The organism is Tessaracoccus sp. MC1756 (assembly GCF_014164735.1).
Taxonomy (GTDB): domain Bacteria; phylum Actinomycetota; class Actinomycetes; order Propionibacteriales; family Propionibacteriaceae; genus Arachnia.
The window spans coordinates 1-57,671 of the sequence record NZ_JACJFZ010000001.1 but is presented as its reverse complement, the minus strand read 5'-3'; the positions used below and the strand labels follow the sequence as shown (position 1 = coordinate 57,671).

51 protein-coding genes and 1 rRNA gene (1 of these 52 running past the window's edge) are annotated in these 57,671 nt (G+C 68.6%); 31 read left to right on the top strand and 21 right to left on the bottom strand.

Annotated features, from left to right (window positions below; all coding sequences use genetic code 11):
* A protein-coding gene (locus H5393_RS00255; RefSeq protein WP_182765066.1) for an ABC transporter ATP-binding protein crosses the window boundary here: on the bottom strand, positions 1–261 show its start. 426 nt of this gene lie to the left of the window's left edge; the window shows 261 of its 687 coding nt (coding positions 1–261); its start codon is at positions 259–261; the stop codon falls past the left edge of the window.
* Complete coding sequence (locus H5393_RS00250; protein WP_182765065.1) at positions 258–1,400, bottom strand: ABC transporter permease; 1,143 nt, start codon at positions 1,398–1,400, stop codon at positions 258–260. The genes H5393_RS00255 and H5393_RS00250 overlap by 4 nt, the downstream gene beginning before the upstream one ends.
* A gap of 134 nt (positions 1,401–1,534) precedes the next feature.
* Between H5393_RS00250 and rfbB the strand changes: the two genes are divergently transcribed.
* On the top strand, positions 1,535–2,533 hold the full coding sequence (gene rfbB, locus H5393_RS00245; RefSeq protein ID WP_182765064.1) for a dTDP-glucose 4,6-dehydratase: 999 nt from the start codon (positions 1,535–1,537) through the stop codon (positions 2,531–2,533).
* 7 nt (positions 2,534–2,540) lie between these two features.
* On the opposite strand, the gene H5393_RS00240 is transcribed toward rfbB, so the two are convergent.
* On the bottom strand, positions 2,541–4,958 hold the full coding sequence (locus H5393_RS00240) for a DUF2207 domain-containing protein (RefSeq protein ID WP_182765063.1): 2,418 nt from the start codon (positions 4,956–4,958) through the stop codon (positions 2,541–2,543).
* Positions 4,959–5,061: 103 nt separating this feature from the next.
* Here H5393_RS00240 and meaB point away from each other — a divergent pair, with 103 nt between their 5' ends.
* The 8 genes from meaB to H5393_RS00200 all read left to right on the top strand — a co-directional run bounded on the left by meaB (position 5,062) and on the right by H5393_RS00200 (position 14,515).
* Complete coding sequence (gene meaB / locus H5393_RS00235; protein WP_182765062.1) at positions 5,062–6,084, top strand: methylmalonyl Co-A mutase-associated GTPase MeaB; 1,023 nt, start codon at positions 5,062–5,064, stop codon at positions 6,082–6,084.
* 139 nt (positions 6,085–6,223) lie between these two features.
* Positions 6,224–6,919 (top strand): DUF3662 and FHA domain-containing protein, encoded by a 696-nt coding sequence (locus tag H5393_RS00230; protein ID WP_182764184.1) that lies wholly within the window; start codon positions 6,224–6,226, stop codon positions 6,917–6,919.
* Positions 6,920–7,381, top strand: a complete 462-nt coding sequence (locus tag H5393_RS00225; RefSeq protein ID WP_076061282.1) for an FHA domain-containing protein — start codon at positions 6,920–6,922, stop codon at positions 7,379–7,381.
* Complete coding sequence (locus H5393_RS00220) at positions 7,381–8,904, top strand: protein phosphatase 2C domain-containing protein (protein WP_182765061.1); 1,524 nt, start codon at positions 7,381–7,383, stop codon at positions 8,902–8,904. Before H5393_RS00225 ends, H5393_RS00220 begins: the two co-directional genes overlap by 1 nt.
* Positions 8,904–10,319 (top strand): FtsW/RodA/SpoVE family cell cycle protein, encoded by a 1,416-nt coding sequence (locus H5393_RS00215; RefSeq protein ID WP_255436229.1) that lies wholly within the window; start codon positions 8,904–8,906, stop codon positions 10,317–10,319. Before H5393_RS00220 ends, H5393_RS00215 begins: the two co-directional genes overlap by 1 nt.
* The gene (locus H5393_RS00210; RefSeq protein ID WP_182765060.1) at positions 10,316–11,743 is read left to right on the top strand and encodes a penicillin-binding protein 2; all 1,428 of its coding nucleotides are present in this window, start codon (positions 10,316–10,318) and stop codon (positions 11,741–11,743) included. Before H5393_RS00215 ends, H5393_RS00210 begins: the two co-directional genes overlap by 4 nt.
* Positions 11,744–11,810: 67 nt before the next feature.
* Positions 11,811–13,721 carry a Stk1 family PASTA domain-containing Ser/Thr kinase gene (gene pknB / locus H5393_RS00205; RefSeq protein ID WP_182765059.1) on the top strand — a complete coding sequence of 637 codons (1,911 nt, stop codon included), beginning with the start codon at positions 11,811–11,813 and terminating at the stop codon, positions 13,719–13,721.
* Between the two features lie 152 nt (positions 13,722–13,873).
* Positions 13,874–14,515 (top strand): aminodeoxychorismate/anthranilate synthase component II, encoded by a 642-nt coding sequence (locus tag H5393_RS00200; RefSeq protein ID WP_182765058.1) that lies wholly within the window; start codon positions 13,874–13,876, stop codon positions 14,513–14,515.
* 99 nt (positions 14,516–14,614) lie between these two features.
* On the opposite strand, the gene H5393_RS00195 is transcribed toward H5393_RS00200, so the two are convergent.
* The 3 genes from H5393_RS00195 to mmsA all read right to left on the bottom strand — a co-directional run bounded on the left by H5393_RS00195 (position 14,615) and on the right by mmsA (position 18,776).
* Positions 14,615–15,760: a sugar-binding protein gene (locus tag H5393_RS00195; protein ID WP_182765057.1), complete on the bottom strand. Its 1,146-nt coding sequence runs from the start codon at positions 15,758–15,760 to the stop codon at positions 14,615–14,617.
* Between the two features lie 99 nt (positions 15,761–15,859).
* Entirely contained in the window at positions 15,860–17,182 is a 1,323-nt protein-coding gene (locus H5393_RS00190; RefSeq protein ID WP_182765056.1) for a sugar ABC transporter permease, read from the bottom strand.
* Between the two features lie 31 nt (positions 17,183–17,213).
* Positions 17,214–18,776, bottom strand: a complete 1,563-nt coding sequence (mmsA, locus tag H5393_RS00185) for a multiple monosaccharide ABC transporter ATP-binding protein (RefSeq protein WP_182765055.1) — start codon at positions 18,774–18,776, stop codon at positions 17,214–17,216.
* Between the two features lie 280 nt (positions 18,777–19,056).
* Here mmsA and H5393_RS00180 point away from each other — a divergent pair, with 280 nt between their 5' ends.
* Positions 19,057–20,241 carry an ROK family transcriptional regulator gene (locus tag H5393_RS00180; protein WP_182765054.1) on the top strand — a complete coding sequence of 395 codons (1,185 nt, stop codon included), beginning with the start codon at positions 19,057–19,059 and terminating at the stop codon, positions 20,239–20,241.
* On the top strand, positions 20,234–20,992 hold the full coding sequence (locus tag H5393_RS00175; protein WP_182765053.1) for an ATP-binding cassette domain-containing protein: 759 nt from the start codon (positions 20,234–20,236) through the stop codon (positions 20,990–20,992). Before H5393_RS00180 ends, H5393_RS00175 begins: the two co-directional genes overlap by 8 nt.
* A gap of 28 nt (positions 20,993–21,020) precedes the next feature.
* On the opposite strand, the gene H5393_RS00170 is transcribed toward H5393_RS00175, so the two are convergent.
* On the bottom strand, positions 21,021–22,037 hold the full coding sequence (locus H5393_RS00170) for a LacI family DNA-binding transcriptional regulator (RefSeq protein ID WP_220488122.1): 1,017 nt from the start codon (positions 22,035–22,037) through the stop codon (positions 21,021–21,023).
* A gap of 110 nt (positions 22,038–22,147) precedes the next feature.
* On the opposite strand from H5393_RS00170, the gene H5393_RS00165 reads away from it, so the two are divergent.
* Positions 22,148–25,027, top strand: coding sequence for a glycoside hydrolase family 32 protein (locus H5393_RS00165; RefSeq protein WP_182765051.1), 2,880 nt, complete (start codon positions 22,148–22,150; stop codon positions 25,025–25,027).
* A 60-nt stretch (positions 25,028–25,087) separates the two neighbouring features.
* Here the strand turns inward: H5393_RS00165 and H5393_RS00160 are convergent, their stop codons facing one another.
* Positions 25,088–25,861 (bottom strand): DUF881 domain-containing protein, encoded by a 774-nt coding sequence (locus H5393_RS00160; RefSeq protein ID WP_255436228.1) that lies wholly within the window; start codon positions 25,859–25,861, stop codon positions 25,088–25,090.
* Positions 25,862–25,989: 128 nt separating this feature from the next.
* Between H5393_RS00160 and H5393_RS00155 the strand changes: the two genes are divergently transcribed.
* Positions 25,990–26,274 carry a cell division protein CrgA gene (locus tag H5393_RS00155; protein WP_076061306.1) on the top strand — a complete coding sequence of 95 codons (285 nt, stop codon included), beginning with the start codon at positions 25,990–25,992 and terminating at the stop codon, positions 26,272–26,274.
* Positions 26,271–26,918 carry an HAD-IA family hydrolase gene (locus H5393_RS00150; protein WP_220488121.1) on the top strand — a complete coding sequence of 216 codons (648 nt, stop codon included), beginning with the start codon at positions 26,271–26,273 and terminating at the stop codon, positions 26,916–26,918. The genes H5393_RS00155 and H5393_RS00150 overlap by 4 nt, the downstream gene beginning before the upstream one ends.
* A gap of 5 nt (positions 26,919–26,923) precedes the next feature.
* Here the strand turns inward: H5393_RS00150 and H5393_RS00145 are convergent, their stop codons facing one another.
* Positions 26,924–27,436, bottom strand: a complete 513-nt coding sequence (locus tag H5393_RS00145) for a YbjQ family protein (RefSeq protein ID WP_182764197.1) — start codon at positions 27,434–27,436, stop codon at positions 26,924–26,926.
* 58 nt (positions 27,437–27,494) lie between these two features.
* On the opposite strand from H5393_RS00145, the gene lysS reads away from it, so the two are divergent.
* From lysS to H5393_RS00115, 6 genes are all read left to right on the top strand, one after another.
* Positions 27,495–29,018: a lysine--tRNA ligase gene (lysS, locus tag H5393_RS00140; RefSeq protein WP_182765050.1), complete on the top strand. Its 1,524-nt coding sequence runs from the start codon at positions 27,495–27,497 to the stop codon at positions 29,016–29,018.
* A 107-nt stretch (positions 29,019–29,125) separates the two neighbouring features.
* Positions 29,126–30,112: a DMT family transporter gene (locus tag H5393_RS00135; RefSeq protein WP_182765049.1), complete on the top strand. Its 987-nt coding sequence runs from the start codon at positions 29,126–29,128 to the stop codon at positions 30,110–30,112.
* Positions 30,109–31,401 (top strand): extracellular solute-binding protein, encoded by a 1,293-nt coding sequence (locus H5393_RS00130; RefSeq protein WP_182765048.1) that lies wholly within the window; start codon positions 30,109–30,111, stop codon positions 31,399–31,401. The genes H5393_RS00135 and H5393_RS00130 overlap by 4 nt, the downstream gene beginning before the upstream one ends.
* The gene (locus H5393_RS00125; RefSeq protein ID WP_220488120.1) at positions 31,398–32,321 is read left to right on the top strand and encodes a carbohydrate ABC transporter permease; all 924 of its coding nucleotides are present in this window, start codon (positions 31,398–31,400) and stop codon (positions 32,319–32,321) included. Before H5393_RS00130 ends, H5393_RS00125 begins: the two co-directional genes overlap by 4 nt.
* A 3-nt stretch (positions 32,322–32,324) precedes the next feature.
* The gene (locus tag H5393_RS00120) at positions 32,325–33,218 is read left to right on the top strand and encodes a carbohydrate ABC transporter permease (RefSeq protein ID WP_182765047.1); all 894 of its coding nucleotides are present in this window, start codon (positions 32,325–32,327) and stop codon (positions 33,216–33,218) included.
* Between the two features lie 135 nt (positions 33,219–33,353).
* Positions 33,354–34,925: a glycogen debranching protein gene (locus H5393_RS00115; protein ID WP_182765046.1), complete on the top strand. Its 1,572-nt coding sequence runs from the start codon at positions 33,354–33,356 to the stop codon at positions 34,923–34,925.
* A 109-nt stretch (positions 34,926–35,034) separates the two neighbouring features.
* On the opposite strand, the gene H5393_RS00110 is transcribed toward H5393_RS00115, so the two are convergent.
* The 3 genes from H5393_RS00110 to H5393_RS00100 are packed head-to-tail and all read right to left on the bottom strand — an operon-like array spanning position 35,035 to position 39,999.
* Positions 35,035–36,546 carry an amino acid permease gene (locus tag H5393_RS00110; RefSeq protein WP_182765045.1) on the bottom strand — a complete coding sequence of 504 codons (1,512 nt, stop codon included), beginning with the start codon at positions 36,544–36,546 and terminating at the stop codon, positions 35,035–35,037.
* A gap of 23 nt (positions 36,547–36,569) precedes the next feature.
* Entirely contained in the window at positions 36,570–37,022 is a 453-nt protein-coding gene (locus H5393_RS00105; protein ID WP_182765044.1) for a beta-galactosidase subunit beta, read from the bottom strand.
* A gap of 1 nt (position 37,023) precedes the next feature.
* Positions 37,024–39,999 carry a glycoside hydrolase family 2 TIM barrel-domain containing protein gene (locus tag H5393_RS00100; RefSeq protein ID WP_182765043.1) on the bottom strand — a complete coding sequence of 992 codons (2,976 nt, stop codon included), beginning with the start codon at positions 39,997–39,999 and terminating at the stop codon, positions 37,024–37,026.
* A 191-nt stretch (positions 40,000–40,190) separates the two neighbouring features.
* Here H5393_RS00100 and H5393_RS00095 point away from each other — a divergent pair, with 191 nt between their 5' ends.
* Genes H5393_RS00095 through H5393_RS00085 form a run of 3 tightly spaced genes read left to right on the top strand, consistent with a single transcriptional unit; the run spans position 40,191 to position 42,158 of the window.
* Positions 40,191–41,201 (top strand): LacI family DNA-binding transcriptional regulator, encoded by a 1,011-nt coding sequence (locus tag H5393_RS00095; RefSeq protein WP_182765042.1) that lies wholly within the window; start codon positions 40,191–40,193, stop codon positions 41,199–41,201.
* Positions 41,202–41,216: 15 nt separating this feature from the next.
* Positions 41,217–41,600, top strand: a complete 384-nt coding sequence (locus H5393_RS00090; protein ID WP_220488119.1) for a DUF2218 domain-containing protein — start codon at positions 41,217–41,219, stop codon at positions 41,598–41,600.
* A 3-nt stretch (positions 41,601–41,603) separates the two neighbouring features.
* Positions 41,604–42,158 (top strand): dihydrofolate reductase family protein, encoded by a 555-nt coding sequence (locus tag H5393_RS00085; protein ID WP_182765041.1) that lies wholly within the window; start codon positions 41,604–41,606, stop codon positions 42,156–42,158.
* A 25-nt stretch (positions 42,159–42,183) separates the two neighbouring features.
* Here the strand turns inward: H5393_RS00085 and H5393_RS00080 are convergent, their stop codons facing one another.
* Entirely contained in the window at positions 42,184–42,897 is a 714-nt protein-coding gene (locus H5393_RS00080) for an NUDIX domain-containing protein (RefSeq protein ID WP_182765040.1), read from the bottom strand.
* Between the two features lie 65 nt (positions 42,898–42,962).
* On the opposite strand from H5393_RS00080, the gene nadA reads away from it, so the two are divergent.
* The 6 genes from nadA to H5393_RS14355 all read left to right on the top strand — a co-directional run bounded on the left by nadA (position 42,963) and on the right by H5393_RS14355 (position 48,457).
* Entirely contained in the window at positions 42,963–43,982 is a 1,020-nt protein-coding gene (nadA, locus tag H5393_RS00075; protein WP_182765039.1) for a quinolinate synthase NadA, read from the top strand.
* A complete protein-coding gene (nadB, locus tag H5393_RS00070; protein WP_182765038.1) occupies positions 43,982–45,574 on the top strand; it encodes an L-aspartate oxidase in 1,593 nt (530 codons plus the stop codon). The genes nadA and nadB overlap by 1 nt, the downstream gene beginning before the upstream one ends.
* Complete coding sequence (nadC, locus tag H5393_RS00065) at positions 45,571–46,455, top strand: carboxylating nicotinate-nucleotide diphosphorylase (protein ID WP_182765037.1); 885 nt, start codon at positions 45,571–45,573, stop codon at positions 46,453–46,455. The genes nadB and nadC overlap by 4 nt, the downstream gene beginning before the upstream one ends.
* A gap of 79 nt (positions 46,456–46,534) precedes the next feature.
* Positions 46,535–47,419, top strand: a complete 885-nt coding sequence (locus tag H5393_RS00060; RefSeq protein WP_182765036.1) for a DUF4031 domain-containing protein — start codon at positions 46,535–46,537, stop codon at positions 47,417–47,419.
* A 26-nt stretch (positions 47,420–47,445) separates the two neighbouring features.
* Entirely contained in the window at positions 47,446–48,108 is a 663-nt protein-coding gene (locus tag H5393_RS00055) for an O-methyltransferase (protein WP_182765035.1), read from the top strand.
* Between the two features lie 214 nt (positions 48,109–48,322).
* Positions 48,323–48,457 (top strand): hypothetical protein, encoded by a 135-nt coding sequence (locus H5393_RS14355; protein ID WP_255436226.1) that lies wholly within the window; start codon positions 48,323–48,325, stop codon positions 48,455–48,457.
* A 468-nt stretch (positions 48,458–48,925) separates the two neighbouring features.
* On the opposite strand, the gene H5393_RS00050 is transcribed toward H5393_RS14355, so the two are convergent.
* The 4 genes from H5393_RS00050 to H5393_RS00035 form a co-directional block, all read right to left on the bottom strand.
* Positions 48,926–49,459 carry a hypothetical protein gene (locus H5393_RS00050; RefSeq protein WP_182765034.1) on the bottom strand — a complete coding sequence of 178 codons (534 nt, stop codon included), beginning with the start codon at positions 49,457–49,459 and terminating at the stop codon, positions 48,926–48,928.
* Positions 49,460–49,845: 386 nt separating this feature from the next.
* A complete protein-coding gene (locus H5393_RS00045) occupies positions 49,846–50,466 on the bottom strand; it encodes a hypothetical protein (protein WP_220488118.1) in 621 nt (206 codons plus the stop codon).
* 96 nt (positions 50,467–50,562) lie between these two features.
* Complete coding sequence (locus tag H5393_RS00040) at positions 50,563–51,654, bottom strand: hypothetical protein (protein ID WP_182765032.1); 1,092 nt, start codon at positions 51,652–51,654, stop codon at positions 50,563–50,565.
* Between the two features lie 29 nt (positions 51,655–51,683).
* Positions 51,684–52,577 (bottom strand): ribokinase, encoded by an 894-nt coding sequence (locus tag H5393_RS00035; protein WP_182765031.1) that lies wholly within the window; start codon positions 52,575–52,577, stop codon positions 51,684–51,686.
* Positions 52,578–52,704: 127 nt separating this feature from the next.
* On the opposite strand from H5393_RS00035, the gene tal reads away from it, so the two are divergent.
* Complete coding sequence (tal, locus tag H5393_RS00030) at positions 52,705–53,781, top strand: transaldolase (protein ID WP_182765030.1); 1,077 nt, start codon at positions 52,705–52,707, stop codon at positions 53,779–53,781.
* A gap of 22 nt (positions 53,782–53,803) precedes the next feature.
* Here the strand turns inward: tal and H5393_RS00025 are convergent, their stop codons facing one another.
* A complete protein-coding gene (locus tag H5393_RS00025; RefSeq protein ID WP_182765029.1) occupies positions 53,804–54,211 on the bottom strand; it encodes a hypothetical protein in 408 nt (135 codons plus the stop codon).
* Between the two features lie 319 nt (positions 54,212–54,530).
* Here H5393_RS00025 and H5393_RS00020 point away from each other — a divergent pair, with 319 nt between their 5' ends.
* A complete protein-coding gene (locus H5393_RS00020; protein ID WP_182765028.1) occupies positions 54,531–55,937 on the top strand; it encodes a PQQ-binding-like beta-propeller repeat protein in 1,407 nt (468 codons plus the stop codon).
* An 81-nt stretch (positions 55,938–56,018) separates the two neighbouring features.
* Here the strand turns inward: H5393_RS00020 and H5393_RS00015 are convergent, their stop codons facing one another.
* The 3 genes from H5393_RS00015 to rrf all read right to left on the bottom strand — a co-directional run.
* Positions 56,019–56,675, bottom strand: coding sequence for an AAA family ATPase (locus tag H5393_RS00015; RefSeq protein ID WP_182765027.1), 657 nt, complete (start codon positions 56,673–56,675; stop codon positions 56,019–56,021).
* Positions 56,676–56,792: 117 nt separating this feature from the next.
* Positions 56,793–57,443, bottom strand: a complete 651-nt coding sequence (locus H5393_RS00010) for a hypothetical protein (protein ID WP_182765026.1) — start codon at positions 57,441–57,443, stop codon at positions 56,793–56,795.
* A 157-nt stretch (positions 57,444–57,600) separates the two neighbouring features.
* Positions 57,601–57,671, bottom strand: a 5S ribosomal RNA gene (gene rrf, locus H5393_RS00005); the annotation flags it as partial.

The window sequence follows — 57,671 nt, the reverse complement described above, 5'->3', positions numbered from 1 at the left end:
GCGGGTGCGACGCACCCGGGTCAGGCTGCCGTTGGACAGGGCCGTGAGCTCTTCGCCACCGACGAACACCTGGCCGGAGTCGGGGCGGGTGAGGCCGCCGGCGACGGCGAGCAGGCTGGACTTCCCAGCACCGGAGGGACCCACGACGGCGACGAATTCGCCGGGCTCGAGGCTCAGGCTGACCCGGTCCAGGGCGACCACGACGTCGTCGCCGTCACCGTGACGCAGCGTCACATCAGAGAGGTGGAGTCCGGGGTTCATTTGGCGCCTCCCAGGGCGGTGAGGGGATCGACTCGGGAAATGCGGAGCACGGCCACGACGGCACCGACCATGCCCAGAACCAGCAGGAGCACTGCGGCGAGGACGATCGGGGACAGTTCGAGGACGAAGGGCATGGGGGTGCTGGACAGCCAGGCCCCCAGCGCCAGACCGATGCCGACGCCGACCGCGACGGCTCCCACCAGCAGCAGCAGCGATTGGGCCAGCGCGTCGCGCAACAGGTACCGGGTGCCGGCACCCATGGCCCGCAGCACGGCGATCTCCTGCGTGCGCTGAATGGTGAGCACTGTGAAGAACGCTCCGACGACAAGCGCCGAGATGCCGTACAGGAAGATCTGGATCATCTGCAGAGTCAACGTCTCGGCGGTGTAGCCCGGCGAAGCGCCGAAGGATTCATGCAAGGTGAGGGAGGTCGTCTCGGCCGCGCGGTCCCCGGCGGCGAAATCGGCGTCGGCGAGGGCACTTCCGTCCTCGGCGTTCACCGCCACGGCGGTGACATAGTCGTAGACGTGCGGGTGCACCTCCTCGCCCTCGCGGATGCCCGCGCGGATCTCCTGCCAGCTCTCCAGGGTCGTGAACGCCATGTCGACGTGGCCGAAGGTGTGCTGCCCATCCATGATCCCGACCACCGTCAACTGGGTCTCGGTCATCTCGAGGACGATCACGTCCCCGATGCCGATGCCGCTCTCCGCGGCGGTCTCGGAGATCACGATCTCCCCCGGTCCACCGGTCAGGCGCTCGCCGTCGACGACCTCCGGGTCTACGAAGGACCCCGGCTCGACGCCGAACAGCGCAAGGTCGATCTCGACGCCGGACTCGGACTCGCCGTTGACCAGCGAGCTGCCCAGCGGGGCGGCCTCGGCGACACCGTCCTGATCGGCCCAGACCCCAACCGTGTCTTTCTCCACGACGGAGCGGGTGAAGGCTGAGTCGGTGGAGACGTCCTCCTGGAAGGCCAGCGAAGTGACCGGGAGCTTCATCAGCCCCGAGACACCGTCGTTGACGAGCCCCGACGACAGCCCGGACAACAGGACCATGAGGATCGCGATGAGCGACACCACTGACCCCATGAGGATGAAACGACCTTTGGCGAACACCAGTTCGCGGATGGCTAGGAACATGCGCGCTCCGAAGTTTTTCTCGACATCACGTCGAGAAACATACCGACATAGCGTCGGTAAACAAAATCGGGCTCCTCACCACCCGGTCTCCGCTCGTCGCGTTGGCCCCCGCTGAAGCTCACTAGGCTGCGCCCATGACGTCACTGCTCGTTACCGGCGGCGCCGGCTTCATCGGCAGCAACTTCGTGCACTGGGTCATCCAGCACACCGATGCCTCCGTCGTGGTCCTCGATGCCCTCACCTACGCCGGCAATCCCGCCAGCCTCGCCGGGCTGCCCCCGCACCGGTTCGAGCTGGTCACGGGCTCCATCACCACCCCCGGGCTGGTCAACGACCTGGTCGAGGCCAGTGACGCCGTCGTCCATTTCGCAGCGGAATCCCACAACGACAACTCGCTGGAAGGTCCCGGCGCATTCATCGACACCAACATCGTGGGCACGTACCACGTCCTGCAGGCCGTACGCCTGTTCAACAAGCGGCTGCACCACATCTCCACCGACGAGGTGTTCGGAGACCTGCCCCTGGGATCACCGGAGCGGTTCACTCCGGACAGCGCGTACCGGCCGTCGTCGCCCTATTCGGCCTCCAAGGCCGCCAGCGACCATCTGGTTCGCGCCTGGGCGCGGTCCTTCGGCGTCGAGGCGACGGTGTCCACGTCGTCGAACAACTACGGCCCCCGCCAGCACGTCGAGAAATTCATCGCCCGCCAGGTCACCAACCTCATCACGGGCCACCGGCCCAAGCTCTACGGGTCAGGCGACCACGTGCGCGACTGGCTGCATGTCGACGACCACAGCTCCGCCGTCTGGACGGTCCTGACGAAGGGCCGGGTGGGCGAGACGTACCTCATCGGTGCGGACAACGAGAGGAGCAACCGTGAAGTGGTGGAGCTGATCCTCCAACTCATGGGCCACGCCCCCGATTGGTACGACCACGTGGCGGACCGCCCCGGCCATGATCTGCGCTACGCGATCGACGCCGGCAAGCTCCGAGACGAACTGGGTTGGGAGCCGCGGTACACGGACTTCACCGAGGGGCTCGACGACACCATCACCTGGTACGAGGACAACGAAGCGTGGTGGCGGCCGGTGAAGGAGGCCACCGAAGAGCGCTACGCCGCCCGGAACCAGTAGCCCCGCCTCACCAACTGCTGCCGCTGGTGCCGCCGCCTCCGCCGCCGCCGCTGCTGCCCGACGAGAAGCCGGAGGAGCCGCCGGAGCCGCCACTCGACGCGGGCGGGGCGGAGGCGCTTGTGACCTCGCGGCTGAAGCGGCTCATCTCCCTGTCGAAGTTCGCGAACGACGCGGAGCCCACCCAGAACGACGTGTCGACCTCATCGATCCTGCCCTGCGCGGCCCACTCGCGGCACACGGCGGTCCACCTCTCAGTGAGTCCCAACACCACCGCCCACGGCAGGTACCGGCGGTAGATGTCGCGGTCCGCCTCGAAGTTGAGCTGCTGGGCCTCGGCGGTGTTGATGTACTTCCGGAAGCCCTCCACCTGGTCGCGGAGAGCGGTGCCATCGGCCGACAGGATCGCCTTGGGCAGCAGCTTCTTCCCGAGGATCGCGCCCGCCACGCCACCGATGAACAGCCCCAGCCCGATGCGGAAGCCGCCGTCGGGCAGCGGATTGTCCACGAGCAGTCCGTACGCGGTGAACAGCACCGCAGGCAGGAACGGCAGGAAGAACACCAGCAACCCCCGCTTGTTGGCCGAATAGGGCTGGAACCAACCCGACGTCGCGATCTCGTGCTCGGCGGCCTCTTCCACGATCCTGCGCATCTGCCGGGCGTTCTTGGCCGGCAACTTCTCCCTGCTGTCCGTCGCGTGGAGGAGCACCCGATACTCCGTCCCCGAGGCTCCCTCACCGGAGCCGTGGACGCGCTGCACCATGAGCGGCTTCGAATCGAGCAGCACCAGGTTCCGCACCGCCAGCTGCACCAGGGTGGCGGCCAGGTGCACGGGCTTGAACTGCCGGTCCATCAGCAGGCCCGCCTGGCGCGGCTGAATCTCCGGCGGGTGGAAGCGGACCGGAACCTCCTCCTCGCGTCGCACAGCGCGCACGACGCCGGGCGCGCCGATGAGGCCCGGTGCCACCGTCGCGTACCTCTCATCGCGGCGCCGCCCGACCGAAGCGGCAGCAGCCCCCGCCGCGACCGCCAGCGCCCCACCGCCCAGGGCGAGCAGCGTGCCGGCGGTGCGGCGCTCGTTCCGGGCGGCGTCGAGGCTGGGTTCCAGCGGCACGGTCGAGGTGAAGGCAGAGGGTGGGAGCACGAAGTCGGTGACCAGCGGCGGGTACTCATTGCCCAGCAGGTCCAGGCCGGCTGTCACCGTGGTGCCGTCGACCTGCGCCGGAAACTCGCAGGGCCGGCCGGGGCCCTCCCGGTAGTAGCTCAGATCCAGGCAGGCGGTCCCCTCAGGGGCGGCCGGGAGGTGCCACACGGCGGTGGCGTCCGTGAGGTGGTAGGTACCGGTGTGGACGACGGGCACGCGGAGGCGGGCGGTGTCGGCTTCGACGGCGACCGCCCCGGCCACCCTGTACGAGAGGTCGAAGGTCCTGAGAGCCTGCTCGGCGCCCGGGTTGTCGGCCCGGAACGTGAGCCGGCCCACGAGCGTGCTCTGCGCCGATTCCGAGCGCCAGACCTCGGGGGTCACTTCCCCGCCCAGTTCGTCCCGGATGCGCACGTCGGAGATGTCGATGACCTGGTCGAGGTCCTCCGACCACGGCGCCCTGACCACGAAGTCCAGCTGGATACGCTGCGACGCTTCGGCGGGGAACATGAACTCCAGGCTCTGCTGAACCTCGGCGGAGCCGTCGGGGAGCACCTCCACGATGCTGTGCAGCCCACGCAGTTCGTGGGCGATCAGGCGCTTCGGCTCCAGCACCGGTTCCGCCCGGGTGACCGAGCCGGGCGGGAGCTCGGCGACCACGCTGGTCACGCCCGGCCCGCCGTCGTGCGAGAAGCTGGCCACCCCGTCGTCGACGGCGGACTGGCACTCCTCGCTACCGACGAGGCACCGCGCCCGCGCAACACCCTCGGGGCCGGTGACCGTCGCGGTGAACTTCCGCACCTGCGGGAGGTCTGGGCTGTTGACGTCCCAGAACAGTTGGGGCGCACCCTCGAAGGTGCGCAGCGCGCCGGCCATCGTGTACTCGACGACGTAGGTAGCGTCCCTGGTGCCGAGCTCGACGTCAGGGTCGCCGATGCGCAGGCTCACCGCCTCGGTGGAACCTGCGCCCCGCGTCGTCTCCGTGAAGCCGGCGGGGGCCCCACTGGGGCTCGACACGGAGACGTCGGTGATGTCGTAGAGCACGTCCTGGCTGTAGTCCTGATCCCACGGTTCGCGGGTGGCGAAGTCGAGGATGATGCCGTGCCGGTCCTTCTCCGGGAAATGCCACTGCAGCTCGTAGCGGACGTCGACGGTGCCGTCGCGCTGGATGTCGTAGGTGACGTCGAGATGGCTGATGTACTCGTCATCGGCCCAGGCGGGGGTCGCCCAGAGCATCGGGAGGCAGACGAGAGTCAGCACGGCCAGCATGCGTCCGAGGCGTTTCATGGGGGTGACGGTAACAAAGGGCGGGTTCGCGGCACAGCCACCTGTGCCCCGATCCCCGGAGGCACCCGGAAGCGGGAAAACCCCACGCGATAGGGTCGGCACCATGCGCAAGGTGAGTGTCGAAGATCTGGCTCAGGGCATCGTCGAAGGGTCCCGCGGGCACATCGCGCGGGCGATCACGCTCGTCGAGTCACTCAAGCCCGCGCACCGGGAGCAGGCCCATGAACTGCTGCAGAAGATCGCACCGCTGACCGGCCGCGCGTTCCGTGTCGGCATCTCTGGCGTACCCGGCGCCGGGAAGTCGACGTTCATCAACGCCATGGGTGTCAAACTCATCGAGGAGCGTGAGCACAAGGTGGCGGTGCTGGCGGTGGACCCGTCGTCGTCGCGCACCGGTGGCTCCATCCTGGGTGACCGCACCCGGATGGCGGAACTGGCCCAGCACGACAACACCTTCATCCGGCCCTCGCCCTCGGCCGGGCACCTGGGCGGCGTCGCCCGGGCCACCCGCGAATCGATGCTGGTGCTCGAGGCCGCCGGCTACGACGTGGTGCTGGTCGAGACGGTGGGCGTGGGGCAGAGCGAGGTCGCCGTGCACGGTATGGTCGACACCTTCCTCATGCTGCAGGTGGCGCGCACCGGTGACCAGTTGCAGGGCATCAAGCGCGGCATCCTGGAGCTTGCCGACGTGATCGCCATCACGAAGGCCGACGGCGACAACGAGCAGGCGGCGAGGGTCGCCGCGCGGGAACTCAGCATCGCCATGAAGCTCATCACCAGCGACAACGAGAAGCGCCGGGCTCCCGTGCTGACCTGTTCCTCGTACACCGGGGAAGGCCTGGACAGGGTCTGGGACGCGGTGGTCGCGCACCGCAACGAACTGGAGGAGGAGGGCTCGCTGCAGGCGCGGCGCCTCGACCAGCAGCGCGACTGGCTGTGGAACATGGTGCGCGACGAGCTCATGGAGTCGCTGCGCACCTCGCCCGAGGTGCGGGCGGTGGCCGACCGCGTGGAGTCGCGGATCGCCCATGAGTCGCTGTCCGCCTTGGAGGGGTCGGCGGCCATCCTGCGGGCCTTCGGCCAGCACATCGACACGTTCCCCTGGGCCCGTCCCGCCGGCGCCTGACCCGAACCACCGACGGCCGCAACAGCGCGGCGGGAATGAAGCCGGCGTCAGCAAACACCCTGCGAGATCGAAGTGGCCTCATCCCTGAGGGTAGACTGCGCGGGTACCGTTGCGTCCGGACGACTCGGGAAGGAGGCGCATGGGAGTCTTCGACAAGGCTGAGAAGCGGATCGAATCCGCCGTCGGCAAGGTCTTCGCACGGGCCTTCAAGGGCTATGTGCACCCCGTCGAGATCGTCGCGGGGATCCAGCGCGAGCTGGACGCCGAAGCCAAGCTCCTCTCCCGCGACAAGCGCCTGGTGCCCAACGCCTTCACCATCGGCCTGTCCCAAGGCGACTACGACAGGCTCGCGCCCTATTCCAAGACCCTCAACGCCGAGATCCTGCCCTCCATCCGTGACCACGCGGCAGACAGGCAGTACGTCTTCAACGGCCCCATCTCCATCGACTACGAACTGGACACGTCCCTCCCGACGGGCCAGTTCACCGTGGCCTCCGAAGCCATCGCACCGGAGACCCGCAAAGAATCGCCGCGCCCCGGCCGCCTCGTGCTGGAGGTCAACGGCGTGCGCCATCCCCTGATCGCCCCCGGCATCCTCATCGGCCGCGGGAACGAGGCGGACCTGCGCCTCAACGACCCAGGAGTCTCCCGCCGCCACGCGCTCATCAGCGTCGCCGGGGACCCGCAGCACCCCGTCATCACCATCGAAGACCTGGGTTCCACCAACGGCGTGCACGTCAACGGCAGCCGCATCAGTAAGACGAGGATCGGAGAAGGCACCCGCATCGAGATCGGGAACACCAGAATGTTGGTCCACACGCCTTCGGAGACCTGAGTGTCGGATCTCGTGATCGCGGCGATCAAGATCGCCTTCCTCGGCTTGCTCTGGCTGTTCATCCTCTTCGTGGCCAACGTGGTGCGCACGGACATGTTCGGCCGCCGCGTGCCCGTGTCCTCGCTGAGCGCCATCCCCGCAGACCGGGGCCGCGGCAAGAACCGCTCCAAGCTGCCCACCCGCTTCGCGGTCACGGCCGGCCCGCAGCAGGGCACCTCCGTGCCGGTGGAACCCACGATCAACCTCGGGCGGGCCGCGGATTCCACGCTGCTGCTCGACGACGACTACGCCTCCGCCCGGCACGCGCAACTGGTGCAGAAGGACGCCACCACGTGGGTGATCTCCGATCTGCAGTCCACGAACGGCACCTACGTGAACGGCAAGCTCGTCACTGAGCCCACCAGGGTCACCGTCGGCGACGTGGTGCGCATCGGCAAGACCCTCATGCGACTGGAGATCTAGTGACCTTCAGCCTCCGCTTCACCGCCCACTCCGAGGTGGGCCGCATCCGGAAGAACAACCAGGACGCCGGCTACGCCTCCCCCACCATGCTGCTGGTGGCAGACGGCATGGGCGGCGCGGCAGCAGGGGACCTGGCCTCAGCGGTGGCATCCACAGAGGCGGCCCGCTCGGATGTGCACGACGAGGTGCGCGCGGCGGACGGCGAGGAGCTGCTCGCCCGGATCGCCGGCATGATCGCCCGGTCCAACACGAAACTCACAGACCTCATCGAGTCCAACCTCGAACTCGACGGCATGGGCACCACCTTCTGCGGGGCCTTGTTCAACGGCACAGAGTTCGGGCTGGCCCACATCGGCGACTCCCGCGGCTACCTCCTCCGCGACGGCGCCCTCACCCAGCTGACGCACGACCACTCCTGGGTGCAGTCGCTGATCGACGAGGGCAAGATCACGCCCGAACAGGCGGCCACCCACCCCCACCGCTCCCTCATCCTCAAGGTGCTCAACGGGCAGGTGCACTTCGAGCCGGACCTCATGGTGCACGAGGCGCACCTGGGTGACCGCCTCATGTTCTGTTCCGACGGGCTCAGCGGCCTCGTCGACGACGACGTCATCGAAGAGGTGCTGCGGGGCCAGGACCTGGACGACGCAGTGGTCACGCTGGCCCGTTTCGCCAACGACAACGGCGGCCACGACAACATCACCATCGTCCTGGGCGAGGTCGTCGAGGGTGATCCGGAACTCGACGCCACCCCGGCCCTGCTGGTGGGCTCCGCCGTCGAGGTGGAGATCCCCCGCACCGGCGGTCCCGCGGCGCTGCCCACTGGTCACGGCTACCCCACCACACCGTCGGACGTCCACGTGGAGCACGACGCCGAAGAAGCCGCCCGCTACGCCCCCACGGAGGACAAACCCCGTTGGCCGGGCATCATCGCGACCTTCCTCGCGATCGCGCTGGTGGTGGCCGGCGGCTGGTGGGCCACCTCCTCGTACGTCTCCAGCCGCTATTTCGTCTCCGCCGACGACGGGCAGGTCGCCGTCTTCAACGGCGTGCCCGGCAACGTGTTGGGCGTCGAACTGCACAACCTGGTGGAGCGCACCGACATCCCGGTGGACAACCTGCCGCGCTTCTTCCGCGGCGAGGTCGAGGCGTCCATCACCGTGGGCTCGATCGAGGCGGCAGAGCGCACCGTCGGCACCCTGCGCGAGCTCGCCGACAACTGCGTGGCCATCCGCGAGGAGCGCCGCCAGGAGCGTGAGAACCCGCCCGCGACGCCCTCGCCAGAGCCCCAGGAGTCAGAATCGCCGGGGCCGGCCGATGAGTCACCCGAGCCCGTCGAAGAGGGGCCGGGCCTACCCGGGGACCCGTTGCAGACCACGTCGCCCGGGTCGCCGATCACGGCGCACGTCCCCCCGCTGCTGGCGCCCCACACCCCTGAGCCCCTGGAGACGCCCACCCTCGGCGAGGAGCTGGCCACGCTGGAGCCGGCCCCGGGCGAAGAGGCCGACCTGGAGGACTGCTGATGTCCGCGCAGGCGCAGGTGATGCCGAAGGTCGCCGATGAGGTCATCGTCTACAAGAAGCGGCGCAACGTCGAGTTGCTGCTGCTGGTGCTGGCGCAGAGCTTCGGGTTCGCCGGCTGGGTCATCACCAACCTCAACCTCTACGGCGAGCTGCCCACCACCATGCCGGCGACGGCCGCCCTCTGGTACGGCATGGGGCTGGTGACGCACCTGGTGGTGCGCTTCAAACTGCCTCACGCAGACCCGGTGATCCTGCCCACGGTGTTCCTCCTCAACGGCCTCGGCCTGGCGATGATCTACCGCATCGACCAGATCCCCGAGCCGGTCCGCACAGATTCCTCGATGCAACTCGTCTGGACGACACTCGGACTGGTGCTCTTCGCGCTGGTCGTCTTCCTGCTGCGCGACCACCGCCGCCTCCAGCGCTACCCGTACCTGCTGTTCATCGGCGGCCTGATCCTGCTGCTGCTGCCGCTGGCGCCGTTCATCGGCCACGCGTCGGGCGGCGCGCGGATCTGGATCCGCGTGTTCGGCTACTCGTTCCAGCCGGCCGAGATCGCCAAGATCATGCTGGCCATCGCGTTCGCCGCCTACTTCTACGAGAAGCGCGACCTCCTGGCCCTGGCCGGCAAGCGCTTCCTCGGCATCGACTTCCCGCGGGCCAGGGACCTCGGCCCCATCGCCGTGATGTGGCTCGCGTCGCTGGCGGTCATGGTGTTCCAGAACGACCTGGGCACCTCGCTGCTGTTCTTCGGCCTGTTCACCGTGATGATCTACATCGCGACGGAGCGGCCGGCGTGGCCGATCATCGCCGGGCTCGCGTTCGTCGCCGCCGGCGTCGCGGCCTACAACTTCACCAGCCACGTGCCGCGCCGCGTCAACGCGTGGCTCGACCCGTTTTCCGACTACGACCGGAACCTGCAGATCATCTCCGCCCAGTTCGGGCTGGGCTGGGGCGGGCTGTTCGGCCGCGGCTGGGGGCTCGGCCGCCCCGGGCTCACCCCGTTGGCGAAGTCGGACATGATCGCCGCCGCTATCGGCGAGGAACTGGGCGTGCTCGGCCTGATGGCCGTCATCCTGGCCTACGCGCTCCTGATCGCCCGCGGCTTCAAGACCGCCGTGACCTCGCCGGACGGGTTCGGGAAGATGCTCGCCGCTGGCCTCAGCTTCGTGTTCGCGCTGCAGGTCTTCGTCATCATCGGCGGCGTCACGCGCCTGCTGCCGCTGACCGGTCTCACCACGCCGTTCATGTCGCAGGGCGGCTCGTCGCTGATCGCCAACTGGATCATCATCGGCATCCTGATGGTCATCTCGCACCGGAGCCGGCAGCCCCAGGCAGCGACGGCGGCGCCGCAGGATGTCGCCCAGCTCGAGGCCTCGTCGCTCGATGACGCGACGGCGGTGATCAACCGGTGAACGGACCGATTCGCAGGGTCGCCTCCTTCGTGGCCCTCCTGCTGGCCGCGCTGCTGGTCAACCTCACCTGGATCTCCGTGGTGCGGACGGACTCGCTCAACGAGGACGGCCGCAACCGCCGCGTCCGCGACGCGGAGTTCTCCCGCAACCGCGGGACCATCCTGGTGGGCAACACGCCCATCGCGCAGTCGGTGGAGCGCTCCGGACGGTTCCCCTACGTACGCACCTACCCCACCCCGGAACTGTGGAGCTCGGTGACCGGGTGGTACTCCTACGACTACGCCCGTTCCGGGCTCGAGCAGAGCTACAACCAGCAACTCGCCGGCACGTCGTCGTCACAGGCGGCGAGCCGGGTGGTCGACATCCTCAGCGGCAGGCAGGGGCGCGGCGCGAACCTGTCCACCACGCTGAACCCGGCCGCCCAGGCCGCGGCGGTCGCCGCGCTCGGCAACCAGCGCGGCGCCGTCGTCGCCATGGACTACACCACCGGCGCCATCCTGGCCCTGGTCTCCACGCCCACCTACGACCCCAACCGCCTCGCGACGGTGGACCTGGCCGCGGAGCGCGACGCCTGGTCCGAACTTCTCAACGCCCCGGAGGAACCGCTGAAGAACCGGGCCACGCGCGAGGTGTACCCCCCGGGGTCGACCTTCAAGCTGATCACAGCGGCGGCCGCACTCGAGGACGGCATGGTGCCGTCCACGGAGGTCGATGCCCCCGCGTCGCTGCGGCTTCCCGAGTCATCGCGGTCGATGGGCAACTCCACCAACTGCGGCGGCACCAGGGTCACCCTCGAACAGGCCATGAAGACGTCGTGCAACACCGCCTTCGGCAACATCGGGCTGGAGCTGGGCGCCGAGAAGATGATCGAGATGGCGGAGAAGTTCGGGTTCAACCAGGACCAGACCATCGACATCTCCGCCGCCACCTCCCGCTTCCCCACGGAGATCGACGAGGCCCAGACCGCGCTGACCGCCATCGGCCAGTTCGACGTGGCCGCTTCTCCACTACAGATCGTGCAGGTGGCGGCCGCCATCGCCAACGGCGGCGAGATGATGCGCCCCCACCTGGTCTCCACCGTCACCAACCGCGACCTCACCGTGCTCACCGCCACCCAGCCCTCGTCGTTGGGCCGCCCCATCTCGGAGTCCACGGCGCAGCACCTGCGCGACATGATGGTGACCACCGTCGAGGACGGCACCGGACGGCCCGCGCAGATCGACGGTGTCGTCGTGGGCGGCAAGACGGGCACCGCCCAGACGTCCCCGGACCGCCCACCGTACGCCTGGTTCGTGGGGTACGCCGAAGACCCGAAGGTCGCCGTCGTCTCGTTCATCGAGAACGCCGACGTGGAGCGCGACGACATCTCCGGCGGCCGCCTGGCCGCCCCCATCTTCAAGGCTGTTGTGGAGGCCCTGCGGTGAACTTCTCAGACTTCTCTCATGTGCATGCTTCAAGATGGTGCGTGACGAACCGAAAGGACCGGGTGCGATGACAGAGCGAGGAGCCCTGCTCGGCAACCGCTACGAACTCGACCAAGTCATTGGTCGAGGTGGCATGGCCGAGGTGTGGCGCGCGCGGGACGTGCGGCTGGAACGTGACGTCGCGATCAAGCGGCTACGCGTCGACCTGGCCAGCGACCCGACGTTCCAGGCCCGGTTCCGTCGGGAAGCCCAGTCGGCCGCGGGGCTGAACCACCCCAACATCGTCGCCGTCTACGACACCGGCGAGCAACTCGACACCGTCTCGAACGTGTCGGTGCCCTACATCGTGATGGAACTCGTGGAGGGCGTCACGCTGCGCGACGTGCTGCGCGGAGGGCGCAAGCTCGTACCCGAGCGCGCGCTGGAGTTCACCGCCGGCGTGCTGGATGCGCTGGCATATTCGCACCGCGCCGGCATCATCCACCGCGACATCAAGCCGGCCAACGTCATGATGACGTCCAACGGCACCGTCAAGGTGATGGACTTCGGCATCGCGCGCGCCGTGGCGGACACGTCCGCCACCATGACGCAGACCGCCGCCGTGATCGGCACCGCCCAGTACCTGTCGCCGGAGCAGGCGCGCGGCGAGAAGGTCGACAACCGCTCCGACATCTACTCCGTCGGTTGTCTCCTCTACGAACTGCTGACCTCGCAGCCGTTGTTCAAGGGCGACTCGCCCGTGAGCGTCGCCTACCAGCACGTACGCGAACAGCCCGTCCCGCCGTCGCAGATCGACCCTGAAGTCACTCCGGAGATGGACGCCATCGTCCTGAAGTCGCTGTCGAAGGACCCCAGGGACCGGTACCAGGACGCGTCGGAGATGCGCGAGGACATCCTGCGCTCCCTCAGCGGCCAGCCGGTGTTGGCCGCCGCTCCGGCGGACGTGCCCACGCAGGTGATCCCCTCTGACCCCATGACGACGACCGCCCGCCGCGGCGTGATGCCCGCAGACCCCACCGTCGCCTCCACCAACTCTCCCGTCGTGCCGCCGCCGATGGTGCCGATCGAGCACCTCTCCGACGAGGAGGAGGAGCCGCGCTCCCGCACCGGCATGATCGTGCTGGCCGTCGTGGGCGGGCTCGTGGTCATCGGACTGATCATCGGCCTCCTGATGCTGCTCAACCCACCCGGCCCCACGGAGACCACCCCGTCGCCCACGCCGCCGATGTCGCTCTCGCCGTCGCCGTCGCCCAGCACCGAATCGCCCACGCCCAGCCCGTCGCCCTCGCCGTCGGAAAGCCCGACGGTGGAACTGATCCTCATGCCGGACGTGATCGGCATGAACCGCGCCCAGGCGGAGAACGTGGTGCGCAACGCCGAACTCCAGCCAGTCGTCGAGGAGCGCCCAGGCACCGCCGACGACCGTGGGCAGGTCATCGAGACCAACCCTGTCGCCGATGTGGAACTGGAACCTGGCTCCGAGGTGACGCTGTACGTGTCCACCGGCGTGGAGACCCGCACCATCCCGGAGACGGTCACGGGCATCAACTATGACGCCGCCGTGGACCTGCTGACCGCCAGCGGCTTCACCAACATCCAGGAGGCCGTGCAGGCCGAGCCGAAGGATGAAGGCCCGCAGGCGAACCTGGGCGATGTCATCAAGACGGAACCGGCCCCAGGCGCAACCGTTGCCATCGACACACCCATCACGCTGTATGTGGCGACGGGCAACTCGATCGTGCCGCGCCTGACCGGCCTGAACCAGGCCGACGCCACCGCCGCCGCCGCGGAACGTGGCTTCACCATCACAGTGGTGGAGGAGGAGTCGACTGCGCAGGTGCCCGGAGTCGTCTTCGAGCAGGAGGCGATGTGGGACGAGCCGTGGCCGCGGAACCAGCCCTTCCAAGTGAAGGTCGCCAAGGCCCCCGCCTCGGAGCCCCCGGCAGCCTCCAGCCCGGCGGCATCACCGACGCCGTAGCCGGCCTCACCCGATAGACGTCCGCCAGATGCAGGTAACCCCTCGAAAAGAGGGGGGTCACCCCCACTGGTGGACGTTTACCGTTCTCCCGCCGTAGGAACGTGGCGGTGGAGCGGCGGGCCACACCGCGCCCGCGGTGGCACAATGGCTCAGTGGCCCGCATCCTCGTCATCGACAATTACGATTCGTTCGTCTACAACATCGTGTCCTACCTCGCCCAGATCGGCGCGGAGGTGGAGGTGTGGCGCAACGACGACCCCCGCTTCGCGGACGAGCGCTGGCACGACGGCTTCGACGGCCTGCTGATCTCCCCAGGCCCCGGCACGCCGGAGGCCGCCGGGGTCTGCATCGACGTGGTGCGCACCCTCAGCGGCGTGAAGCCCATCTTCGGCGTCTGCCTGGGCCTGCAGGCGATCGGCGTCGCGTTCGGCGGCGTCGTGGACCGGGCGCCCGAGCAACTCCACGGCAAGACCTCGCCTGTGTTCCATGAGGGCGCGGGCGTGTTCAAGGGACTGCCCTCGCCCGTCACCACCACCCGCTACCACTCGCTGGCCATCATGGAGGACTCGGTTCCCGAGGTCCTCGAGGTCACCGCCCGCACGGAGAGCGGCGTCATCATGGCGGTGCGGCACCGCGAGCTCGCCGTCGAGGCCGTGCAGTTCCACCCGGAGTCGGTCCTCACCGAGGGCGGCTACCAGATGCTCGCCAACTGGCTCACGGAGTGCGGCGACACCGACGCCCCCGCCCGCGCCGCGGGGCTCTCGCCCCTGGTCACGGCGGACCTGAGCCACTGACTCCGAGTACGCGGAAGCCGCCCGGATCCTGACGGATCCGGGCGGCTTCTACCATTCAGTCGAGCGGCCACGAGGCGCGCCCGGTTCTCACGAGTCTGGTCAGGCCAGGTTGTCCTCGAAGAGCTTCATGCGGTCAGCGTCGTTGGCGAAGACCTCGGCGGCGTTGGCCTTGGTGACGACGACGGGGTCGAGCTGGTAGATGTCGACGTCCTTGGTGCCGTTGTTCTCCTGGGTATCGGCGGCAGGGAGGCCTGCTCCCGACTGGAGCGCCGTGATCAGCTCGACCGTCTTGGCGACCAACGCGTCGGTCGGCTTGGCAACGGTGGAGTACTGCTCGCCCTTGGCGATGGAGACGATCGACTCGTTCTCGGCATCCAGGCCGTCGACCACCGGGATCTTCGACTGACCGGCCTGCTTCACCGAGGTCAGGATGGCGCGGGCGATGCCGTCATTCGGCGAGAGGACGCCGTGGATCTCCTTGTCGGAGTAGAAGCCTGAGAGCAGGGAATCCATGCGCGACTGCGCCTTGGCGTTGTCCCAGTCCTGCGTGGCGACCTGGGTGAAGTCGGTCTGGCCGGACACGACGACGAGCGTCCCGTCGTCGATCTTGGGCTGCAGCACGCTCATGGCGCCCTTGAAGAAGTTCGGGGCGTTCGGATCGGCCGGGCCGCCGCCGAAGAGTTCGATGTTGTAAGGGCCGGGGCCCGTGGCCTCCAAGCCTTCGAGGAGCGACTCGCCCTGCAGTTCACCCGTGCGGACCGAGCCGAACTGCACGACCGCGTCGACGGCGTCGGTGTTCTCGATGAGCCGGTCGTAGCCGATGACGGCGACTCCAGCGTCGTGTGCCGTGGTCAGCACGGAGCCCAGCTGGGTGCCGTCGACCGGGCCGACGACGATGACCTTGGCACCCTGCTCGATGAGGGCCTCGATCTGCTGCTGCTGTTGCGGCACCTTCTGGTCGGCGCTCTGGATGAGGGGCGTGAACCCGGCCTCCGTGAGCTGCGCCTCGAACATGGTCTCGGCTTCCTTCCAGTTCTGGGTGCCCAGCCACGGGAGGGCCACGCCGATGGTGGCGTCGGCCGGGAAGCCGCCCTCGCTGCCGGCGGTGCTGGCCTCACCGGCGGCCGGGGTGGTGCCGTCGCCGGCCGCCGTGGCGTCGCCGCCCCGTCCGCCGCCGCAGGCCGTCAGGCTGAGGGAGGAGATCAGAAGTGCTGCCACGACTGCGGCTGTGCGCTTCAACTTCATGGTGGTGTTCCTTTCGGAGATTTTGGGCAGCATCGCCCAGGGGTGGGGTGGCGGAATGCCGGTAAAGGGGGTGACAAGGGGTGCCGGTGTCGGCCGGGATCAGGACGGAATGGTGGCCTTGGTGTCGGTCGCCGGGCCTTCGACGGGGACCTCGGGGGTACCTGCCAGCTGCTGGGCCTCGGGCGTCCCGGCGGGGACCTCCGCGACGTCGGGCTTCTTTCCGACGTTGCGCATCAGCGTGCCGATGATCGACGGCTTGCCCTGGTTCTTGTTGTGCACGTCGAAGGCGACGGCGGCCAGCAGGACGAGGCCCTTGATGACCTGCGTCTGGTCCGCGCCCACGCCCATGAGCATGAGCCCGGAGTTCAGGACGGCCATGACCAGGCCACCGACCATCGAGCCGACGACGGTGCCGATACCACCGGAGACAGCGGCGCCGCCGATGAAGACCGCGGCGATGGCGTCGAGTTCCCACATGGTTCCGTCGGAGGGGCCCGCAGCGGTGGAGCGACCGATGAAGAGGATGCCCGCGACGGCCGCGAGGAAGCTCATGTTGGTCATGACGAGGAAGTAGGTGCGCTGGGTGTTGACGCCCGAGAGCGCGGCCGCGGCCTTGTTGCCGCCGACGGCGTAGATGTGGCGGCCGAAGCGGGTGCGCTGCGTGATGGTGTGGTAGATGATCACGAGCACGACGAGGATCAGGCCGGGGATGGGGAACGACGTGCCGGGGCGGCCGCTGCCGAACAGCCACGTGACGTAGCCGATGACGGCTGCGATCAGCACCACGCGGGTGCCGGTGACCCACAGCGGGATCTCGGAGCCGCGGGCCTTGGCCTGGCGACGTCGGGTGATCTCGCTGTACGCGAACCAGGCGAGCGCGAGGAGCCCGAGCAGCAGCGTCGAGTTGTTCAGACCGGTCCAGGCGGGCCCCCACTCGGGCAGGTAGCCGGCGCCGAGGTAGGAGAACTGCGTGGGCACGGGCACGGAGATGGAGTGCGACATCCAGATCACCAGACCGCGGAAGATCATCATGCCCGCCAAGGTGGTGATGAACCCGGGGATGCCCATCTTGGCCAGCCAGAAGCCGTGCCACATGCCCACGAGCACCCCGAGGACGAGGCCGAGCAGGAGGCCCGCCCACCAGGGGAAGCCGTACTGGGCGATGGAGATGGCCACGCTCATCCCGACGAAGCCGGCCACCGAGCCGACCGACAGGTCGATCTGCCCGATGACGATGACCATGACCATGCCGATGGCCAGGATCAGCACGTAGGCGTTGCCCGAGATGAGGTTCTGGAAGTTGGACGACGTCAGCATCCGGCCGCCGGAGATGACGTTGAAGACGACGACGAGCGCGATCAGCGCCAACGCCATCGTGTACTGCTGGAGCTTGCCTCCAAAGACCTGCTTGAGAGCTTTCATGATGGTTCGATCTTCCATGGTGACTGCGCCGTCAGGCGGAGAGAGCCGGGGCCGCCGGCGCGGTGGACGTGGTGGTCATCCGGCGCATCAGGGTTTCCTGATCCGCCTCGGACGCCGGGAGGTCGCCGGTGATCCGGCCTTCGCAGATCGTGTAGATCCGGTCGCAGATGCCGAGCAGCTCGGGCAGCTCAGAGGAGATGACGATCACGCCCTTGCCTTCATCGGCGAGTTGGTGGATGAGTTTGTAGATCTCGTACTTGGCGCCGACGTCGATGCCCCGCGTCGGTTCGTCGAGGATGAGCAGCTCGGGTGAGGAGTACATCCACTTGCTGAGCACCACCTTCTGCTGGTTGCCGCCCGAGAGCGTGGCCACGCCGACGTCGACCGAAGAGCTCTTGATCCGCAGCTCGCGCCGGTACCGTTCAGCCACCTCGGCCTCGAGGCGCGGCTGCAGCAGGAACCGTCGCACGATGCCGTTGAGGTTGGCCGAGACGACGGTGGCCTTGATGTCGTCGATGAGGTTGAGACCCAGGTTCTTGCGGTCCTCCGTGACGTAGGCGATGCCGGCGGCGATGGCCTTCTGGACGGTGTTGGCGTACACCGGCTTGCCCCCGATGAGCAGCTCGCCGGAGCGGTAGGTGCCGTAGGAGTGGCCGAAGATGCTGCGAGCCAGCTCGGTACGCCCGGCGCCCATGAGGCCGGCGAAGCCCACCACCTCGCCACGGGCCACCGTGAAGTTGGCGTCCTTGACGACGAAGCGGCCGGGGACGTTGGGGTGTTCGACGTTCCAACCGCGGACCTCCGCGAGGGTCTCATCGATCTTCGGGGTCCGGTGCGGGTAGCGGTTCTCGAGCGAGCGACCCACCATGGCGCGGATGATGCGGTCCTCGTCGACCTGGCCGGCCACCACGTCGTAGGTCTCGACGGTGCGGCCGTCCCGGATGACGGTGACGGCGTCGGCGACCGCGGCGATCTCGTTGAGCTTGTGGGAGATCATCAGGCAGGTGATGCCGCGGGCTTTGAGCCCGCGCATGAGGTCCAGGAGGTGCGCGGAGTCGTCCTCGTTGAGGGCCGAGGTGGGCTCGTCGAGGATGAGGACCCGGACGTTCTTGGACAGGGCCTTGGCGATCTCGACGAGCTGCTGCTGGCCGACGCCGAGGGTCTTGACCTGGGTGTCGGGGCTGATGTCGAGGCCGACGCGCGCCAGGAGGTCCACCGCCTGCGTGCGGGCCGCCTCCCAGTCGATCAGTCCTCCTCGCATCACCTCTGAGCCGAGGAAGATGTTCTCGGTGATGGACAGCTCCGGGATGAGTGCCAGCTCCTGGTGGATGATCACGACGCCGTGTTCCTCGGAGGACTTGATGCCGGTGAAGTGCATCTCCTCACCCTCGAGCAGGATCTCGCCCTCGTACGTGCCGTGCGGGTAGACCCCGGACAGCACCTTCATGAGGGTGGACTTCCCCGCGCCGTTCTCCCCGCAGATGGCGTGGATGTCGGCGCGGCGCACGGACATGGTGACGTCGTCGAGCGCCTTCACGCCAGGGAACACCTTCGTGATGTGGCGCATGTCGAGCAGCAGTTGCCCAGCAGTCATCTACGTCTCCTTCGACTGTCGCTGTCCTCTATGTCAACGATGTCATAAATGTACGAGCCTCCAACCTTGTCGTCAAGTCTTGAACTCAACCGTTACCGTTTCGTGATACTCATCGGCCGGCGGCGGCATCGCGGGCGGCCTCGAGGGATGCGCACACACCTGTCCTGACTAGGGCTTCCTTCCGCGTCGACCCGCGAGACCGGCCGTGTCTCGCCGCCAACGTCACCAACCTCGCCAGATCTTGAGTTCAAGCCTTAATGCTCGCTGGTAGGGTTGCCGCATGAGGGAAAGCAGCGGAGCGCCCGGCTCACAAGCCTCGCTACGCGAGGCGAACAGCGCCCGCATCCTCGAGGCGGTGAAGCTCTACGGCCAGCTCACCCAGGTCGAACTCGCCGCCGCCACGGGCCTCTCCCCTGCCACCGTCTCCAACATCGTGAAGCAGCTGCTCGCGGCCGGCGCCGTCGAGACGTCAGCGACGACGCGCTCCGGACGCCGCGCCCAGCTCGTCACGCTGGCGCGCGTCACCTCCCTCGCTCTGGGCATCCACATCCGGCCCCGCGCGCTCGAGATGTCGCTGGTCGACGCCAGCTACGCCCAGGTGGCCCGGCAGCATCTGCCGCTGCCGCCAGAGCATCGCTTCGACACCACCCTGGACCGCGCCGCGATGTTGGCCGCGGAACTCGCCGATCAACGCGGGCTCGCGCTGGGAGACCTGGTGGGGATCGGTGTCGCGATGCCGTCCGCCAACCGCGGCGGCGCCGTCGTCGGGCTGCCGACGTGGGACGACGTCGACGTCGCCGACATCATCGAGCGGCGACTGCACCGCCCCGTCCTGGTCGAACGTGAGACCGACGCCGCCGCCCTCGCCGAGGCCCGCATCGGGGCCTTGCGCGGCGCGGCGTGCGGCGTGTACGTGCGCGTGGGTGAGGTGACGGATTCCGCGATCGTGCTCGGTGGCGCCGTGCTGCGCCCCGGTTCGGCTCCCGCGGCGGGGCTCGGCCACGTTCGGGTCGCTCCGGACGGGGCCATTTGCCGTTGCGGTGCCCGAGGCTGCCTGAACACCGTCGTGTCGATCGAGGCCCTGCGCGAGCTGGTCCGGATCAGCCACGGCTCCCTGTCGCTGCGCGACATCGTGGCGGCGGCGAACTCGGGCGACAGGGGCTGCCGGCAGGTCGTCGCCGACGCGGGGGCTGCGATCGGTGCCGCGCTCGCAGACCTCGCCACCGCCGTCGGGCCGGACCGCATCGCAGTGGGCGGGCCCTTGGCCCAGGCGGGCGACGCGCTCCTGGGGCCCATGCTCGACGCACTGGGCGCCAGACCGCTCCTCACCGACGCGGGCTCACTCCTGGTGCCGGGCCAGCTCGGGCAGGAAGCGGAAACCCTCGGCGTCGTCGCCCGCGTCTTCGACATGATGTCCTTGACGTCTGTGCTGGAAACATCCTCGGGAGGGGAGCAACGTGACTGAACCGCTGTTGGAGCTCAGATCCGTGCACAAGTCCTTCGGCGGCGTGCAGGCGTTGGTCGACGTGGACCTCACGGTCCGCGCGGGCGAGGTGGTCGGCCTCGTGGGCGACAACGCGGCCGGCAAGTCCACACTCGCCCGCATCGTCGCGGGCGTCTACCAGCCCGACGCGGGGCAGGTCCGGCTCGCAGGCCAACCGGTGGCCATCACATCGGCCAAGGCAGCCATCGCGCTCGGCATCGCGACGGTGTTCCAGGAGTTCGCGCTGGTGGAGAGCCTGGACGTGCCGTCGAACATCTTCCTCGGCCGCGAGCTGACCCGCAGCGACGGGTTGCTGGACGAGTCACGCATGGAACTCCTCGCGCGCCAGTACCTGGACCAGCTCAACAGCCGCATCCCAGACCTGAGCGTCCCCCTCCACCAACTGTCGGCCGGCCAACGGCAGTGCGTGGCGATTGCGCGCACACTGGTGACAGACCCGCGGCTGGTGATCCTGGACGAGCCCACGGCGTCGCTGTCGGTGGGCCAGACGGCAGAGGTGCTGAGCCACGTGGAGCGACTCCGCGAGCTGAACCTCGGCGTCATCCTCATCAGCCACAACCTGGCAGACGTGCGCTCGGTGGCGGACCGCATCGAGGTGCTGCGCCACGGCCGCAACAACGGCTCGTTCGCAGTGGACGAGGCCACCTACGAGAACGTGCTCTCGGCCATCACCGGCGCCACGCGCCACACCAAGCCCGCGACGGGCTTCTGAGCCGACGGCTCCACCCGGGAGCGCCCGCTCAGGAACGCCCGGCTGTGATCTCGCCCGAGCCTCGCACGATCAGGCGTGTCGGCACGACCACCTGCTCAGGGCGCAGGTTCTCTCCCCGGATGCGGGCGATCAGCCGGGTGGCCGCCAACTCTCCCAGGGCGTCCGGGTCCTGAGCGATGACCGTGATGCCGGGCCGCACCAGATCCGCCATCGGGATGTCGTCGAAGCCCACCAGCGCGACGGAGCGCTCGAGCCCCAGCCGCTGCAGCGCCCTGACGGTGGCGATCGTGATGTCATTGCGGCCGGACAGGATGGCCGTCGGGGCCGCTCCGGAGCCCATGAGCCGCTCGATGGCGGCGATCACGGCCGCCTCGTCCGCCAGGTCGGTGGTCACCGTGCAGTCAGGGAGGTCGCTGGTGGCGTCGCGGAAGCAGGCGGTGCGTTCCCTCGAGGTGCTGATCACCTGCAGGTTGGACAGGAAGGCGATCCTGGTGTGCCCGTATCTGCGCACGTGCCGGACGGCCGCGCGGACGCCACCGGCGTTGTCGGAGGTCACGGAGTCACAGTCGACGTCGGGAGCAGGGCGGTCCGCGAACACGACGGGCCAGCCGCGCTCGAGTTCACGGGCCAGGAGCGAATGGTCCTCGCGCACGGTGAGCACGATCAGCCCGTCGAGCCGACGCGCCACGAAACCGCGGAGGCGCGCGAGTTCGACGTCCGGGTCGTCCTCGGTACTGGCCGCCAGCGTCATCATCGCGTTGTCGTTGGCGAGTCGCTCCACCGCGCGGTGCAGCCTCGAGTCGAAGGCGTTGCCGACACTCGACAGCAGCAGCCCGATCGCTCCCACGCCCCCGTCGCGGCGACGCAGGTCCGAGGCCTGCTGGTGCATGACGTAGCCCATCTCGTCAGCCGCGCGCAGCACACGCTCCGCTGTGGCGGACGCAACGTTCGGCTCGCCGTTCATGACGCGGGAGACGGTCTTGATGGCCACCCCTGATGCGTGGGCGACGTCACGCATCGTGGGGCGGGAGGAGTTGGGGAACATGCGAGTCATTTTGCCGTCAAATCTCATGAACGGCGAACTAATGATCAAGGTGACCCCCACCTTTGTTACCCTCTGCCATGACAACGTTGTCACCAGAAGGGAAACAACCAATGAAACGACTGACCAGGGCAGGAATCGCCCTCACGGTGGCTCTCGGCGCCGCCGTCGGGCTCCCTGCTGCAGCCGACGACACGGCCGGGCACGAGCCCTATCGCCCGGCCTATCACTACACGCCGGAACGCAACTGGATGAACGACCCGAACGGGCTCGTCCACCACGACGGCGTCTGGCACCTCTACTACCAGCACAACCCCTCCGCGGACACGTGGGGCAACATGTCGTGGGGCCACGCGACCAGCCCGGACCTCCTGCACTGGAGCGAGCAGCCGCTGGCCATCGCCCAGACGTTCAACAGCCAGGGGCAGCCGGTCGAGGACATCTTCTCCGGCTCCATCGTGGTCGACACGGAGAACACCAGCGGCCTCGGCACCGCCGACAACCCGCCGCTGGTGGCGCACTACACCAGCGCCTACACCGGCGCGCACCCCACGCTGGCGGGTATCCAGGCACAGTCTGTGGCCTACTCGCTCGACGGCGGTTACACCTGGGAGAAGTACGCGGGCAACCCCGTGCTGGACCGGGGCTCGCAGAACTTCCGCGACCCGAAGGTGAGCCGCTACACATCGCCGGAGACCGGCGAGTCGTACTGGGTCATGGTCACCGTCGAGGCGCTCGATCACCAGGTGGTGCTCTACCGCTCCGACGACCTGCTCGAGTGGACCTACCTCTCCACCTTCGGCCCCGCCAACGCCACGGGCGGCATCTGGGAGGTGCCCGACCTATTCCCGCTGACGGTCGACGGCAGCGACGAGACCAAGTGGGTCATGGTGGTCAACCTCAACCCCGGATCCCCTGCGGGCGGTTCGGGAGCCCAGTACTTCGTCGGCGACTTCGACGGCGTGACCTACACCGCCGAGAACGTCGTCCAGGGTGACGAGGTCGTGCCCGGCACCGTCATCGAGGACTTCGAATTCGGGACGTGGGCGGATTCCGGATGGACCGTCGCCAACGACCCCGGCAACGAGTTCAACGGCCCCTTCGGCGACGGCCCCCAGCCCGGCGCCTGGCGGGACCAGCAGGCCATCAACGGGCACCGAGGCGAGCGGCTGGTCAACAGCTTCGTCGGCTGGGACTGGCCGGTCGGCACGATGACCTCAGCGCCGTTCAGGGTCGAGGAACCCTGGCTCAACCTGCTGGTGGGCGGCGGCAACCACCCGCGCGTCGACGGCGGCCAGCTCGGCAATGAGCCCCCCGCGGGCACGGTGCTCTGGAACGGCTTCGAAGGTCTTCGCGACGGCGGCAGCCTGGCCGACCTGGGCTGGGTGGGCACCGGCGACCTCGCGGCCACCGACAGCCCGGCCTATGCCGGCGGTGACTACTACCTCGGCGACGCCCGCATCAACACGTGGGAGGGCGGGCCCAAGGGCGACGACAACATCGGCACCCTGACCTCGCCGTCGTTCCCGATCGACGGCGACCACCTCTCCTTCCTGGTCGGCGGCGGTCGCGAGCGGCCGGGCCTGGCCGTGCAGCTCATCGTCGACGGCGAGGTGGTGCGCACCGCGGGAGGCCAGGACGCCGGCGCGCTGCAGTGGAGCAGCTGGGACATCGCGGAGTTCCGCGGCCGCGACGCCGCGTTGCGCATCGTCGACGAGGTCGGCGGCGGCTGGGGCCACCTGACGTTCGATCACGTGGTCATCGGCGATGAGCCGGCCGTGCCCCGTTCCTCCGAGACCACCGTCAACCTCGTGGTCGACGGCGAGGTCGTGCGCAGCGCGACCGGGCGCGACTCGGAGCAGCTCGACTGGGTGGCGTGGGACGTCGCCGAGTTCGCCGGGCAGGAGGCCGAGATCCTGATCGTGGACAACAACCGGTTCGGCTGGGGCCACATCCTGGTCGACGACATTGTCGCCTCCGATGCCCCGCAGCCCCGCCGCGTCGAGACCTATGACTGGCTCGACTGGGGCCCGGACCACTACGCGGCCATCTCCTTCGCCAACGTCCAGGACGGCCGCCGCATCATGATCGGGTGGATGAACGACTGGCGCTACGCCAACGCCATCCCGACCGCCCCGTGGCGCAGCGCCAACACGCTGCCGCGCGAGGTCACGCTCGAGCTCGTCGACGGTTCCTACGCGCTGCGTCAGGTACCGGTGCGCGAGGCGTCCTCGCTCGAGGTGCCGGCTGAGCGGTTGCGGCGCACGAACGTCGCGGTGGACGATTCGGTCGTCGCGCTGCCGTGGGCATCGGATGCGTTCAAGCTCGACGTGACCGTCGAGCCGCGGGATGCCTCTTTCGCAGGTGTCGCCGTGCGCACCGACGCCGCCTTCGGGACCGACGGCGGTGAAGGCACGTTGGTGGGCATCGACGCGAAGACCAGCCGGCTGGTGGTGGACCGGACCCGCTCCGGCGCCACGGGCTTCCACCCGCAGTTCGCCGCCATCGACTCGGCACCCTTGGTCAACCCGGACGGCACCGTGACGTTCACGGTCTACGTCGACCGCGCATCGGTCGAGGCGTTCACCGAGGGTGGCCTCCGGACGATCACCAGCCAGGTCTTCCCTGATCCGGGATCACTCGGCCTGTCGCTGGTGAGCGAGGGCGGGACGGCACGATTCGTCTCCGTGGTCGCCACTCCCCTCACCCCCAGCGTCCACACCGGCGCACAGCCGATGGATGCCTCGGTTGTGTCGGCGAACTGCGAATCCGGTGTCGTCGTCGAGGTGTCGAACCCGACGGACGAGCGGCAGGCAGTGCGGCTCTCGTCGGTCTCCGGGGTCCGGAACGTGACGTTGGCAGCCGGTCAGACGACCAGGGTCACGCTGGAGGGGCAGCCGTCTCGGGCCGCCGGCTCCCTGTCTGTGGCGGCGACGGCGAAGCCGAGCCAGACCGCCAGTTGGACATCGGTGAGCATGCCGGCCTGCAGCTGACCCCCTGCGAGTCGGCGCGGGCCGTGGCGGTGGCCGCGGCCCGCGCCGTTCGCTGTGCCATCAGTTCGGGCGGGCGAACCGCACGCCCGTGGACCCGCTGAACGACGGCAGTTCCAGCGTGCCCACGCCCTCCACGGAGTAGCCCAGCCGGTAGGCCTGCACGTACTGCCGGTAGACCGTCACCGCGGGAGACTCGTCGAGCGCGGCCTGCATCTGGGTGCGGTCGCCGATGGCCTCGATCACGTACGGCGGGGCATAGGGGATGCCATGCAGCACGACGGTGTTACCCACACACTTGATGCCCGTGGTCGCGATCACCCGCTGCCCTTGGATGGCCATCGCCTCGGCGCCACCTGCCCAGAGCGCGTTGACCACGGCCTGGATGTCCTGCTGGTGCACGACGAGCGCATCGTCGCCCACGCCGGGGGGCCGCACGTCGGACGGGGCGTCCGTGAGCGTGACCCGGATGCCGGGTCCCGTGACGGCGACCATGCTGGCCTCGCGTTCCGCGAAGACCAGCTCCGAGGTGAAGTCACCCGAACCCTGCCGGCTGGTGAGCTCGTTCACCTCGGCCTGGAGGGCGTCGACCTGCGTGCGCAGCTCCTCGGTGCGCCGGCTCTGGCTGATGATCAGGTCGCGCATGTCGGCGGTGCGGTCGCTGCGCAGGTCCGTGCCGCGCGCGGCGATGGCTGCCACGGTCATCATCAGGCCGGCGATGACACACACCAGGATGGTGGTGGTGCGGCCCCGCGGCGACCGGGAACGCAGCTGGTTGCGCGCCATGACGGTGCGCACGGCGGAGACCCGCTCCCTCAGCACCGGCCACAGTTCCATGGGCCCAGAGTACGTGGCGCGGGGGCATCGACGAGGGCCCGAGCCCCCCGTCGTCCATCATGGGCGCGCAGATGTGGGCATTGTCGCCGGCGTCAATTAGGCTAGGCGAGATCTTAGAAGGAGACATCGTGGCGGAATCCAAGGTTCGCAAGCAGGCTGCTGACAAGCAGAAGCGCAAGCGCCTGTCTGAACTCGCTGAGCAGCGCGCCGAAACCGCGCGTCTCGCCCCCGGCGGGCGCAACTGGGTGCCGGGTGTGTTCATCCCCATCGGGCTCCTGGGCGTCGCGTGGATGGTTGTCTACAACCTCGCGGGCCAGGACATCGGCTTCATGCGCTCCATCGGTGACTGGAACGTCGCCATCGGGCTCATCCTGATCGTGGTCGGCTTCTCCGGCATGACGCTCTGGAAGTGACCCGCACCCTCGGCGTCTTCGACGCCGTCATCTTCGATTTCGACGGCACCCTCGCAGATTCCACCGCGGCCATCGTGCGCGCCGCCGCCACGTGGGCCACGGAGTTCGGCGTGGAACCCCGTCACCACAGCCACTTCACCGGCCTCCCCAGCGACGTCATGGTGCGCGCCCTCCTTCCCGCCGACAGGTTCGACGAGGCGCACGCCCGCATCGAGGAACTGGAGATCGAGGACGTCGCTGATGTGATCGCCCTGCCCGGCGCCCTCGAGGCGCTGCAGTCAGTGCCCGCCGAGCGGGCCGCCATCGCCACGTCCTGTTCGGCGCCCTTGCTTGATTCCCGCATGGTCGCCACCGCGCTGCCCCGTCCGTCGGTGGTGGTGACGCGTGACGAGGTGGTGTTGGGCAAGCCGGCGCCGGAGTCGTTCGAACTGGCCGCCCGTCGCCTGGGGTTCCCGGCTGAGCGTTGCCTCGTGGTGGAGGACGCCCCCGCGGGTGTCGTGGGTGGCCGTGGGGCCGGTTGCTCCGTGCTGGGCGTGCTGACGCACCACACCGAGGACGAACTCGGCGCTGACTGGCACGTGACAGACCTGTCGCAGGTGGTCTTCGAGGCCCGTGCCGACGGTGTCGCCGTCGTGTGGGCCTGACCCCTTTACTCCTGACGCAGCCGCACCGCGGTGCCGTAGGCAGCCAACTCGCTCACGGTGTCGCTGATCTTGCCGCCGTCGAAATGCACTCCCACCACCGCGTCCGCCCCGGCCTCCTGCGCCTGTTGCACCAGGGCGCCGATGGCATCCTGCCGCGCGGAGGTGTTGATGAAGGCCATCTCAGGGTTGTGCGCCAGGTCCCGCGGGCGGGTGGCGATGCCGATGACAATCCCGAGGCTCGCCGCGATCTCCCGCCCCGGTAGCGAATCCGTGGTGGACAGCGGCAGGTCATAGGTGACGAAACGCGGCCGCCGCGGGTCTGTGTCCCGCTGCGCCACCGGCGAAATCGGCTCCGGCGGCACCGGCACCGCGCTTCCGGAGGCGGGCACGACAGGCTGCGGGCTCACCGGGCGGGGACGGGGGCCGGGCACGACGCGGGGTAGGGCGCGGGTGGGCTCGCCTGATGGGAGCGGAGCAGGCATCTGCGGCTGTCCGTGGCCTTGCGGGGGCTGGCTCATTCCGCCAGCCTAGCTGCGGCCCCCGGCGAAAGTGGCGTCCCGCACCCGCGACGGTAGGATGACGCGCGTGACTGAGACCCCTGACGTGCAGCCCACCGACTCCGAGCAGACCGTCGTCCGCAAGGAGAAGCGCGCCCGCCTGCTGGAACAGGGGATCGAGGCCTACCCCGCAGATCTGACCCGAAGCCACACCCTGCGTGACATCCGCGCCCAGTGGGGCCACATGGAGGCCGGCGAGGAGACCCAGGACGTCGTGACCACCGGCGGCCGCGTCGTGTTCATCCGCAACACCGGCAAGCTGGCGTTCGCCACGCTGCAGGACGGCTTCACGCCGGAGGAGAACGGCGAGCGGCTCCAGATCATGCTGTCGCTGGCAGAGGTGGGCGAAGAGGCGCTCGCGGAGTGGAAGCACACCGCGGACCTCGGCGACTTCGTCTGGGTCACCGGCCGCGTCATCGTCTCGAAGCGCGGCGAGTTGTCAATCATGGTCAGCGAGTGGCGGATGGCCGCGAAGTCGCTGCGCCCGCTGCCCGTCATGCACAAGGACCTGTCCGAGGAGTCGCGGGTCCGCCGTCGCTACGTGGACCTCATCGTCCGCGACGAGGCGCGCGAAATGGTGCGCAAGCGCTCCGCCATCACGCGGGCCATCCGGGAGACCCTCTACGGGCAGGGTTACATGGAGGTCGAGACCCCCATCCTGCAGCTCATCCACGGCGGCGCCGCGGCGCGCCCCTTCGAGACCCACATCAACGCGTTCGACATCCGCATGACCATGCGCATCGCGCTGGAACTCCACCTGAAGCGCACCATGGTGGGCGGCGCGGACAGGGTGTTCGAGATCGGCCGGGTGTTCCGCAACGAGGGCATCGACTCCACGCACTCGGCGGAGTTCACCATGCTCGAGGCGTACCAGGCGTGGGGGGACCAGCGCACCATCGCCCGCCTCATCCAGGACATCGTCGTGGCCTCCGCAGACGCCGTCGGCTCGCGGCAGTTCGAGACGCCGAAGGGCGTCATCGACCTCGACGGCGAGTGGAGCTGGCTGTCGGTCTTCCCCGCGCTCTCGGAGCGGCTGGGCGAGGAGATCACGGTGGACACCCCGGCGGAGGTGCTGCACAGGTTCGCCGACGCCAACGAGGTCGAGTACGACAAGGCGTGGGCCGCGGACAAGATGGTGATGGAGCTGTTCGGCGAACTCGTCGAGCCCGGCCTCTTGCAGCCCACCTTCGTCTACGACTACCCCTCGATCGCCCAGCCGCTGGCCCGCCGGCACCGCAGCGACGCCGGGAAGGTCGAGGCCTGGGACCTCATCATCGGCGGCGTCGAACGCGGCACTGGCTACACCGAGCTGGTGGACCCGGTCATCCAGCGCGATGTGCTGATGTCGCAGTCGAAGCTGGCCGCCGCGGGTGACCATGAGGCCATGGAGTACGACCAGGACTTCATCGAGGCGCTCGAGTACGGTGTCCCGCCGATGGGCGGCCTCGGCCTGGGCGTGGACCGCCTGATCATGATGCTGACCGGCGTCGGCATCCGCGAGACCATCCTGTACCCGCTGCTGCGCCCGTCCTCCGAGCACTGAGTCCCCCTACCCCGGCCGCGCCCGGGACGATCCGAGAATGAAACCGGTTGCATCGACCCCCATCGTCGCTTTAACATGTAACCGGTTTCATTAGAGGAGGAACAACCGTGAGAGCACGAGGACGCAGGGCGCCGCTGGCCACCTTCGCCATCCTCGTCGTCACCGCGATCTGGGGCTCGACCTTCTTCATCATCAAGGATGCCGTCGACAGGATCGACCCCATCGACTTCCTCGCGGCGCGGTTCTCGATCGGCGCCGTCATCCCGGCGGTCGTCTTCTGGCCGCGACTCCGTAGGCTCACCCCCCAGCAGTGGCAGGTCGGCCTCGCGCTGGGCGGCCTGTACGGCCTCGCGCAGATCGTACAGACGGTGGGGCTCCAGCACACCGACGCATCGATCTCCGGCTTCATCACCGGAACCTACGTCGTCCTGACCCCCATCATCCTGTGGATCGCCTTCAGGGCACGCCTCACCCGGATCACCTGGGTGGCGGTCGGCATTGCAGTGCTCGGCCTCGCGGTGCTCAGCCTGTCCGGGGTCGGCTCGGGCGGGGTCGGCGAGTCCCTCACCCTCGTCGGGGCCACCCTGTACGCGCTCCACATCGTGATGCTCGACCGCTGGTCGCGCACGATGGACACACTCTCCCTCACCGTGGTGCAGCTCATCGGCATCGCCGTGACCTGCACGTTCCTCGGGCTGCCCGGTGCGTACCGGATCCCGGCCGACGCGACGGTGTGGGGAGCGATCCTCTACACCGCCCTCTTCGCTGGCGTCGTCACCATGCTCCTCCAGACGTGGGCCCAACGCCACATCACGCCCACCAGGGTGGCGCTGATGATGACGTTCGAACCGGTCTTCGCCTCCGCCTTCGCCGTCGCCCTCGGCGGCGAGACCCTCACGGCCCGCCTCATCGTCGGCGGGTCCCTCATCCTGCTCGCCACCCTCGTGGGGCTCCGTGCAGGACAAGCCGACACCACCGATCCAGCGCTCCTCGAGCACATCACCCACAGTCCCCCGGAGCCGGCCGAACCGGTTCCGGACACCACCGCCATTGACACAGGGTCATCGCAGACCCGAGACAGGAGCACCCCATGACCACCTTCACGCGCCGCCAGTTCGGCGGCTTCGCCGGGATCCTCGCCGCCACCGCCGTCGCAGGACCCGCACTCACCGCCTGCTCCGGCACCGGGGGCCAGAAGGGCGCCGGCAAAGTCGTCTGGTCCACCTGGGGCTCCCCCGAGGACCTGAAGAGCTTCGACCGCTTCCAGGAACAGTTCAAGGCCGACCATCCGGAAATGGAGTTGGTGTTCCAGCCCACGCCGTCGTACTCCGAGTACCACTCCAAGCTGTTGACGCAGCTGAGCTCGGGCACCGCGCCGGACGTGTTCTACATCGGCGACGACCGCGTCGCCTCCGTCATCCGCAACGACGTCCTGATGCCCGTCGACGGCGCCTCCGTCAAGGAGGGCGACTTCAGCAAGAACGTCCTCGACATCGCCCGCTGGGACGGCAAGCTCTACGCCCTGCCCAACGACGTGAACCCGGACACCCTCTGGTACGACAAGGAGGCGCTCAAGGCCGCGGGCATCACGGATGACCCCGCCACGCTGGCGGAGAACGACGAGTGGACCAACGAGGCCTTCTTCGACATGACCGCCAAGCTCGCCGCGGCAGGCCTCACCGGCGCCGTGTACTGGAACTACTGGGCCACCCACGACGGCTTCATGACCACCAACGGTGGCCAGGTCTACGACGGCGACGGCAACTACGTCGCCCACGAGGACCCCAAGTCGGTCGAAGCGATGGACAATTACGCCCGGCGCTTCCAGAGCGGCGAGATGAAGCTCGCCGACCTCCTGCCCGAAGGAGCCGGCTCCGAGACCCTGCTGGTCACCCACAAGCTGGGCTTCCTGGCCGCGGGCCGCTACACCATCGGCGCCATCCGCGGCGCGGGCGTCGAGGAGGCCCTCTACGACATCGTCCGCTGGCCCACCCACGACGGTAAGGCCGCTCCCACCGGCGTGGCCGCGTCGTACCTCGCCATCAACGCCAAGGCGGCCGACCCGGAGGCAGCCCTCACCTTCTTCTCCGCCTTCCTCGACGCCGAGGGCCAGAGCCTGCGCCTCGAGGGCCAGGGCAACGCCGTCCCGTCGATCAACGGGGCCGACGACATCGTCCTCAGCGGCGATTACCCGGCGCACGCCCAGACCATGCTCGACATGCGCGACATGGGCTACTCCAACTTCGCCACCGAGGCCGCCGTCCCGGACCTGAGCAACCAGATCTCGGTGGAATACATGCAGCCGCTGTACGAGGGCAAGAAGGACGCGCAGACCGCGCTCAACGAGGTGGCCGCCCTGGTCGAGGAGAAGACCACGTCATGACCTCCACAGCTGTGACCGGGGCGGGGCCCGCCCCGTCCCGGCGCGGCTGGCGGGAGAAGGACAAGTACTGGGGGATGTTCTTCGTGGCGCCGCAGGCGCTGGGCATGCTCCTGTTCACCCTCATCCCGTTCGCCGCGGCCTTCCTCCTCGCCTTCACCGACTGGAACGGCTTCGGGATGCCCGATTTCATCGGGTTCGAGAACTTCCGGGACCAGCTGACCAGCCCGCTGCTGGGCCGCGCCATCATCAACACCCTGGTCATCGCGGGGGTCACAGTGCCGATCGGCCTCTTCCTGGCCATCGTGGGGGCCACCGTGCTCAACAAGATCAGGGGGCGCGCGTTCTACCTCGTGCTGTTCTTCGCGCCCGTGGTCACCAGTGCGGTGGCCATCGCGCTCATCTGGCAGCAGCTCCTTCGCGCCGACGGTGTGATCAGCGGTTTCCTGACCAGCACGTTCGGCATCGCGCCCATCGACTGGCTGGGCCACCCCTGGCTCGCCCTGCTGGCCGTGTGCCTCGTGACGGTCTGGTCCTCCCTGGGCCTCAACATCGTCATCTTCATGGCCGGCCTGCAGTCCATCTCACCGTCGGTCCTCGAAGCCGCCGCCATCGACGGCGCCGGCCCCGTGGCCCGCTTCTTCAAGATCACGTTGCCGCTGCTGAGCCCGATCGTCTTCTACCAATCGGTCGTGGCCTTCATCTCGTCGCTGCAGACGTTCGACCTCGTCTTCGTCCTGGTCAACAACGCAGGCCCGGACAACGGCACCCGCACGATCGTCTACCACATCTACGACCTGGGCTTCGCCAAGTCGCAGTTCGGCCTGTCCAGCGCCGCCTCCATCGTCCTTCTGGCCCTCACCCTGGTGATCACCGCGATCCAGTTCGGCGCCCAGAAGAAGTTCGTCCACTACGAGGGCTGAGCCATGACCGCCTCCACCGTTCCCACCGCCACCGCCCCCACCGCCGATCCGACGCCGGCAACCCCTCGTCGACGGGTCTGGCTCGGCTGGCTCAAGCACCCGTTGGTGTTCGCGATCGCCCTCCTGATGGTGGCGCCGTTCATCTGGATGCTGCTGACCTCGTTCAAGGGCCTGCCGCAGTTGCTGCAGGACCCGTTGTCGCTGATCCCGGACCCGTGGGTCTGGACCAACTTCGCCGACGCCTGGAACGCGTTGCCGTTCGGCCGCGCGTACGCGAACTCGATCTACATCACCGTCCTTGTGGTGTTCGGCACGCTCCTCACCGCGTCGATGGCCGCCTACGGCTTCGCGCGGATCCCGTTCAAGGGCTCCACGACTCTGTTCTGGGTGTTCCTGGCGATGCAGATGGTGCCCAAACAGGTCACGTTGGTGCCCTTCTATTTCCTGATGGCGCAGTTCGGCTGGGTGGATTCGCACCTCGCGCTGATCATCCCGGCCATCATGGTCAACCCGTTCGGGGTGTTCCTCGCGCGCCAGTTCATCCAGTCGGTCCCTGTCGAGCTCGAGGAGGCCGCGATGATCGACGGCGCCTCGCGCTGGCGCATCTACTGGACGGTCATCCTGCCGGCCATCCGCCCGGGCCTGGGCGCGCTGGCGATCATCGTCGCGCTGGACGCCTGGAACAACTTCCTCCTGCCGCTGGTGCTGCTGAACTCCACCGAGCTGTTCACCGTGCCCCTGCTGCTGTCGCAGTTCCAGGGCCAGTACGGCGGCATGAACTACGGACTGGTGATGGCGGCCACCGCGTTCTCCACCGTGCCGATGCTGATCGCGTTCGTGATCGGGCAGCGCCAGATCATTGAGTCGCTCGCCACCTCCGGCCTCGGCGGCCGCTGACGTCGCAGACATTCGGCGAACGTCGCAGACATTCGGCGAACGTTGCAGACCTGCCGTGGCCTCGCAGACAGTCCACTGTCTGCGAGGCCACGGGCGGTCTGCGAAGATCGCACCGTAACCAGCAAGGAGAAGCACATGCAGGATCTGGGGCTCGACCTCACCCACTGGTTCGACCTGGACCACGTGCCGTACACGGTGCGCGGGTCGAGGCTCTTCGTGCGCCGCTCCGACGACGGGCTCACCGTGTACCGGGCGGCCTATGAGCGGGGGCTCGCCGACAGCATCGCCGTGAGCGGCCTCCGCGTCCTCGACGGCGAAGGTAGCCCCGCAGACGTCGAACTCGTGGACCCCTGGCGCATCACCTTCCGGGGCGGGGCCCACCTCTACGTCACCGCCGCCGACGAGGTGGTGGTGGAACTCCCGCCCGGCTTCCGGGTGGAAGGTGCGGTCAACCGCGCCGAGACCACGCTGCGGATCGCGCGAACACCTGAGGACGGGCCGTCCCAAGTGGCAGGTGAGCTCGCCCGCTGGATGGCGAAGTGCCCCACCGTCGACGAGCGGTGGCGCGACATCGCCCGCTTCTGCTGGTGGGTGCTGGGCGCCAACACCCTCACGCTGGACGCGCCTGAAGGGCTCAGCCGCGCCGTCGTGCCGTCGAAGATCGGATACGTCGGCCTGTGGCAGTGGGACGCCTACTTCATGGCGATCGGACTGCGCCACGGCGACATCGGGCTGGCCACCGAGCAGCTCCGCATCGCGTTGGCCTACCCCTGCGACGACGGCCAGCTGCCCGACGTCGTGCACGAGGACGGCATCCTCGCCTCCTCCGACGACCTGCCACCCGGCGACCTCGAGAACCTCCGCCGCATGGGCTCCCCCAGCCTGGCGCACGCCCGCGTCCCGCTCACGAAACCGCCGCTCACCGCGCTGGCGGTGGCGTTGCTGGCCGAGCAGGCCGGGCCCGAGGTGATCGACGAGTTCCTCCCCACCATGCTGGCCGCGCAGGACTGGTGGTACTCCACGTCCGCCCCCGCCGGGCACCCGGCGTACCTGCATCCCTATTCGTCGGGCCTGGACGACTCACCGATCTTCGACGACGACGCCATCCTGGTGTCCCCGGATCTCACGAGCTACCTGATCCTCGCGGACCGCCTGTTGGCGGGCTGGTTGGAGGAGCGGGGCGACGCCACGGCAGCCGAGAGGTGCCGCTCCCGTGCCGACCGCTCCGTCGCGGCGCTGGTCGGCACGTGGGACGAGCGGCGGGCGTTCTTCCCGAGCATCGGCGAGCACGGCGACCCCGTCGCCTCAGAGTCCATCGTCTCCCTCATGCCCGTGCTGGTCGACGGGCTGCCGGAGCGCCTGCTCGACGGCCTGCTGGCGGCGATCAACGACCCGCACCGGTTCGCCACCGCCCATCCGCTGCCCACCGTCGCCGTCCGCGATGAGGATTTCTCCCCCACCCGCATGTGGCGCGGCCCCGTCTGGGTGAACACGAACTGGTTGGTCGCCACCGGGCTGCGCGCCCGCGGCCGCGACGCCGAGGCGGAGCGCATCGAGCGCGCCACGCTCGAACTCGTGGCGGAGCACGGGCCCAACGAGTACTTCCGCCCGGACACGGGGGCCAAGCCGCCGCGGGCCACCACCGTCTTCGGCTGGTCCGCGGCGCTGACGGTCGACCTCGCGGTGCGGCTCAGCCGCCACATCTAGATCTGGGGTGGTCAACGACCCCAGATCCAGATTCGGGGCCACCGCCTCACGCACGAAACACGAAAAGGGTCCGGGAGGCGATACCTCCCGGACCCTTTTTCGTGTCAGGTCAGCTGACGACCGTGGCGTCGCTCTGGTCTGCCGGTGACACGTACTCGCCGCGCAGCATCTGCTGGGCCGTGGGCTCCAGCTCCGCTTCGGCGGCGGCCGGGTCGGTGGCCTTGAGGCGCTTGATGTAGCGCTCGTACCAGATGATGGCCAGGCCGAGGAACACCACGACGCCGCCGACGTTGTAGGTCAGCGTCAGCCACAGGGGCTGGCCGGTGGGGGTGGTGCCGGCGATGAACACGAAGGCGAACACGACCAGCAGGAAGGTGGCCACGCCCAGGCCAAAGCCCTTCTGGCCCATGCGGAAGTCGCGGGTGACATGGTCGTACTTCCGGCGCAGCACCCAGTAGGCCAGCAGGATCAGCAGCGGTGGCAGCAGCGCGGTGGCCGCAGTCATGTTGATGACGATGCCGAGCAGGTCGTTGATGTTGCCGGAGCCGAGCGCCGGGATGACGAGGATCGGCACCACGATGGCGAACTGCAGCCAGGCGGCGCGGAACGGGATGCCCTCTTCGTTCAGTTCGACGAGCTTGCCGCCGAAGATGCCGGCCGGGATCTCCGAGAAGAAGATCTTCACCGGGGTGGAGGTCCACATCAGGAGCGAGCCCAGGGTGGCGGCCAGCAGGATCAGGCCCAGGCCACGGTTGACGAGGCCGGCCGACAGGCCGAAGTGCTCGCCCACGGCCCCCATGACGACGAACAGGCCGTTGGAGTAGTCCAGCGTGCCGACGGGCACGAAGACGTTCATCAGCAGCGAGGCGGCGGCGTACAGCAGACCGATCGCGATCCCGGCGATGATGATGGTGCGGACGAAGGCCTTGACGCCGCCGCGGAGGTCGTTGAGGAACACGGCCGACGATTCAGCGCCGCCGACTCCCTGGATGATCCAGGCCAGCGTGCCGAAGAAGCCCCACGCCATGGCGAAGGTCGACAGATCAGGCGCCATGTTCGACACCGAGATGGCCGTGGCCGGCTCCACGCCACCGAAGATCGAGGCGACCGAGAGCAGGATGAACGCGACGGTCAGCACCAGCACCAGCGTGGCGCCGATCGAGGTGACCGACCCGATCCACTTGGCGCCCTTGGTGGACACGAAGGTGGCGATCGCGAAGATGATGATGGACAGCACGGTGATCCACACCTGCGACAGCTGCTTCTCCTCGCCGTAGAACAGGTAGGAGGAGAACACGAGGATGAGCGGCAGGAGCGACGCGAAGTAGAACAGGTTCACGAACCAGTAGGTGAACGCTGTGAGGTAGGCCCAGCGGCCGCCCATCGACGTCTTGACCCACTGGTACACGCCGGATTCGGAGTTCTTGTTCAGCGCCACGAATTCGGCGATGACCAGGGTGAACGGAATGAAGTAGAGCAGCGTGGCGAAGAAGAACGCCGGTGCCGACGCCAGCCCGATCGCCACGTTGTTGTTGATGACGTTGCGGATGTTGAACACCGCCGCCACCGTCATGGTGAGCAGGGCGAACATGCCGATCCGCCCGCGGTTGGTAATGGTCATGGTGTGACTCTCTCCCTGAGGGTCTATTTATTGTGGAAGGTGGCACCCTCGACCGAAACGTGCAGCAGCACCGCTTCGGAGTCGGGCGTGGGAAGGACGCGGAACGCCTCGTCGATGTCGACGACGAGCACCCCGTTCTTCGGGACGGTGACGACCTCGGCTTCCCCGCGGAACGGCTGGCGGTCGGTCAGATCTGAGTAGGCGCCGTCCTCGACGAGGTCCGCTTTGGCGGCGACGGCGACGTCAACATCGCCGTCCAGCGCCGCGACCACACCGTGGTAGCGGCGCCGCCCGACGAGCTCATCGGTGGTGAACCCGGCGGTACGGTCCTTGCGGTAGGTGAGCGAGTCGACGATGGAATAGGCCACCCCGCTCTGCAGCGACGGCGCGTTCTCCAGGGCCTGGAGGGTGCGGCGCCACTTCTTGTGGCCGCCCATCACCTCGTGCATCGTGGCCCGGTCTGTGAAGAGTCGCATGTCAGTTCTCCTCGGTGGGTCGCAGGGTGAACTCGAAGCCGAAGGCCTCGAAGCGGGTGCGGTAGGCGTCGAGCACCTCGGAACCCCAGGAGTTGGAGCCGAGGCCCATCACCTGGTCGTTGAGGTTGAGCGTGACGTTGTCGCGGCGCACCAGGTCGGTGCGGTGCTGCGCCTCGTCGATGTCCAGGCAGGTGTGGTTCCACGCGGAGAAGTGGAACGGCGACTGGTCGGCGGGACGGCTCACGTGGAGGCCCTTGCCTGCTCCGTCGGTGATGGTCATCCAGCGCACGTCGCCCCGGTTGCCGTAGTCCTGGGGGTAGACGTACGGCGTCTCCATGGCGTCGACGCTGCTCTCCCAGAAGCCGATGGTGTTGGCGGCCTTCGAATCCGGGTAGTTCTCCCCCGGGCCGCGTCCGAACCACGCCACCTGTTGCAGTTCGCCCGGCACCTCGAGGCTCACGCCGATGCGCGGGATGATGTCGCGGTAGTCGCCGTAGGGCTCGCCGCTGACCGCGACGGTGGCGACACCGTCGGCCCCGACGCGCCAGGTGACGCGGCACTGCATGCCGAAGTCCAGCACCGGCGGGGCGACCCGCACCTCGTGCTCGACGACGACGGCCTCGCCGTCAAGGCGCCAGGTCACGTTGCGGGCCGAGTTCTGCATGATCTCGATGTGCTGGGGGGTCCAGTGCTCGTCGGCCTCCTGCTGGTGGTTGTCGATGAGCGGCTTCCAGAACCCGACGCGGAGCGGCGCGGCCACCAGGCTGCGGCCGCCCGCGCGCCAGGAGAGGAGGTCGCCGTTGACGGTGTCGAACACGAGTTCGCCGCTGCCGGTGGTGACCGTGAGGGTGAACTCGTCCTCCGCCGTTTCCAGGTGTGGCGCCACGGTGGGCGCTGCGGCCAGGGCGTCGACGACGGCAAGCTGGTAGACGCCGAGCTCGCGGCCGGCGTCGGCCCAGGTGTGGGCCTGCGTCGAGAACACGCGGGCCGTCGCGGCCGCGGGGATGCCGTCGCCGAGGTTCAGCGCGAGTTCGGTGGTCCAGGTCTCGCCCGGGCCGACCTGTTGCGGCGTGAGGGTCACGGGCGCGGCGGGCACGCCGTCGACGGTGGTCTCGACGCGGATCTCGATGTCGCTGAGGTCGGTGAACCACCTGCGGTTCCGCACGCTGAGCACGCCGTCGTTCCAGGTCACGAAGACGGGGCAGATGACCTGCTTGTACTCGGTGAGGCCGGGGCTGGGCTGCTGCCAGGGGAAGACGAGGCCGTCGATACAGAAGTTCTTGTTGTTGGGGTAGTCGCCGTAGTCGCCGCCGTAGGCGTAGAAGGCGTTCTCGCCCGCCGCTTCGCCGCTACGGCTGCGATCGAGCAGGCCGTGGTCGGCCCATTCCCAGATGAAGTGGCCCTGGATGGAATCCCACGTGTTGAACACTTCCTGGTACTCGGACAAGCCGCCCGGGCCGTTGCCCATCGAGTGGCCATACTCGCAGTTGATGCGCGGCTTCGGGTGCGGGTGCTCGCCGAAGTCGTTCATCTGCTGCACGCGGGAGTACATCGTCGACACGATGTCGACGACCTCACCGTTGCGGTCCTCCTCGTAGTGCACGGGGCGGGTCGGGTCGAGCTCCTTGGCGCGGTGGTACATCGCGCGGATGTTGCAGCCGAACTCGGACTCGTTGCCGAGGCTCCAGATGAGCACCGACGCGTGGTTGCGCTGCGCGAGCACGTGGCGCTCGATGCGGTCCACGTAGGGCGCCTCCCACGCGGGATCGTCGGTGACCCTGGCCAGGTCATCGACGTTGGCGAAGCCGTGCGACTCCAGGTCGGTCTCCGCGATCAGCATCAGGCCGATCTCGTCGCACATCTCGTAGAAGCGCGGGTCGTTGGGGTAGTGCGCGGTGCGCACGGCGTTGATGTTGTGGCGCTTCATGAGCTCCAGGTCGCGGCGCGCGCGGCCCATCGAGATGGCGCGGCCCTTCTCCGGGTCGTGGTCGTGCCTGTTGACGCCGTGCATCATGAAGTAGGCGCCGTTGAGGTGCATGAGGCCGTCGTCGATGGTGATCTCGCGGAGGCCGAGGCGGTGTGGGACGTGCTCGCTGACGCCGGCGTCGCCCATGACGGTGAGAGTCATGTCGTAGAGGAACGGCGTCTCGGGGTTCCAGAAGGTCGCGTCGTCGACGGTGAGCGTGACGGTGTCGCCGGGGGTGAGCGTGGCGCTGGCGACGGTGGTGTCGCCGTCGGCGATGGTCCATTCGATGCTGCGGGCGCCGTCGGCTTCTGCGGTGAGGGTGACCTCTGCGGAGTCGCCTGCCTTGCGGGTGCGGACGAAGAAGTCCGTCAGCCGCGCCTGCGGGCGGGTGATGAGGTAGAGGTCGCGGAAGATGCCCGAGGCCCACCACATGTCCTGATCCTCGATGTAGGTGGCGTCGCAGTACTGCAGCACCTTGATCGCGAAGAGGTTGTCGCCGTCGACGATGTGGGCGGTGATGTCGAACTCCGCGGTGAGGCGGGAGCCCTTCGTCATGCCCACGAAGTCGCCGTTGAGGTAGATCTCCGCGTAGGACTCGACGCCATCCATCTTGAGGATGACCTGTTCACCGTCGGCGGGCCGGCTCAGCGGCACGACGCGCTGGTAGGCGCCGGTGGGGGTGTCGGCCGGCACGCGGGGCTGCTCGATGGGGAACGGGTAGCCCTCATCGGTGTACTGGAGGTGGCCGTAGCCGTCGAGCTGCCACAGGTGGGGCACGGTGACGGTGTCCCACCCGGGCTGGTGGGCGGACGTGAAGGCAGCGGGGATCCGCAGCGGGTTGTCGAACAACCGGAACTGCCAGTCGCCGGACATGCTGACGAAGCCGCGCGAACGGGTGCGGTCTCGGGTGGCGGCGTCCTCTTCGGTGGCGTAGCCGAAGAAGTAGGCGCGGGCCGGGAGCCTGTTGCGCCCCGTGAGGGAGGGGTTCTCCCAGTCACGTGCGTCGGTCATTGGACTCGATCTCCTTTGCTCGAGAGCCGGCACTCTCCTGCGATGTAACCGGTTTCATTGAGACAATACACATAACCTGGACGCGAGCGCCACCCGGGGGTCCCTAAATAAAACCGGTTTCTTTTCGTGGCGCGCCGTCGGCCAGACTGGTGCGAGAATAGGCTGCACCGAAGGACAGGAGGGGGCCGGAGTTGGACTCGATCAAACGCGCCACCATCGGCGACGTCGCCCGGGTGGCCGGAGTGTCGCGGGCCACGGCCTCACGCGCCCTCAACGACTCCGCCCAGGTCACGGCCGCCACCAAGGAGCGGGTGCGCGAAGCGGTGCGCGAGACCGGATTCGTGATGAACAAGATGGGCCGGGCCCTAGCCGTCGGCCGCTCGGAAACCATCGCGATCCTTGTCACTGAGCCCCTCGACGAGTTCTTCAGCGACCCGACGTTCCTCACCGTGCTGCGCGGGATCACCGAAGGCCTGGCCGAGACTTCCACCATGCCGGTGCTACTGCAGGCCTGGTCCGACGCGGAGCACAAGCGCGCCCTGCGCCACTTCGAACGCCGCGCGGTGGACGCCGTGATCTCCATCTCGCCGTATGTCGGCGGCGACATGCTCGAGGCGCTGCGGGAGGGCACGCTCCCCGTCGTGCTCTGCGGCCAGGTGGAGGGCCACCCCTACCTGGGGGTCTTCGCGAGCGTCTACGCGGATGACGTGGCCGGCGCGCAGCTCGCCGGGGACCGGATGATGGCCCGTGGCCGCCGTCGAGTCGCCGTCATCAACGGCCCGCAGGACAACCCCGCGGCAGTGGACCGCCTGCTGGGATACCGGGCCGCGATGAGCGGGGTCTTCGACCCGGAACTCGCGGTATGGACAGGCTGGGACGAGGCCTCCGGCTTCGACAGCATGCGCACGCTCCTGGAGCGCGACCCTTCCATCGACGGCGTGCTCGCCGCCTCAGACCGCATCGCCGCCGGCGCGCTCCGGGCGCTCTCCCTGGCCGGCCGGTCCGTCCCCGGCGACGTGTCGGTCATCGGCTTCGACGACCACAGCCTGGCCGCTTCCACCGCTCCACCGCTGACCACCATCAGGCAGCCCATGAACCTGCAGGGCAGGCTGGCCACCCAGTTGGCCATGGAGATGATCGACGGCAAGAAGGCCCGCAGCGTCGTCCTCGACATGGAACTCGTGGAACGAGCTTCGGTCTGACGCTAGCCTGGGAGCATGAACTTAGGTGAACCTAACTCGGCACCCGCAGGCATGAGCAGCGTCGCGTCCGTCACGACGGAGCGCCCGGCCCGGTACGGGAAGCAACTGGTCGGCCACCTGGGGCGCCGCGCAGGCGGCGAGTGGTCCGCGGAGACCGAATCCGGCTGGGTGCAACTGGGCGACCTGGGCCGCGCCGAACTCACCGCGGAGACCGACACGCTGGTCCTGCAGGTCTTCGGCCCCGACGCGGAGGCCATCGAGCGGCTGGAGCAGGTCGTGGGCCGCCACCTCGTGCGCTTCGGCACCAAGGACAAGCTCGCCGTCGCCTGGGTGCGCGACGACGGCACGCCCGGCACGGAGCAGCGCTTCTCGGATCCGGAACCCATGCACGCGGGCTGAGCCATGGGCAGGATCCTCTTCGACACCGCCACCAGCATCAACGGCTGGATCGCCGACGAGCACAATTCGCTGGACTGGCTCTTTGCGGTCGACGGCGGCGACCACCCCGACGAGGGCCTGTTCCCGGACGGCGCCACCGTCCTGGTCGAGGGTTCCACCACCTACCAGTGGGTCCTCGACCACGACGACATCCTGAACCACCCCGAGAAGTGGCAGGATTTCCACGGGTCGCGGCCCGCCTTCGTCTTCACCACGCGCAACCTGCCTCGGCCAGAGGGCGCGGACGTCCGCTTCATCTCCGGTGCGGTGACCGACCACATCGGGGCAATCCGTGAGGCGGCCGGCGACGGCGCCATCTGGGTGGTCGGCGGCGGCGACCTGGCCGGTCAGTTCCTCGACGCCGGGCTGCTGGACCAGATCGCGCTGTCGGTCGCCCCCGTCGCCCTCACCGGCGGCGCCCCGCTCCTGCCGCGGCGCCTGGAGTCGGACCGCCTCCGGCTGGTCTCGGCGCAGGCGCACGGCCAGTTCGCCCGCCTCCTCTACGACGTCGTCGGCTGACTCCGCCCGCCCTGACAGGTGGATCTCACTCCGGGCGCAACACCGCGAACGGGTCGGTCCCCACCAGTTCCCTGTCAACGAAGCGGAACACCCGCGCGGGCCGGCCGCCCTTCGCGCCTGAGACGGTCAGCTCGCCCGTCGATTCCAGTTGCCCACGCCGCGTCAGCACCCGCTGCAGGTTCGTGGGCGCGACGTCGTGACCCAGCGCCGCCACGTACACGGAGCGCAGCTCTGCGATCGTGAACTCCTCCGGCATCAGCGCGAAACCGATATTCGTGTACGACAACTTGGCCCTCAGCCGACGCACGGCGTGCGCCACGACGAACCGGTGGTCGAAGGCCATCTCCCCCACGCCGTCGACGTCCACCCAGGCGGCGTTCTCCGGTAGCTCCGGCTCGGCGCCCGCAGCCACCAGCCCGAGGTAGCTCGTCCCGATGGTGCGCTGCGCCGGGTCCCGCGAGGGATCGGAACTGGTGCCCAACTGCTCCAGGTGCGCCAACCCGGCGATATCGACCTTCGCCGCCAGGTGCCGCAGCACCGATGCCTCCAGGGTCTCGCCCGGCTCCACCGGCCCCGACGGCAGCGCGGGCGCGCCGGCGAAAGGCGCCGAGCCCCGGATCGCCGTCAGCACGCACAGCCTCGCGTCGGGGCCTCCGCCGCGCACCTGCAGCACCGCGCCGATTGCCTCGTGGCGGTAGAGGGCTACCCCGGCGGAGTCGCGGATTTGGCTGCTGGTCATGGCCGCATGCTACAGTGACGCAAGTTTCCGCCTGAGAGACGAAAACCCACGGAGGGAGACCCGCCATGACGCTCACCCTGAACCGCACCTGGGAGCAGTGGACCGCAGACGAAGTCGCGCAGTGGCAGGACCGCGTCCACGCGTTGGCCGTCGAGCGCAACGCGGTGATCCTGGCGCACAACTACCAGTCCGGCATCATCCAGGACGTGGCGCACCACGTCGGCGACTCCCTCGCCCTCAGCCGGCTGGCCGCCACCGTCGACGCCGAGACCATCGTGTTCGCCGGGGTGCACTTCATGGCCGAGACCGCGAAGATCCTCTCCCCCGCCAAGCGCGTCCTGATCCCGGACCAGAACGCCGGCTGCTCGCTCGCCGACACCATCGACGCCGGCCAGCTCCGCGCCTGGAAGGCCGAGCACCCTGACGCCGCCGTCATCTCCTACGTCAACACGACGGCGGAGGTGAAGGCGTTCACGGACATCTGCTGCACGTCCTCCAACGCGGTCGAGGTCGTGCGCAGCATCCCGGAGGACCGCGAGATCCTGTTCCTCCCGGATCAGTTCCTGGGCGCCCACGTGCGCCGCGCCACCGGCCGGAAGAACATCCAGGTATGGCTCGGCGAGTGCCACGTGCACGCCGACATCTCCCCGTCGAACCTCATCGACGCCGTCCGCAGCAATCCCGACGCGGGCCTCTACGTGCATCCGGAATGCGGTTGCACCACCTCGGCCCTGTGGCTCGCGGAATCCGGCGAACTGGCGGAGGGCCGCACGCACGTGTTGTCGACGGGCGGCATGCTCGACATGGCGCGCAACGAAACGCGTAGCCAGGTGCTCGTGGCCACGGAGATCGGGATGCTGCACCAGCTCCGCAAGGCCAACCCGACGACGGATTTCCGCCCCGTGAACGCCCAGGCGTCGTGCCCGTACATGAAGTTGATCACGCCGGAGAAGCTCGAGGCCTGCCTCGGCGACCCGGCCACCACGGCGGCGTACGAGGTCGACGTGGCGCCCGAGATCGCGCTCAAGGCCCGCCAGGCGGTGGAGCGCATGATCGCGATCGGCAACCCCGGCTCGGGCGAGTGATGCGCGCGCGGGTCGTGGTTGTGGGCACCGGCGCCGCCGGCCTGTCCACGCTGCTCCACCTCGCCGCGGCGGGCGTCGACACCATAGCGGTCACGCGGGCGGGTGTCACCGATTCGGCCACCGGCTGGGCCCAGGGCGGCCTCGCGGCGGTCTGGAACGCGGGCGACTCCTTCGAGGCCCACATCGCCGACACCCTCACCGCCGGGGTCGGCCTCTGCGACGAGACCGTCGTCCGCGACCTGGTCACCTCCGCCCCCGGCTCCATCACCCGGCTCATCGAACTGGGCGCGAAGTTCGACCGCACGCCAGACGGTGAACTGGACCTGCACCTCGAGGGCGGCCACTCCCACCGGCGCATCATCCACGCCGACGGCGACGCCACCGGCGCCGAGATCGAGCGCGCCCTCTGGGCGGCGCTGTCGCGCGCGCTGGAGGGCAGTTCGGTCCGCATCCTGGAGAACACCCGGCTCGTCGACATCCTGACAGAGGACGGCCGCGCCGTCGGCATCCGCGCGCTCGGTGATGAGCCCTTCGACATTCGCGCCGACGCCGTCGTGCTCGCCACCGGCGGCATCGGCCAACTGTGGCCCGTCACCTCCAACCCGACTGTGGCCACGGGCGATGGCGTGGCCGCGGCCCTGCGCGCCGGCGCGGCCGTGCGCGACATCGAGTTCGTCCAGTTCCATCCCACCGTCCTCGCGGACGAGGCGGCCACCGCCCGCGGGATGCTGATCAGCGAGGCCGTTCGGGGCGAGGGCGCGTTCCTGGTGGACTCGTCGGGTCGCCGCATCATGGCGGGCGTCCATCCGCTCCAGGACCTGGCCCCGCGCGACGTGGTCTCCGCTGCGATCGTCGCGCACCTCACCGCCACCGGTGAGGCCCACGCGTTCCTCGACGCCACCCAGTTCGGAACCGCCACGTGGGAGACCCACTTCCCGGGCATCCTGGCGCTCTGCCGGGAGCGGGGCATCGACCCCGTGACCGAACCCATCCCCGTTCATCCAGCGGCGCACTACTCGTGTGGTGGCGTCGCCGCCACGCTCCACGGCGAGACCAGCGTGGCGGGGCTCTTCGCCGTCGGGGAGGTCGCCGCCACCGGCCTGCACGGCGCGAACCGCCTGGCGTCCAACTCGCTGACTGAGGCCCTCGTCATGGGCGACCGCGTGGGCCGGCTGCTGGCCGCCGCTCCGGTCGAGCCCACCTCGCGCAGCGGAGTGGCGACTGAGCGGGTAGGTGTCAGTACCGAGCCGTGCCTCATCGACCCCTCGTCGACGCCCGCGCTCCGCGCCGCCGTGCAGCGCCACGCCTTCGTCTCGCGCACCGCCGACGGCCTGACCACACTGCTCAGCGACCTCGGGGCGGCCCCGTCCACCGACACCCTGACCGACCGTTCCCTCACCGCCACCAACCTCCATACGGTCGCCATGGCGATTGCGACGGCGGCCCTCGCGCGCCAGGAGTCCCGGGGCGCACACCGCCGCGCCGACTTCCCCGGGCAGGCCGAGGCGCGCCGCCTGCTCGTCACCCTCATCAACGGCACCCTCAGCTGCAGCGCCGAGCCCCTCCCCACCGTCGAAAGGACCGCCGCATGACCACCCTGCAGGAGACGACCACCGAAGCCCGGGCCGAACTGCAGCGCCTCGTCGACATCGCCCTCGACGAGGACCTCCGCTACGGCCCGGACGTCACCACCCTCACCACGGTGCCCGCTGAAGCGCAGGGTGTCGCCGAGGTCGTCAGCCGTGAGGCGGGCGTCATCTCGGGCATCAACGCCGCGCTCGCCGCCCTGAAGACGCTGGCCGACAGGGTCGGTTCCAGCGCCTCGGCCGAGGTGGTCGCGCCGGACGGCACCCACGTCGCACCCGGCGACGTGGTGCTGCGGATCTCCGGCCCGGTCCAGACCCTCCTCACCGCCGAGCGCACGCTCCTGAACTTCCTGGGGCAGTTGTCCGGAGTGGCCACCGCGACCTCCCGCTGGGTCGAGGCCGTCGCCGGCACCGCAGCCCAGATCCGCGACACCCGCAAGACGGTGCCCGGCCTGCGGGCGTTGCAGAAGGCCGCCGTCGTTGACGGCGGCGGCGTGAACCACCGGATGGCGCTCGGGGATGCCGCTCTGATCAAGGACAACCATGTCGCCGCTGCCGGCTCGGTGGAGGCGGCGTTCCGCGCAGTGCAGCGGGCCGCGCCCGGCATCTCCGTCGAGGTGGAGTGCGACACGCTGGAGCAGGTCCGCGCGGCAGTGGAGGTCGGCGCCGAACTCGTCCTCCTCGACAACATGGCCCCCGACACGATGCGCGCTGCCGTGGAGATCTGCCGCCCGGCCGGTGTGAAGACGGAGGCGAGCGGCGGCCTGACCCTGGAATCAGCCCACGCTGTCGCCGCCACGGGCGTCGATTACATCTCCATCGGCGCGCTGACCCACTCGGCCCGCGTCCTGGATCTCGGCCTCGACCTGCGCACCACCACCGCGTAGACCGCACGGCGGTGACCCAACCCGGTGTGGACAGCGCCGATCCTGTCCCAGGAACGGCACCGAGAGGCAGACTAGACAGATGGCAGTCCTGATCGATCCCCCGCGCTGGCCGGCCCACGGCACCGTCTTCGCACACCTCGTGTCTGACACCTCCCTCGAGGAGTTGCACACCTTCGCGCGCTCGGCGGGGCTCCCGCCCCGGGCCTTCGATCACGACCACTACGACGTCCCCGCCTCCCGCTACGACGACCTGGTCGCCCAGGGGGCTCAGCCCGTCGGCGAGATGGAGCTCATCCGGGCGCTCAGCGCCAGCGGACTGCGGGTGCGCAAGCCGCAGAAGTCGCCGACGCGGGCAGAAGCCTTGGCAGTCGCCCACCGCTCGTGGGGCTACCTCGGCTTCCCCGACGACCTCCGTGATGAGTTACTCGCCCGGTGGCAGCAACCGGACCGCCACTATCACGACGTCCGCCATCTGGCCCACGTGCTGATGGCGCTCGGCGACCTCGGTTGCACCGACCCCGTCGTCATCCTCGCGGCCTGGTTCCACGACGCGATCTACGACGGCGTCCCCGGCCAGGACGAGGAAGCCTCCGCCCAGCTGGCGGAGGATTCGCTCGCGGGCCTGCTCAGCGCGGCAGACGTCGCGGCGGCCGGCCGGCTCATCCGCATGACCGCGACGCACTCCCCCGGCGACGAGCGCGAGGCGACTCTCTCTGACGCCGACCTCAGCATCCTCGGCCAGATCCCCGGCCGCTACCACGTCTACGTCCGCGACGTGCGCCTCGATTACGCCCATGTCGACGATGACGCCTGGCGCCAGGGACGCTCCCAGGTGCTGCGCCAACTCCTGGCCAAGGACCCGCTCTTCCACACGGAACTCGCCCGCGACCTCTGGGAAAGCCAGGCCCGCGCCAACCTGACCGACGAGCTCCGCAGCCTGAGCGAGAACCCGCCCGTTTCGTGAGCCAGCGGGGGCACTACGCTCGCAGGATGGCCGACAACCCGACGCCCGAGGCTTTCGACGCGCTCATCGCGCCGCTCGCCGCCGAGGATGACGCCCTCATCGCCGCCCGCACCTCCACCGAGGTGACGCGGCCAGGCATCGAGGTCTCGCCGTCCATGGGCCGCCTCCTCCATATCCTCGCCTCCGCCTCCGGCGCCAGGCGGGTCCTGGAGTTCGGCACGCTGGCGGGCTACTCGACGATCTGGCTAGCGCGGGCCGTGGGGCCCACGGGCCGCGTGGTCAGCCTCGAACTCGAGCGCAGCAACGCCGACGTGGCCCGTCGGAACCTCGATGCAGCGGGGGTCAGCGCCTGGGTCGACATCATGTGCGGCCCTGCGGCGCGCTCGTCGGAGAGATTGGTCGAGTTGCAGGTCGAGCCGTTCGATCTCGTGTTCATCGACGCGGACAAGGCGTCGCTGCCCACGTATCTGGAGCGCTCGATTGCGCTCACCCGCCCGGGCGCGCTGATCGTGATCGACAACGTCGCACGGGGCGGCAAAGTGCTCAACCCGGACGACGACGACTCCCGTGGCGTCCGCGCTGCCCTGACTACTGCCGGCGCGGACCCGAGGCTAGACGTGGCAGCCATTCAGACCGTGGGCACCAAGGGCTGGGACGGGTTCGCGGTACTCCGTCGCACGGCCTCCTGAACCGGGCCGCTACCGCTCCCGGTACGCCGGCCAGCAAGCACCATCCGCGGTGCAGATTCTCACGCTGAGCGCGGGTGGCTATAGAGAATTGTGGGTTGAGCATCCGTTGCCCCGGGCGAACTGTGTGATTCCAGTCCACCCGGGGGTCGGGTGCTCTCCGACAGCTGTGCCGTCGGCTTCAGTAGGGGCGGTTGAGGCCCAGGCGTGATACATAGTGCTGTTCGCGAGATTCACGGTCGAGGTGTTCCTGGTTGACGAGTCGCTCGTCATGGTGTCGCTCGTTCCGCTCGTACCTGATGCTCCAGAGAAGCATCCAGAGGCCGATGCGCATCGCGACGCGTTCAGCTAGGCCCAGCCGACGCTCAGAATGCTCGAGTAGATGGTCAGTGAGTACGGGTATTCGTTCCGCTAGGAGCGTGTTCATCAGATGGTTTCATTTCTCTTTTGGGCGCGCAGAATGCACAGGAAAATGGCATGCCGATAATCATCAGCAAAGGGGGTATTGACGGCCCGCAACGACGCGGGCGCGCCGCAGACCCTCAGTAAACGAGGGTGTCAGAAGGGGTTGTGAACGCGTCAGGCGTTCTGGGAACCCGCAAAGGAGGCAGCCCCGTTGGCACGGCGCAGGCGGTGCGCGGTAGTGAACTTCAACATGGGACCTCTCCTTTCAATTGCGTATCCAGAGAGAAGGCTATGCCCAACGGAAGACCAATGTCAACACACAATCGAAATGGGCTTGAAGTCACCTTGAAAGCGCTTGATTCACCGCCCCACGCGCCGGCTGACAAACCGAGGGCCACGGAGACGCGAGACCTGGTCAGCGTTTCGTGTTGACGGCCTGGTATTCCCCGACGAGGTAGTCAGCACTGCGCGACAGCGTGAACGGCAACATGCCCGAGCGGCCGGCGCCGCTCCAACTGACCGCCCAGTGCGATGTCGCCGTCACCTCGTAGGTCCCCATCTCCTCGTACATGTGCCCGCAGTCGGGCGACTTCACGTTCTTTCCACCCTGGGTCTGAACCGCCGACCACGGCGTGCCCTTCCCGCATGTCACGGTGGTGCCGTCGCCCATGTCCCAGTCGACGCGCTCCACCTCGGCCCGCAGTGTCACCGTCACACCGCTGACCGAATCCGACGAGGTGATCGGCCCCCACTGCTTCTCCGACGGCGACTCGGCCCACATCCAGTTCTGCCATCCCACAAAGCTCAGGCGCACATCGTTATCGCCGCGCGGGAACATCCCCAGGGCGACGGCCTCGAGGTCCAGCCGCGCCAACAGGCGCAGCGCCACCTCCCGGGGATCCACCTGTACCGCCTCCGGCGGCGCGGGCAGCCAGCGCGTGGACACCATGCGCGGATCTGGGACCAGATCTCCTCCTGGACGCGTGCAGAGATAGATCGCTCCGTCAGCTCTGCCCTCCCACGCCGGATCCGAAGGTGGGGGCTGCGGTTGGGCGAGGCGACACCACGAGGATGCGATCGTGCTCCAGGACCCCAGGGAGGTAACGCAATCGATGATGCTCCCCTGCCAGGTGCAAACGCGCGGTTGACCGGGCGGTACTGCGACGTTGGCACCAGGGTTGGGTTCCTCGCCGCTCCCTACTTCGGGGAGGCTCTCCTCCCACTCCAGACACTGGCCCAGCACTCCCGACCTGGTGCATTGCGGCTCTGCCGATGCTGGGGCCGCAGAGATTCCGAAAGTGAGGAGCAAACAGATCAGCGAGATCGAGATCGTCCTCAACATTCCCGATCCTGGCTATTTCGGATCTTGGAGACCCGCCAGACCGCGTCAGCGCCCTCCACCAAGGTCGCGGTTTCAGGGAAGGTAGCAGTGAGTTCTGACGTGTCCCGCGCTACACCGTCGTAGGTAAGGACTTGCATGTTCGAGCGATCCACGCAATACGAGAGGGAGACCTCGCGTAGACCCTCGGCATTTGCTTCGACAGGGGAAACCACCACGTCATCAAAGGCGAATCGGCCAATGACCTTCAACTGCTCCTCGCGGTAGCCCGCAAGCATGTCTAGTACCACCACCTTCTCGTTTCCCGTGGTCACGTTCTGCGTTTCCGTGAAATCAGAGAACCCCAGTGGATCCGCGCTGAACTTCGCTACGACTCGCTGATACTCCTGCCAACCAGCGATGATGGCCGCCGACTCCGCATCCTCCGTCGGCAGTTCACCCGGGTACGACTCAAACGTCGTCGGCGAGGGACTCGGGCTGGCACTCGGCGACACACTCACACTCGGCGACATCGACGGCGAAGCGGACACCACCGTCCGCTCGTCTTCAGGCTCCGGCGACTCCACCGCCCCGGCCGTACACCCAACCAGCAACGCAGCGCCGGCAACGGCGGCCACACACAGCCTCATGAAGAACTCCGATCCACAATCCGAGCCCCATCTAAACAACGCCGGGGGTCACTTCCCCTCCCTATAAGCGAAGCTGTGGATAACCTACGGCGACCACCGGTACATCGCCCCATCGATCCCCCACATGACAGAGCCGACGGTGAGCGCAAGCGCGACGGGAACCATCACCCACGGCGACACCCGGGCGAACAACCGCGCCAGTGGCAACCACAGCGCGAACCACGGCAGCAGCAGCGCCCCCATCCCCTCGACCCGCCCCTGCATCAGCGCGAGCACCACTGCCAGCGCCGCCGGGACGATCACCAGCCAGTGCTCCCTCATGTAGATCAGCACGAGCACGAGCACCACCGCCACGGCCACAGCGATCGCATCCGTTCCGGCACCGGCCCACGTCACGCCGTCGGCCTGACCCGTGAGCACGGCCCACACCCGCACCAGCCCGTCCAGAGGCGACCCTAGCCCGCCATTGCGCGCCGCGAACATCTCAGGGAAGCCGCTCGCGGCACCCATGCGGTAACCGACGTACAGCCAGTACAACCCGAGCCCCAACGAGCCCAGGACGGCGGCGCCCAGCCTGTCGAGGCGCAGCTTGGACCGCCAGCCACGTTCCCGCCGGCTGCCGCCCACGCCCGCCAGCCACCACAGCCACAGCGTCGCCAGGTACGGCAGGCCTGACACGTGGGTCAACCCAGCGAGCAGTCCCATGATCCCGGCGAGGAAGGATCGGCGGGTCAGCATCGCCCAGATTCCCCACGCCACAAAAGCCGCCACCCAGCCCTCGGCGAAACCCATCGCCTGGAGCTCTGACCGAGGCGCCACGGCCCAGCAGAACGCCAACCAGAATCCGACGGCGCCCGAGCCGAGTTCATGGCCCACCCGCTGGATCCCGATGACCGCCACTACCGAGCCCAGCCACGCTGCCGCCAGCAGAGCCCACTCGCCCGGCAGCCCCAGGGCCAGCGGGATGTTCGTGAGCCCGGGCAGCAGCGGGAAGAACGCGAAACCGCCCGGGACCGCCTCCGGGTACCCGTCCCCGGCGATCCTCAGGTACCACCCCGCGTCACCGGCCGTCAATTGGGCGAGCGGGAAGGCGCCCACCACAGCGGCCAGGGCAGCGATGAACACCGTCTTGACCGTCAGGAATGCGCCGACGCCGCCCACCGCTGATTTCCACACGCCAGCACCCTACCGGCGGGGTCCCACAACTACGCGGTTGGCGGCACCTCGTCACGCCGGGGATAAGACGCCTGGGCCCCCCGTCGCGTCACCGCGACACCCGCCACCTGCGCAGCGAACGACGCCGCCTCGGCCAAGCCTGACCCCTCCGCCAACCGCACCGCCAACGCACCGACGAATGCGTCGCCGGCGCCGGTGGTGTCCACCGCCTCTACCACGGCGGCCGCGATGTGCACGGGCTCCGACGACCCCTCGGCCACGAACGCCCCCGCACCGCCCATCGTCACCACCGCGGACCGGGCGCCCCGGGCCAGCAGGCCCCGGGCGAGCTGGGCCCCGTCGTCGGGTTCCACGCCCAGGAGGAACGCCGCCTCGGACTCGTTGACCACCAAAGGGTCACATTCGGCGAGCAGCTCGGCGGGCAACTCCCGGGCCGGCGCGGCGTTCAGGACCAGGCGCGCGTTCGGCGCGTGCCACACCGCCTCCACCACCGATTCCATGGGGATCTCCAGCTGCGCCACCACGACGGTGGCCTCAGCCAGCAGGTCCGCGTGCGAGGCCACAAACTCCGGGGTCACCCAGCGGTTGGCGCCGGGCGCCACGATGATCGAGTTCTCGCCGTCCGGGGTCAACATGATGATGGCGACCCCGGTGGGCGCCTCCACCCGCGACATCCCAGCCAGTTCGACGCCGGCCCCTGCCAGCGAGCCGATCAGCAGGTCACCGGTGGAGTCCGTGCCGACGCAGCCGAGGAACGCCACCCGACCGCCCACCAGCGCTGCGGCGACCGCCTGGTTCGCGCCCTTGCCGCCCGGAGTGAACACGAGGTCTGAGCCGAGGATGGTCTCCCCGCCGTCGGGCCGGTGGTCGATCTCGACGACATGGTCGACGTTCGCCGACCCCACCACGACCACATCCGCCATGTTCGTACCCTCCAGCTCTCGACCGCACCGTTGCGGTCGTTGCCAGACTAACGAATCCGGCGCACCTCGACAGGTGCACCTCAGCGCGACATAGGCTCGAGTCACCACTCCAGGAGAAGGGTTCCCCATGACAGACCGTCTCAAGTCCCTGACAGACGCCGGAGTTTCCATCTGGCTCGACGACCTCTCGCGCGACCGCCTCACCACGGGCAACCTCGCCGAACTCATCGCGACGAAACACGTCGTCGGGGTGACCACGAACCCCACCATCTTCGCCAAGGCCCTCAGCGACGGCGAGGCGTACGCCGAACAGCTCGCGGATCTCACCGATGTCGACGAGGCCATCCGTCTGGCCACCACCACCGACGTCCGCGACGCCGCAGACCTCTTCCGCGACATCTACGCCTCCAGCGACGGCTTCGACGGCCGAGTCTCCATCGAGGTTTCCCCGGACCTGGCCCACCACACCGACGCCACCGTCACCCAGGTCCAGGAGCTTTACGACACCGTGGCCCGCGAGAACCTCCTCGTCAAGATTCCGGCGACCAGGGCGGGCGTCCCGGCCATCGCTGAGTCGATCGGGCGCGGCATCTCCGTGAACGTGACCCTCATCTTCGACGAGGGCCGGTACCGCGAGGTGATGGACGCCTACCTCACCGGCCTCGAGACCGCCGACGCGGCCGGGCGCGACCTCAGCAAGATCCACTCCGTCGCGTCGTACTTCATCTCCAGGGTCGACGCCGAGATCGACGCCCGGCTGGAGAAGCTGGGCCGCGAAGAGCTCAAGGGCAAGGCCGCCATCGCCAACGCCCAGGTCGCCCTCGGCGCCTACGAGGAGGTCTTCGGCTCCGAGAGGTTCGCCGCGCTGAAGGCGAAGGGCGCCAACCCGCAACGGCCCCTCTGGGCGTCCACGAGCACGAAGGACCCGTCCTACCCGGACACGATGTACGTCAGCGAACTGGTCGCCCGCGGCGTGGTCAACACCATGCCCGAGAAGACCCTTGAGGCCTTCGCCGACCACGGCGTCGTCGGTCGCCCCATGGAGGGCACCGAGGAGGAGGGGCGCCGGGTTCTCCGGGAGATTTCCGACGCCGGGGTGGACCTCGCTGACGTCTTCCAGGTAATGGAGGACGAGGGCGTGGAGAAGTTCGCCGTGAGTTGGAGGGAACTCCAGGAGACGGTCCGCGCCGCGTTGAGCAACTAGGCGCCGGTCCTTTCGCCCGAGGTCAGGCCTGCGCGCGCAGGTGTCCTTCCGGGCAACTCCCCGCTCGCCAGTGCAGGTGGCAGTAGAACGCACCACACTCCACGCAGTGGCCGAGGAGGTCGTCGCTCACGGACTCCAGAGCCTCGACATCACGCTCGGACAATCGACGGTGCAGCTCAGCGGCACTGTCGTCGTCCAGCTCGATGGCCTCACCCACCACGCCGTTGTCCAGCCCGCCGGCCTGCAGCATCATTCGCCAGCCGTCGGTGTCCGTCCGGTGGGAGTGCAGTTGCTGCGAGCGGGCATCCCAGCATCCCCAGCGCTCCGGCATGTCGCCGGGTCCCAGCACCTCGAAGACTCCGGTCGTCAGGCCGCATTTTGCGCACTGCGGCGCGAAATAGAAACCGCGGCGGCCGGCGTGTTGACTCATGGCCCCCAAGATACGACAGCCCGAAGCACGAACCGCTGCTCCGGTACCCTCGCGGAGGCACGAGGAGGAGGGTCGCATGGCAGTGAGGTGGCCGTTCAGTGGGCGCGGGGCCAGGCCCCGCGTCGACTTCCAGCGTCCCGACGGCTGGCACAACCTCGACGGCAAACAGCCACCCCTACCACCGCAGCAGCCACCACAGCCTCCTGCACCACTGGCAGGACGGCCGCCCCAGCCTCTGCCTCCACCGCAGCAGCCCGGGCCCGGACAGGCATGGCGCCCACAGCGCAAGGCCCGCGGCACACTACTGCTCTGGAGCCCCGTGATCACGGTCACGATCCTCTCGATCATCGTGCTCGTCGGCGGCTGGAACGTCATCAGCTGGCTGGGCGACCGCGACCCCGGCTCCAGCCGCACCCCGTCAGGGCAGCTTCCGACCGACCCCATAGATCCGTACAGTCCGCCCCCGCGCCCCACCGGCGACGTCCCCACCGTGTGGTCGCTGGACCTCGCAGACCTCCGCCCTGATCTGGGCGAGGGCAGGTTCGAGACGTCCCTCAGCGGCTTCATGGACAGCACCCTCGCGATCGATGCCGGGGAGACCTGGGCGGTCGTGACGCGCGAGGAACAGGGCGGCGGCACCCAATTGCACGGTCTCGACGCCGCTACCGGCAAGGAACGGTGGCGCCGTCCCATGGACGGGGTCTTCTGCGCGGACGATCTCCTGGACGGGCAACTCCTCTGTGCCGAGCCCACTGAACTGGAGCGGGGCCTGGGCACCAAATGGAGCCTCCACCGCATCGACCCCGCCACGGGCGAGACCGCGTCGTCGGCGGACTTCGACGGCTGGATCACCGGCCTTGTCGTCGACCACGGCCACGTCCTGGTCCTCGAACAGCGACTTCCCGCACCGCACGCCCTCATCACCGGCCTCGACGGAGACCTCACGCAGGCCTGGCAGTTCGACCTGTCACAGGAGGAGGGCCACGCCGACCTGTTCTCGGACAACCGCATCATCATCCGTCCCGAGGAGTACCCGGAGGGGCCCGCCCTGGACCGGCCCCGCGTCCGGCGGGTCGCCGACGGACTCACGGCCCTCTGGATCGGTGCCCGCACCGCCTTCATCGACGTCTCGAGCGGCGAGCTCGTCGGCATGCCACACTGCAGCCGGCTCGTCGACGACGGGAACAGGCTCTGGTGCAACGCGGGCAGTAGCACGGTGGCTTACGACTACGGGCTCAACCCCGTCACCCGCACCGAGGCTGGCGTCCGTCTGGCCTTCCCCTACCGGGATCCGCGCGCAGGCGACATCACCGTGCCCGCCTTCCTAGACGAGGACGGCGCGCTTCTGCGCGTCAACGCCACCACGGGCGCGACGGAGGGCCCGCTGGTCCGCACCGCCATGGGCAGCGCCTTCGGCATGGCCATCCCGCCAACTGCGGCAACCATCGACGGCGTACTGGTGGTGGCAGACGACACCAAGACCGCGGCGGTCGCGCCCGATGGCGAGATCCTGTGGGTGAGCGAGCACGGCTTCCGGCTGCACGAACCGTTCCTGCAGAACGGCAACCTGCTGTCCGCCGACTTCTACACCTATGAGTTGGACCTGACCACCGGCGAGGTCCTTGGCAGTTGGCGCATCGGTTCGCACGGCTTCGCCGTCGTCGCGGTGGGCGAGCAGCTCGCCACCTACTCCCTGGACCAGCTCGCCCGGCTCGATCTGGACTGAGCCGTCAGGCACCAGTTCAGCCGATGGTCGGCCCGGCTCACTGGAATCTCGCGTCCAGTAGTGAGGTCACGCCACGAGGTCCTAGTCCTTGTAGAGGGGGACTTCCTCCTCGAAGCGCTGCTCGATGGTCTGTAGCAGGATCGGGTCGACGCCCACCTCGGCGATCTTGGGACCGCCGTTGGAGCCGAACCACTCGCGGGCAGAGTCGATGATCCGCCGCACCGCCTCGTCCTCGTTCACCTGGGAGGTGTCCACCACCAGGTCATAGCTGTCCTCTGCCGCCCAGTTCTCCCCGTAGTAGCGGCGGACGAAGCGGGTCTTCGTGTCGACATCGCGCTCGACCAGCTCCCCGGCGACGCCCCGGGACACCCGGTTGTCTTCCATGACGCGCCTGACCCGGTCCTCGTCCGGCGCCGTTACGAGCACGTTGAACACGTCGGAGTGCCCCTTCAGCACGGCGAAGCCGCCGCGCCCCAGGATGACGACGTCGTATTTGGCAGCCAGGGTGACCAGCGTCTTGTTCATCCAGTCGATGGTCTGCGCGGTGTTCTCGTTGAACAGGTCGAGCAATGTCGGTGGCTTGTCGTAGAGCTCCGAGAGCCTGATCAGTCCGAATTCACTGATGACGCGATCGACGAAGGGGCGGTCCGTGAACTTCCAGCCCAGCTCCTGGGCTACCCGCTCAGCGATTCGCCCACCGTACGATCCAAGTTTGCGGGAAACGGTGATGGCACTCATGTCAGTCCCTCCTCAGGGCGCGCAACGGTGCGCCTGCTCGGGTACCCAGTCTACCCGGCGGGACCCGAATATGTCACGACATTCCTCCCGCTGACAGCCCCTGCCCGGCGGTACAGATCAGGATTCGATGACGCTTTTCGCACGTGCCATCTCACTCGCGGAGTTCAGCGCCAGTTCGGGAAGCGCAGGATCCATGCTCCGGTACTGGCCCGGACCCCTCTCCTTGAATCGACCCTGAGCCATACCCGCGGTTACGTAGCGACCGTGCTTATCCACCCCCACCAGGAAGAGTAGATCGGGCAGGTCGCTCGTCAGCTCAGGCGTGCCGCCCACTTCGTAGGCGACACCGTCCACCACACCGCCCACCTCGAGGATCTCAATCTGATCGCCCGCCTCAAGGTTGCCCGCGAACGACTCTGTGACCACGGCGTCGTAGACCGTCGACGGAGTCCCCAGTCCCCTGAGTTCTGCCCCGGACGGCGTCTGCGCCGTGCCGGCGTAAGGGTTGATGAGTGGGTCGTCGGGACTGTAGTCGGGAAGCACCATCTCGCCGTGCGATCCGACGATCCGAACCGAGACCATGGCATCCGACTTCGCTGCCATGTCACCGATAGTTTCGTAGAACACCGGCGACGCCAGGACAACCACCGTGGCAGTGGGAGAAGGGGGTGCCGGCGTCTGCGTCGGGGCACCGGAGGGAGACGCCGAAGGCGAGGTTGCGGTGCAGGCGGTCAGGGTCAGTACGAGCCCGAGAACGAGCCTCTTCATGGACACAAGCTTCCGGTAGCGGTTTGAGCGTCGAGTACGTGGAAACAGTACCGATGCCGGACGCCAGACAGCGACGACCGCTCCGAGGACGTAGCCAAAAAGGTCTGTAAATGCAACAAACCCCCCGAACCAGGTTCGGGGGGTTTGCTATAAAGAAGTCCGGCGGCGTCCTAGTCTCCCACGAGGTCCCCCTCGCAGTACCATCGGCGCAGAGAGGCTTAACTTCCG

Bases quoted from the DNA above. Each gene is read 5' to 3' on its own strand.
- H5393_RS00250 (WP_182765065.1), bottom strand. From the start codon at position 1,400: ATGTTCCTAGCCATCCGCGAACTGGTGTTCGCCAAAGGTCGTTTCATC.
- rfbB (WP_182765064.1), top strand. From the start codon at position 1,535: ATGACGTCACTGCTCGTTACCGGCGGCGCCGGCTTCATCGGCAGCAAC.
- H5393_RS00240 (WP_182765063.1), bottom strand. From the start codon at position 4,958: ATGAAACGCCTCGGACGCATGCTGGCCGTGCTGACTCTCGTCTGCCTC.
- meaB (WP_182765062.1), top strand. From the start codon at position 5,062: ATGCGCAAGGTGAGTGTCGAAGATCTGGCTCAGGGCATCGTCGAAGGG.
- H5393_RS00230 (WP_182764184.1), top strand. From the start codon at position 6,224: ATGGGAGTCTTCGACAAGGCTGAGAAGCGGATCGAATCCGCCGTCGGC.
- H5393_RS00215 (WP_255436229.1), top strand. From the start codon at position 8,904: ATGTCCGCGCAGGCGCAGGTGATGCCGAAGGTCGCCGATGAGGTCATC.
- pknB (WP_182765059.1), top strand. From the start codon at position 11,811: ATGACAGAGCGAGGAGCCCTGCTCGGCAACCGCTACGAACTCGACCAA.
- H5393_RS00195 (WP_182765057.1), bottom strand. From the start codon at position 15,760: ATGAAGTTGAAGCGCACAGCCGCAGTCGTGGCAGCACTTCTGATCTCC.
- H5393_RS00190 (WP_182765056.1), bottom strand. From the start codon at position 17,182: ATGAAAGCTCTCAAGCAGGTCTTTGGAGGCAAGCTCCAGCAGTACACG.
- mmsA (WP_182765055.1), bottom strand. From the start codon at position 18,776: ATGACTGCTGGGCAACTGCTGCTCGACATGCGCCACATCACGAAGGTG.
- H5393_RS00180 (WP_182765054.1), top strand. From the start codon at position 19,057: ATGAGGGAAAGCAGCGGAGCGCCCGGCTCACAAGCCTCGCTACGCGAG.
- H5393_RS00170 (WP_220488122.1), bottom strand. From the start codon at position 22,037: ATGTTCCCCAACTCCTCCCGCCCCACGATGCGTGACGTCGCCCACGCA.
- H5393_RS00165 (WP_182765051.1), top strand. From the start codon at position 22,148: ATGAAACGACTGACCAGGGCAGGAATCGCCCTCACGGTGGCTCTCGGC.
- H5393_RS00160 (WP_255436228.1), bottom strand. From the start codon at position 25,861: ATGGAACTGTGGCCGGTGCTGAGGGAGCGGGTCTCCGCCGTGCGCACC.
- H5393_RS00145 (WP_182764197.1), bottom strand. From the start codon at position 27,436: ATGAGCCAGCCCCCGCAAGGCCACGGACAGCCGCAGATGCCTGCTCCG.
- lysS (WP_182765050.1), top strand. From the start codon at position 27,495: ATGACGCGCGTGACTGAGACCCCTGACGTGCAGCCCACCGACTCCGAG.
- H5393_RS00130 (WP_182765048.1), top strand. From the start codon at position 30,109: ATGACCACCTTCACGCGCCGCCAGTTCGGCGGCTTCGCCGGGATCCTC.
- H5393_RS00125 (WP_220488120.1), top strand. From the start codon at position 31,398: ATGACCTCCACAGCTGTGACCGGGGCGGGGCCCGCCCCGTCCCGGCGC.
- H5393_RS00120 (WP_182765047.1), top strand. From the start codon at position 32,325: ATGACCGCCTCCACCGTTCCCACCGCCACCGCCCCCACCGCCGATCCG.
- H5393_RS00115 (WP_182765046.1), top strand. From the start codon at position 33,354: ATGCAGGATCTGGGGCTCGACCTCACCCACTGGTTCGACCTGGACCAC.
- H5393_RS00110 (WP_182765045.1), bottom strand. From the start codon at position 36,546: ATGACCATTACCAACCGCGGGCGGATCGGCATGTTCGCCCTGCTCACC.
- H5393_RS00105 (WP_182765044.1), bottom strand. From the start codon at position 37,022: ATGCGACTCTTCACAGACCGGGCCACGATGCACGAGGTGATGGGCGGC.
- H5393_RS00100 (WP_182765043.1), bottom strand. From the start codon at position 39,999: ATGACCGACGCACGTGACTGGGAGAACCCCTCCCTCACGGGGCGCAAC.
- H5393_RS00090 (WP_220488119.1), top strand. From the start codon at position 41,217: ATGAACTTAGGTGAACCTAACTCGGCACCCGCAGGCATGAGCAGCGTC.
- H5393_RS00085 (WP_182765041.1), top strand. From the start codon at position 41,604: ATGGGCAGGATCCTCTTCGACACCGCCACCAGCATCAACGGCTGGATC.
- H5393_RS00080 (WP_182765040.1), bottom strand. From the start codon at position 42,897: ATGACCAGCAGCCAAATCCGCGACTCCGCCGGGGTAGCCCTCTACCGC.
- nadA (WP_182765039.1), top strand. From the start codon at position 42,963: ATGACGCTCACCCTGAACCGCACCTGGGAGCAGTGGACCGCAGACGAA.
- nadB (WP_182765038.1), top strand. From the start codon at position 43,982: ATGCGCGCGCGGGTCGTGGTTGTGGGCACCGGCGCCGCCGGCCTGTCC.
- nadC (WP_182765037.1), top strand. From the start codon at position 45,571: ATGACCACCCTGCAGGAGACGACCACCGAAGCCCGGGCCGAACTGCAG.
- H5393_RS00060 (WP_182765036.1), top strand. From the start codon at position 46,535: ATGGCAGTCCTGATCGATCCCCCGCGCTGGCCGGCCCACGGCACCGTC.
- H5393_RS00055 (WP_182765035.1), top strand. From the start codon at position 47,446: ATGGCCGACAACCCGACGCCCGAGGCTTTCGACGCGCTCATCGCGCCG.
- H5393_RS00050 (WP_182765034.1), bottom strand. From the start codon at position 49,459: ATGGTGTCCACGCGCTGGCTGCCCGCGCCGCCGGAGGCGGTACAGGTG.
- H5393_RS00035 (WP_182765031.1), bottom strand. From the start codon at position 52,577: ATGGCGGATGTGGTCGTGGTGGGGTCGGCGAACGTCGACCATGTCGTC.
- tal (WP_182765030.1), top strand. From the start codon at position 52,705: ATGACAGACCGTCTCAAGTCCCTGACAGACGCCGGAGTTTCCATCTGG.
- H5393_RS00025 (WP_182765029.1), bottom strand. From the start codon at position 54,211: ATGAGTCAACACGCCGGCCGCCGCGGTTTCTATTTCGCGCCGCAGTGC.
- H5393_RS00015 (WP_182765027.1), bottom strand. From the start codon at position 56,675: ATGAGTGCCATCACCGTTTCCCGCAAACTTGGATCGTACGGTGGGCGA.
- H5393_RS00010 (WP_182765026.1), bottom strand. From the start codon at position 57,443: ATGAAGAGGCTCGTTCTCGGGCTCGTACTGACCCTGACCGCCTGCACC.